This is a genomic window from Duganella sp. CF458 (assembly GCF_900113115.1).
Lineage (GTDB): Bacteria > Pseudomonadota > Gammaproteobacteria > Burkholderiales > Burkholderiaceae_D > Rugamonas.
The window spans coordinates 57,672-98,114 of record NZ_FOOF01000022.1 but is presented as its reverse complement, the minus strand read 5'-3'; the positions used below and the strand labels follow the sequence as shown (position 1 = coordinate 98,114).

Below are 40,443 nucleotides of genomic sequence, written 5' to 3'. Positions count from 1 at the left end.
CTCAAGAATCCCGTGATGTGGAAAGAAGGCGTCTGGCGGTAACGAACAGGCATTACCGGCCAGCACGAATCATGGGTATTTCAGCAGCCTGCTAGCGCCCGCTTAGCCATAAATAGTCCATGAAAAGCAAAAAACCCAACCGGGTTAGGGCTGGGTTCTCATATTCACTCCGCATTGAGTGCAATCAATCGCATTTAAAAGCAGGCTGCAGATCATCAATGGGATTGAGTACCGCGCCCTCCGGGGTTGGCTGAATTTCCTTGACAATCAAGTGGCACTGCTTGGTAGTCAGATTAACGTCGAGCCTGCCCTCGTAGTCTTTCCCGGCCTTCGGCGTGAAAGTGGCGGCAATATAACCTTCACAGCTCCAGCTACCTATGCCAAACGACGAAAGAATGGTGATCGGCTTATCAGGATTGACATCGAACTCGTTGTAGTATTGGTAACCGCCCGAATCGGCGTCTTTCGAGTCCTTGGTTTCCGGGATTCCCTGCTTGCCGTTGTTTGCCTTGCCTCGGGCTGAGGAAATGGCCTGGCCTATAGAGCCTGAAACGGTTTCAGCGCCAACTTTTTTAAAGAAGCTCGTCTTGTAACAAGCTTTATCCTTGTAAAGCCACATGCCAGTCCCATTCTTGCCGAAAAGCCTGATGCGCGAGCCAGCCACTTGCTCGCTTGCGTTGACTTCATCAGCGGCGGCAGCCGGAGTCATGGCGGCGCCATACAGGACAACAAGACATACGGCCAATGTTGCGCGGATATCCATTTTCGTAAACATTATTTCAGTCCCAGGGAAAGCAAAAAGCCCAACCGGTTAAGGCTGGGCTTTTCTATGTTCTGGCTCCCCTCCCCGACCTGGACTCGAACCAGGGACCTGCGGATTAACAGTTCGGCTATCTACACTTCTGCATCTAACGGCTCGATCTGTTTGGCGATCACTTCTCCAGCCACTGTTTCGGCCACGCGAAGGTCATAGGCAGTTTGCAAGTTCAACCAGCCTTGCGCTTCGCTACCAAAATAGCGCTCCAAACGCAGGGCCGTATCTGCCGTCACGCCGCGCTGGCCCTTGGTGATTTCGCTGAGACGAGAATAAGGAACGTGCAATGCCATGGCCACCGCACGAACGCTAACACCCATAGGTTTTATGTAGTCCTCCATCAAAACCTCACCCGGGTGAATGGGGCGCATTCCATTCTTTATCATGATGTACTTGCTCCGCTAATGAGGATCTTCGATCTTCACGTCATAGGGGCCATTTGCGCCCCACCTGAAGCTCAGCCGCCATTGATCGTTGATGCGGACGTGCCAAGCGCCGTGATACTCCTTCAAATCGTTGCCCGGCGGCGCCTTCATAAAATTCACCGACGGCGCCGCGTCGAGCTGTGCCAACTTACGTTCGGCTACGCTCTTGATGTTGACGAAGCGGCGGCTCTTGCCTGTCGTGAAGAGAGTCTCCGTATCGGGACAAGCAAAGGTCTGGATCGACATGCTACAATCCTATCCGTTATCCGGATAACGGTCAACATGAGTACCACAGCGGCGAGATCTGTTCGGCGAACGTTTTCCCGACCATTGCTTCGACCACGCAAACGTCGCAGGCAATTACTGCCGATCGATTGCTGGAGACCACAGGTAACGTGGTTTTCCATACTGGACGCTCGCAGAAATGAAGATAAATGCAAAAAGCCCAACCGGTTAAGGCTGGGCTTTTCTGTGTTCTGGCTCCCCGACCTGGACTCGAACCAGGGACCTGCGGATTAACAGTCCGTCGCTCTACCGACTGAGCTATCAGGGATCATTCTCCGACCGCATTGCGATCAGAGAGCAGCATATTAAAGGACCTTGGCGATGGCGTCAACTACCACATCAATATTCTTCGAATTCAGCGCTGCAACGCAGATACGGCCGGTGTCCACGGCGTAGATCGACTGTTCGCGCAGCTTGCCCACCTGCTCTTTGGTCAGGCCGGAGTACGAGAACATGCCGATCTGCTCGCGCACGAAGTCGAAATCATGGCCAGGCGCCTTGGCTTTCAGCTTCTGCACGAAGGTTTCGCGCATTTCCTTGATGCGCACGCGCATGCCGGCCAGTTCGTCTTCCCACATCTGGCGCAGTTCAGGAGTGGCCAGGGCGGTTGCCACGACCTTGCCGCCGTGGACCGGTGGGTTGGAGTAGTTGGTGCGCACCACGCGTTTCAGCTGCGACAGCAGGCGCGATGCCTCTTCCGCGGAAGCCGCCACCACGCTCAGGGCGCCCACGCGCTCGCCATACAGCGAGAAGGACTTGGAGAAGGAGTTCGACACCAGCAGTGCCACGCCGGTGGCGGCGAAGCGGCGCACCACGGCGCCGTCTTCTGCGATGCCAGCGCCGAAGCCTTGGTAAGCCATGTCCAGGAACGGTACCAGGCCGCCGGCGACGACAGCGGCGATCACCTCATCCCACTGGGACTGGGTCAGGTCGGCGCCGGTCGGGTTGTGGCAGCATGCGTGCAGCACGACGATGGAACCGCGTGGCATGGCCTTCAGCGCAGCCAGCATGGCGGCGAAATTCACGCCATGGGTGGTCTCGTCGTAGTAGGCGTAGTTGTTGACTTTGAAGCCGGCGCTTTCGAACAGCGCGCGGTGGTTTTCCCAGCTCGGGTTGCTGATGTAAACCTCGGAATCCGGGGAGAAGCGCTTCAGGAAGTCGGCGCCGATTTTCAACGCGCCGGTGCCGCCCAGTGCCTGCACGGTCACGGCACGTTTCTCTTGAATTACGGCGCTGTCGGCACCAAATACCAGCTCTTGCACAGCCTTGTCGTAAGCTGCCAGGCCTTCGATTGGCAGGTAGGTGCGCGGGGCGTGCTGCTCGATCAGGATTGCTTCCGCCTTTTCCACGCACTTCAGCAGCGGCACTTTGCCATTGTCGTCATAATAGACACCTACGCCCAGGTTGATTTTCGCCGGGTTAGTGTCTGCATTAAAGGCTTCGGTGATGCCGAGGATCGGGTCGCGCGGGGCCATCTCGATGGCGCTGAAAACGGAAGAGTTCGTCATGGTTAGATTGGTAACGTTTTGGGGCGGGTCGATGCAAGAACAAGCCGGCTCCCGAAGAAAATCCGGTCAGGGCCGCCGACAATCGCATATTCTATCAAAGGTCTGCACTAATGTCTGATTCCCAAAATACGGCTGCTCCGGCACCGGAAGTTATCACTTTCCCAGATTCGCCTTATCGGCTGCACCAGCCCTTTCCTCCCGCCGGCGACCAGCCCACCGCCATTGATGCGCTGTGCGAGGGGATTGACGACGGTTTGTCCTTCCAGACCCTGCTCGGCGTGACCGGTTCGGGCAAGACCTACACCATGGCCAACGTGATTGCGCGCAAGGGACGCCCGGCCATTGTGTTCGCGCCGAATAAGACCTTGGCAGCGCAGCTGTATTCCGAATTCCGTGAGTTCTTCCCCGAGAATGCGGTCGAGTACTTCGTGTCGTACTACGATTACTACCAGCCGGAAGCCTACGTACCGCAGCGCGACCTGTTCATTGAAAAAGACTCATCGATTAATGAGCACATCGAACAGATGCGGCTGTCCTGCACCAAATCGCTGATGGAACGGCGCGACGTGGTGATCGTGGCCACCGTGTCGGCCATTTACGGTATCGGTAATCCGAACGAGTACCACCAGATGATCCTGACGCTGCGTGCCAAGGACCGCGTGTCGCAGCGCGACATCATCGCGCGCCTGATCCAGATGCAGTACACACGCAATGAGGTGGACTTCGGCCGCGGCACCTTCCGCGTACGCGGCGACACCATCGACATCTTCCCGGCCGAACACGCCGACCTGGCGGTGCGCCTGGAGATGTTCGATGACGAGCTGGAATCGATCCAGCTGTTCGACCCACTGACCGGCAAGGTCAAACAGAAGATCCCGCGCTTCACCGTGTACCCAGGCTCGCACTATGTGACGCCGCGCGCCACCGTGCTGCGCGCGATCGAAACCATCAAGGAGGAACTGCGCGAGCGGCTGGATTTCTTCCGCCGCGAGAACAAGCTGCTGGAAGAACAGCGCCTGGAACAACGCACGCGCTTTGACCTGGAAATGATGGCGGAAGTCGGCTTCACCAAGGGCATCGAGAACTACTCGCGCCACCTGTCCGGCGCCAAGCCGGGCGACCCGCCGCCAACCCTGGTCGACTACCTGCCGCGTGACGCGCTGATGTTCCTGGACGAATCGCACGTACTGATCGGCCAGTTGTCTGCCATGTATAACGGCGACCGTTCGCGCAAGACCAACCTGGTGGACTACGGCTTCCGCCTGCCTTCGGCATTGGATAACAGGCCGCTGAAGTTCGAGGAGTTCGAGTCGAAGATGCGGCAGACAGTGTTCGTCTCCGCCACGCCGGCCGAATACGAGAAGAAGAATGCCGGCGCGGTGGTCGAACAGGTGGTTCGCCCGACCGGCCTGGTCGACCCGCAAGTGATCGTGCGCCCTGCCCACACCCAGGTCGACGACCTGCTGGGTGAGATCAACGACCGCATCGAAAAGAACGAGCGCGTACTGGTCACCACGCTGACCAAGCGCATGGCGGAGCAACTGACCGAATACCTGGGCGACCACGGTATCAAGGTGCGTTACCTGCACAGCGATGTGGAAACGGTGGAGCGCGTGGAAATCCTGCGCGACCTGCGGATTGGTACGTTCGATGTGCTGGTGGGGATTAACCTGCTGCGCGAAGGCCTGGACCTGCCCGAGGTGTCGCTGGTGGCGATCCTGGACGCCGACAAGGAAGGTTTCCTGCGTTCGGAGCGTTCACTGATCCAGACCATCGGCCGCGCGGCGCGTAACCTGAACGGTGTAGCCCTGCTCTATGCGGACAATATGACCGACTCGATGAAGCGCGCGATCGACGAAACCGAGCGGCGCCGGGCCAAGCAGATCGCCTATAACGAGAAGATGGGCATCGTGCCGCGCGGCGTGAAGAAGATCATCAAGGACATGATCGATGGCGTCTACAGCAGCGCTGCGCGCGAACAGATGGTGGTGACCGAGGAAGCGGCAAAGTACGAAGCCATGAGCGAGAAGCAGATCAGCAAGGAGATCAAGCGCCTCGAGAAGCTCATGCTCGATCACGCGAAGAACCTGGAGTTCGAGAAGGCAGCGCAGGTGCGGGACCAGCTGCACCACCTCAAGGAGCAGCTGTTTGGGGCGCCAGGGGCAGATGCGCTTTGAAACCGGTAAACCAGGGTCTGACCCGCAGGGTCAGACCCTGTCCGCGCAGCGGCCACGGGTTGCGGTTGTGCGCCGTTGATCTTCTTCGAACGTCAAAAGCCTCGCACCAGAACCTTCGGCCGTGAAACCGCACGGGGTCAGACCCTTGGGTCTGACCCAGGTTTACCGGTTTTAAGAAGGCTGCTTGACGATCCGCAGATAAGGCTTAGGCGCCTTCCACCCACCGGGGAACAGGTTCTTGGCATCATCATCGCTGACCGAGCCAGCGATAATCACATCCTCCCCGTCCTTCCAGTTCACCGGCGTAGCCACCTTGTGCTTGGCAGTCAGCTGCATCGAATCCAGCACGCGCAGGATCTCGTCGAAATTACGGCCGGTGGTCATCGGATAAGTCAGCATCAGCTTGATCTTCTTGTCCGGACCAACGATGAACACAGAACGCACGGTAGCATTGGTGGCAGCGGTGCGGCCATCCGAAGTGCCAGGCTCCTCGGCCGGCAGCATGTTGTACAGCTTTGCGACCTGCAGGTCGGTGTCGCCGATCATCGGATAATTCACCTTGGCGCCCTGGGTTTCCTCAATGTCGCTGGCCCACTTGCTGTGGTTTTCCACCGGGTCGATCGACAGGCCGATGATCTTGGCATTGCGCTTGGTGAACTCAGGCTCGATCTTGGCCATGTAGCCCAGCTCAGTGGTGCAGACCGGGGTGAAATCCTTTGGGTGCGAGAACAGGACGGCCCACTGGTCGCCAATCCATTCATGGAAATCGATCGGGCCTTTGGTGGTCTGGGCTTTGAAATTCGGTGCGGTATCGTTGATGCGCAGGGACATGACAGCTCCTTTAATGATTGGCATGGCGGGATCAGTATCGTGCCATGCCGTCATTATCAAGGCAACATGTTTAGTCGAGAAGTTTGCCGAACAGCGAGACACCATCGCCGATCAGGTCGATGACATCGATCCCGGTGCTCATGCCATCGATGACGTCCGCCGCGCTGTTGCCCTGCGCCTGTGGCCGCGGCGGTGGATGCTGGGCCAGGCGCTTGCGGGCCTCTTCCATGCGCGCGTGCTCCGCGTCGCGTTGCGCAATCACTTCCGGCGCAAGCCTGGCTTCCGCAGGCAAGTCGGCGCCGCAGTACAGGCAGCGCGCCACGCTGCGATTCAAGATGCCGCGATTGCAGCCGGTGCAGCGGAACTTGGGTTCAAGTTGTTTCATGCGGGCATCTTATCATGCACCAGCACCGCACCAACCAGGTCGCCTTGCGATACCAATGACGAGCGCCCTTGCGCATCCAGCGCAAACAGGCCGCGGCCGTTGCTGTAGACAATGGCGCCATTCGGCGTGATATCAAACGAGCTCACATTGCTAGCCACCACCGATTCACTACCGTTGCGGGTGCGGCACACCAACTGCCACGACGAGGGCACCAGCGAAGGAATCCCGCCGATACTGGCTTCCCGCCGCAGTGCGCGTTCCGCGTCAATGCGCTTGCCCTGCAAGACGATATCCTTCAGGTCCGCCTGCATCGGCGTGCCGCTTGCGCCGGTCAGCGGTTTGCGCGAGTACATCAGCGAGAAGAAATTCAGGTAATGGAACAATGCGCGCAACAAACGGAATGGGAAGTACAGCGTATCAAGCACTACGTTCCCGGCGTTGTACTGCGGCGGCTCATAAGGCCTGCGGATGAAGAACAGCGCTCCGTCAGGTGCCACACGCGGCGACAGGAAGTCATAGCGCGGATCTTCCAGCACCGGTGTAATGCGGCCGGTCGCCGTATTCAATTGCTGTAGTGTCGCATGACCGGTTGCCGCCCAGCCGCCATGCTGGTTGCGCCCGATCGCAGCCGACTGGTAGATCACGGTGGCATCGTCACCCGGCACCGCCGTTGGCGCTGAGTCGATGGTATCGCCGCCGGTCAGCTCGCGCAGGCCATCGCCATTGCTGCGCATGGTTGCGATGTGGCTGACGCCACCCTGCGCAAGCACAGTGCAAAAGATGGTTTCGCCTGAGGGCGACAGGCACATGCCATCGAGCTGCAAGTGCTGACGATGCAGCAAGCGCTCTTCATGCCCGCTGGCGATATCGTAGGAAAACAGCCCGCCCATGCCATGGTCTGCCTGGAAGTACAGCAGCTTGTCTTCAGCGGTAAAGAGTGCCGACGAAATCAGGAAAGGATCGGTGTGGCGGTCGAAATCACGATAATTGCCCTGCGCAGCAACGCCGAAGGCCGTGTCTTTTTTCCACGCATTTTTCTCGCGGCTACGCTCCGCCCGATCCATCGCCTGCTGCGCGTAAGGGCTGGCTATCTCCTGCACTGCGCCATAGCCGCCCTGAACGAACAGCTTGCCGTTGGCCACCCAGCCGATCTGCATGGGCGGTGCATTGCCGCCCATGGCTTGCGCCGGCGCCGGGGTTTGCGAGCCGGCTGGCTGTACATACTGGTTGGTTGACTTATAGAACAGCACCACCAACAGTACAACGATTCCCAATAGGATCAGGACATGCATGGATCACCTTCAATGAGGAGCCGCACAGGCGGCAAATTCGGATGATTATATTGCCATTGCCCGGCAGAAAAAGTCACGGAAAATCACAGCTTGAATGTGACAGTCTTGATCTTCCCGCCCCCGATCAATTCGAGTTTCAACTTCCGGCCCTTGGCCCGAGCCAGCTCCTGCAGCAGCTTGGGGGTCGCGACAAAGTCCCGCAGCGTAATGAATCGCCCAAGCCGCAGCGCAGGAAGGTCGAAAAGCGGGGCGAAATCGTGATTCTTCAGCTGGATCTCGAAGATGAACTCTTGCAGCGCCGGGAAGTTTCTCAGGAATTGCAGGTCGTCGAACGTATGCTTCCCTGCCACGTGGAGTACTTCGAGCATCGGCAGTGAATGAATGGGCGTCAAGTCTTCGAGCTTTGAACAATTAGAGATGCACAGATGGCGCAGCGCCTTCAGTTCACCCAGGGCCGAAATGTCTGCCAGGTTGCGCAGTAGCGAAATATCGAGCTTTTCCAAAGACTGGAGGCGCTCTATGCCTCCCAGGTCCACCGGGCTGCCCTGTGCCAGGCAGAGAGTAGTGATTTGCGGCGCGTTCGATAGCAGCCGGAGATCCTTCGCAGGACAGCCCCACAGGGCCAATGTACGCAGGCTTTCGCATTCGAGCAGCGAAGGCGTGAAGTAGTTCTTCCATGAGAACGAACAGGTCTCCAATTTCGGGAAGGCAGAGAAATCGATCGACTGGCCTTTTACGGCAGACTTGATTGCATCGCTCAAACGCAGGTAGGGGAGGTCTTTGAGGAATTTCAGGCTATCGAAATCCATCACGCCAACTGCAGTACTGACCGACAGTCTCCTGATCTTTCCGGCCGCGTCCTCAAAGGCCGATAAGTCTGGGAAGTCACCGGCGAACAGGCACAACTCGTCGAACGCCATTGTCTGGATGGCCGCCACGCTCGTCTCGTGCATGCCGTCATAAAGGGCCAGCACCCGCACGCCGTCCCAATTCAAATAGTGCGGTTTCCTCATCCTGGTTTCCTATTCCTTTACCGCCAACCGGTAGAGACTTTCCGCCACTCGCCCCCAGTCGCTGCTGAGCGCATCGGCGAACTGGTGGTGGTTCTGGATTTGCGCCGCCAGTTCCAAGGCGGGTGCGACCAGCTCCCTCAGCTTGTCGTTCCCCAGGTTGACGAATTCGTCGACAGTGAACAAGACAGGCTTTCCACTGGCCAGCACATCGAACGGCAGCATCGGAAAATAAGATCCCTTCCAACGCTTATCGACTTGCCAGATTGCGGTCGTCCACGGAAAGCAAGTCAGGGGGATATGGGAGCCATAATTGTCGAGCAAGGCTCGAACCCCGTCGAACATGTGACCACGAGGGCGAACGGCGATCGCATCGGATTCCGGCGAAAGTTTGAAGCCCACCTCCCCTAACGCCGTTTGTAGCTTGTCCCGTGCGGCTGCCCTGGCGCTCTCCAATGTTCGCGCTCCACCTGCGACTGGGTAGTTTGCCTCGGACAGGTCCGACATCGCAGGAATCGGCGGGGCATCAATGGGCAACCGACTCTCATAATACGGATACACAAACTGGCCGGCCAGCGCATTCCGGACATCGGCTGGCGTCGCAAACAAGCCCAGGAATTCGGCAACGGTTTTCGCTACCAGATCTTCGTCAATGGTCCCCTTTTCCCAAGCGTAGGTGCCAACGACACCGCGTGGCGAAATGTCGCCGGCCAACGGGGACTGGAGGGTTTCAACGCTCAGTGCCGCGTTGGCATCAAAAAACGCTGGGATGGAAACGAGCACGCTGACCATGTCGCCACCATAGCGGTCCTTGTTGATCATCACGGTGTGGACCAGGTCGCCGTGCCTGCAGGCATACACGGACTTCGACAGCGCCTTGCCCAGCGCAGCAATCCTTGTTTTCAGTGCTTTCACAAAAGCGAAGCCGGCGGCGTAATCAGGTTGGTGCCTGGCAGCCTGGCCTTTGGGAGTTGCCCAGCTTCGCAATCATTTATCTTCATTTGCGACCGCGATCAAGGAATCCCACACATGTTCCGTAGCCTCCGCGCCGGGGAACATCACCACGTCCAATCGGCATACATTTCAACAACGCCAGGAAGGCCGAAGCACGCACGGTCGGCCTGGCGCTCTTGGAGGTGGTTCAAGTGTTTGACTATTGAAAGCGAGGTAATCGCGGAATTCGATCCGGTGTTCTTTCATGGCCATTTGCATCAGCAACCAGGAATGATGCGTCTAGTCGACGTTAGGATTCGCCAGCAGCCTTGTCTGGTACACGTGCAGGGGCTTGGCGTCCACCAAATCGGCAGGCGGCACAAACTCGATCCTGATCGACGGGCGCAACGCCTTCGGGAACCGGGTCACTTTAAGCACGCGCCTGCCATGCGATTGCAGCAACGGCACCAACGTGTCATCGTCGGGCAGCTCAAAACCGGCATGCGTGCCAAGCATGATGTCATACAGGCGCGGATGCTGCGCAAGGATAGTCCAATCCACTTGCCTGGTTTCCAGCCACAATCCGGCGCATTCCAGGCGCGGCATAGTGCCGATCCACGACAAGTCGGCCTGGCTTGCTTGATCCGCCTCCACGAACAGGTAGCGCAGCTTGCCGAGGGAATGAATCGCATTGATATCACGCAGCTTTTTCGCCTCGCCGATCTCGACGATCTCGAGATTTCCAGCCTCGCCCAAGCCTGATACATCTTCCAGCTTTTTGGCGCCCAACAGGCGCAGTTCCTTTAAACCGTTCAGTGTTCCACTGCCCTTCAGGCCGGTCAGGGCGCAGCGGCGCAAACGCATTGCCGCCAACGCCCGTGCCTCGGACAGGAAGGCGAGATCGGCAGCTTTCAAGCCTTCCAGGTCCAGGTACCGCAGGCGCGGATGGTTCAAATGGCGTTTATCCAGCCCGGACGCATCTTCGCACTGAACAACTTCCAGCCCAGGCAATTGGCGCAAATCGAATGCCGGCTGCGGCAGTTCATCGCCAAAGGTTATGCGCCGCACTGCCTTCAGCTTCTCAAGACCTGCCGACGATCCCACATCAGGATAGTACAGCCAACGCACCCGGTCGGCGAATTCGGCCAGCGGCTCAAAGCTGCCCAAGGCGCTTTTCGGCTCGACGCCGTCGTATTTCCATTGCGCGACGGCTTCGCGGCTCGCATCGTCCCAGTCGAATAATCGAAGGATTGCAGCACGGGGTTGACCATTCAGTTCACAAATCTCAGCGCTCATCTGGCCTCAAATCTTAGGACACATCAATTTTTTGAAGACATTGTAATCGCGCTTGATTGGATTGTCCGGTCCAATTGCACGGTTCTTGTTCAACAGCTCGTGCCCCGACTTCTCGAGGATATCCATCACCAGTTGTTCGACCTTGTACAGCGCTTCCTTGCCACCCGGGACATTGAAGCGCATCAGGATCTTGGCATTCGCTTTCCACAAGTTCTTGCCCTGCTTGACCGCTTCGTCAATGTGCTGTTTCAGACGGTTGTCGATATCGACCGATTGGCCAACATACAGGCCGCCAGTCGCAGCGTCGATCAGGATGTAAATACCGTAGTCAACTGCCTGTTCGGCAATGGCAGCGCCAAGGTCGCAACCGAAGCGGGAGAACGCCTGGCGAATTCCTGCGATCGCGCTGTTTTGCAACGAGCTTTGGCCGTCCAGCGCCGCCATCTGGCCACCGAGCGTTTCGTTGCCGCTCGGGTCCACCATGTTGACCGGATCATCGTTCGCATAGGCATAGCGATGCAGGGAAATCGGCTGGCTCGGCACACCGGCGAACCGGTCCATCGAAACAAAGCGGCCGCTCTCCAGGTCGACCCAGCGCGCACGGTTGTATTGCAGTCCGGCGTGCGCATCGAAGTACTCGCCGGTGTAGCGGTAAGCGGTATCTGCGGTGCCACCCTGCTCCAGCACCTGGCCGAAGGCATCGTAGCGGTAGCTGCCTGCCGCCTGCCCATCGTCGCCCGCCAGGATGCGTACGCTGCCCTGCGGGTCTGAGTGATAGAAGGTGCCCTGTCCGCCGCGCACCTCGCGAATCAGCTCCTTGCCCCACACATAGCGAGTCGACTCGGTACTCGCTCCGGTCACCTCTTTCTGCTCCAGCACCTGGGCAAACGGGAACGTCGAGTCGACCAGGTAGGTGGTTTGCCTGGTCTTTTCACCGTTGTCGCCAAACTCGGTCTTCGCCACACGATTGCCATTGCCGTCGTAGGCATATTGCGCGACCGTCTTTGCCTGCGCCTGCGAAGCACCTTGCTTGACTTCCACAAGGCGGTTATCGGCATCCCAGCCGTAGAAGGTCTGGAGCCCACCAACCGCCTTGCTCAGCAGGTTGCCGTTGGCGTCCCAGGCATAGCTGGTTTCGACCTGGCTGTTGCCGGTGCTGGTCGTTTCCGACAGTAGCCGGTCATTGTTGTCGTAGTTATAGTTCGTAATCGCGGTGACCGCGCCGCTGGTACGGGCACGCTCGGTTCGGTTGCCCACCTTGTCGTACTTGTATTTCGTGTCGCTGTCGGCAGATGGATTGCGGCCATGGGCCTGCTCGCGCATCAGACGGCCGTACGCATCGAACTCGAAATCGTTCGTCACGACAGGGTTCGACAAGGCCTCGCCTGCGAGCGTGCTGCTTGCATCGAATTCAGCGGCCTGTGTCCGGCGGCCGTTCGCATCGAGCACATACTGCACGCCGAACACGATCGAATTGTCGCCGCGCGAGTGCAGCCCCTGCACCAGGCGGCCGTTCGAATCGTAGCGGTAGCGGGCAGTAATGCCATCCGGCGTGACGACGGCTTCCAGCTTGCCGTCCGCCGCGTACTGGTAGGTAGTCGCCTTGCCGTCGACATCCGTCACCTTCTCGATACGGCGCTGGTTATCGTAGGCATAGCGCACCGTGCCGGCTGCAGTTGAACGGGCCACGATATCGCCCGCCTGGTCGTATTCGTACGCGATGAAGCTGCCATCGGCATTCACCTTGCGTGACAGGCGATCGGCGCTGTCGTAAATGAAGGTGGTCGTGCCAGCCGCCAGGCCTTTGCCCGCCAGCGTAACGGAAGCCGGCTTGCCGGTCGCGCTATACGTTGTGCTGACAGTGCCGCCATCGGGCCGCACCACCATCTCGGTGCGGCCAACCGAATCGACGGCGAAGCGCGTCGTCTTGCCGGCAAAGTCGGTTTTGCCGGTCTGATTGCCTGCCGCATCGTAGTCGAACCGTTCCACTTTCCCATCTGGCAGTGTACGCCCCGTCATGCGCGAGTTGGCGTCATAGGTCCAGCGCGTGACCCGCGCTTCCGCATCGGTCTGGCTGGTCTTGTTGCCCAACTCATCGTACTCGAAGACAGTTGCCTGGCCGCCGGAAGCGGCGGTCATGGTGACTTTCTTCAGGCGCCAGGCGCCGTCGTACTCATAGCTCTTCTCATTGCCTGCGTAGTCCTTCTCGGACTGCTTGGTATTTGCGACAGTCCATACGGTCGCCGCAAATTTTCCGTCAGGCAGCGTCGCCTTGACCAGCCGGTCCAGGCCATCGTATTCGTACTTCGTCACGCGGCCCGCCGCATCCGTCATCGCGGAGACGTTCCCGTTCTTGTCGTACTCGAACTTGGTCTCCGCACCGCCCGGCACCTGGAGACTGACCAGGCGGCCCGCGGCATCGTAGCCATTGACGGTGCGCTGGCCCAACTGGTCGGTCACAGCGACCAGACGGCCTGCCGCGTCATATTCGTTCGTCACCGTCCCGCCGTCCGGGAAAATCGTCTTGGCGCGGCGATTCAGTGCATCGTATTCATGGCGCGTGACGCGGCCCGCCTGGTCCGTCGTGGCAACCAGGTTGCGCTCCGCATCGTACTCGCTGAGCTGCGATGTGCCGTCAGGATAGGTGATCTTGCTGACCTGCCCGCGCACCGTGTAGGCAAAGCCGGTGCGGCGGCCCAGCGGGTCGATCTTCGCCAGCACCTGGCCGCCGGCGTTGTACTCGGTCTTGGTCACGAAGCCCAGGGCATCGGTTTCCTCGACCGCGCGTCCCTCGGCATCGAGTTTGCGAGTGATGGTGTAAGTCTTGGGCACGCCATCCTGGATGACCGTCCAGCTACGGCTGGTCTCCTGGTTATTGGTGTTGTAGCCGTACGTGATCCTGGTGCCGGCACCATCGGTTTCGGTGGCCGGAGTGCCCTTGAGGTTATAGGTGAAGGCCCTGCTACGGCCGGCAACCCGCACCGAAGTCATGTTGCGGGAGCCGTCATACCCGACAGAATTCACCCGCCCCATCGGCTCGGTCACCGACTGCGATCCCATCAGGGAATAGCCGAAGTTCGTGATATTGCCGTTCGGGTCGACAATCTTCTCGACATAGGTGCCGGAAGTGCTGTCGTATTCCCAGCGCGTCTCGTTGCCCGCTGCGTCGGTTTCCGAAGTCTGCTTACCGGTGCGCTGGTTGAATACGCGCGTCGTGCGCCCCCCGAGTGGATTGGTCTGTACAGATTCATTGCCCAGCGCGTCGTACTCGAAGCTGGTCTTGTTGCCCAGCGCATCGATCCGCTCGGTGACATTGCCCTTGGAGTCGTAGGCATAGATGGTCTGGTTGCCGCGGCGGTCGGTGATGGTTTCGCGGTTGGACGTTCCATCATGCTGCAACCGGATCGCCTTGCCCTCCGCATCGTACGCAGCAACCAGCCTGCCCTCGTCGTCATACACGTAGCGCGCAGCCACGTTACCGTTTGGATCGGTGTACTGGACCAGGCCGTGCGCGCGGTTATAGGCATAGTTCGACGCGGCGCCAACGCGGTTGGTGACCTTGACCAGGTCGCCGGCCGGGTCATAGGCGTAAGCGATCGATTTGCCGGATGGGTCGGTCACCGCTGTGATGCGGTTCTGTGCATCGCGCGTGAAGCTGACCGACTGGCCGCCGCTATGCAAGATGCCGTTCCTGCCGTAGGTCAGCGTGTTGCCGGCAGGGTCCTTGACTTGTACGATACCGATGCCTTCGGTGATGTAATAACTGAAGTTATCTTCAGTGACAAGCTTGTACTCTTTGGGGTTCCAGGGTTCCAGCGCATCCATGTCAAACAACTGGCCGCCGCGGGCCATCAGGTTTGGCACGTTGACGATTTCAAGCGAGCTGGTGGTGCCAGGCAGTGGCGTGAAATAGACGTCCACCGGCGGAATCTGCCCCATCGCGCACTCCTGGCGGTTGGCGGCGCTGAAACGCTCGACTTTTCCGTCAGGCAGGGTGATGTTGATCTTGCGCTTGCCGGCCGGGACGATGCACAACAGGAGCTGGGTTGACCGTGCAATGACATCCCATTGCAGTCCCAGCACCATATTCTTGCGTACCTGGACGTTCTGGTAGTCCACGCTCCAGCCGTAGCCGAAGTCCAGCTTTTCATCCTTGCGGCGCGTGTCGTACGTGCGCGAGACGCGGATCGGCACCCCGGCCGCTTCCAGGTCAAGGTCGATGTACGTCAGCGCAAACTGGCCAATTTTCAGGTCGCGATAGACGTCGACCGTGATCATCCGGGTCTGCTGGCGGCCATTCGCATCAACGACGCTCAACACCAGCTCATAAATCCCGTTGGCCAGCTGGGTCGGGTCGAGCTTGCCCAGCACGCCGTTGCTGACGGCGCTGGTGCCGCGTGCGATTTCGCTCCAGGCGCTGCCGCCGGAAGGGCGCAGCAGCAACTGGTAGTATGCCAGGTTGGCGGCTGTCGCGGTACCAGTCACGTCGACCGGCGCAGTCACTTCGGCGTCATCAACCGGCGCCGCGATCAGCGCCACCGGTGTGCTGCTGTCGGCAGGATCGCGCACGCTGTAGGTGCCGACGCGGGTGGTGGTACCGAGGCTATCGGTGATTTTCGCCGTGATCTGGTGCGCGCCGAGCGCGCTGCCGGTCACCGTCGCGCGGCCCTCCTGCGTCAGCGCCACTTCCTGGCCGTCGATGGCCAGGCTGCGCGTGACGTTGCCGCTGCCACCGGTGCTCAGCACGTCGATGGTCACGCTCTCGCCCAGGTTGATGACCTGCGGAGTGATCCTCAGGTTGGCGTCAAGCGGCACTTCCTGCCCAACGGTGAGCTGGTAGCGCTGTTCGGCATAGGCGCGTCCGTTGTCGGCCCGCACCGTGACGTTCCAGACACCCGCCACCGGCTTGTTCCAGCTGATCACGCCCGTCGCCGAAATCGCCATGCCGGTCGGTGCTTCGCGCAGGGCATACGCCAGCGCGGCGCCTTTGGGGTCGGTGGCCAGAACGGCGTAGCTGTAAAGCTGGTTGGCGCCGCCGCTGATGACCGGAGCGCTGGTGATGAGCGGGGCGCCCGCCACGGCACCGCTGTCAAAGCCGCCACTGGTGTCCAATCCCGCCGCGATGGTGCCGGTCAGGATGTCGCAAGCGCTGCCGGCCTGCCCCGCCGACAGGCGCGCCAGGAACAGGCCGCTGGCCACGTCGGCCTGGCCGGCGTAAAAGCGCCAGCGCGTAGTGCTGCCGGCCTCGCCCAGCAGGCTGGCCAGCGTGTCGTTGACTGGCTGGGCGGCCTGCGCTGCCGGCACAGCTGCGCCAGCGGCTTGGAGCGGGCTGGCCAGCGCCAGCCAGGTGGTGCCGTTCGGCAGGTACAGGGCGGCGGTGGCATAACCGGTTTCTCCGTACAGGCGGTAGTTGCCTGCACCGCCGGCGTCTTCCATCGCCAGGCCATGGCCATTCCAGTTGCCGATGTTGACCGGTCCCTGCGCCACCAGCACGCGGCTGCCTGCCGCCGCGCTATTGCGGATATCGGCTGCGGCGTTGGCAGCAATGTCCACCAGCGGCATCACGCTGGCGGCATTGGCGCCGGTCACGGCGAACACCTTGTTGCCGGCGCCCGCCGCGGCGCTCAGCGCCTTGAGCGGCGAGGCGGCCTGGCCCGGCGTTTGCGCGCTGGTGAACAGCTTGGCCAGCACCAGATGGCCGTAGGCGGCATTGCGCTCGTTGGCCTGCTTGATGTATGCCGACGGCGCCAGGCCGCCAGTGTTCTGCGCCACCGCGCTGTCCAGGCGGTCGATGTCCAGCACCACGCCTGGGAAACGCACCTTGTTGATAATGCCCATCACCATTTCAGGCTGGGCCTGCGCCACGGCGCGGCCGTACGACGGCTGGCGTACATCCACCATGCGCGCGGCGCGCTGGAACACCCCGGCATTGGCATCCACGGTGGCGAAATAGCCCAGCGCGGCGTGGTACAGCAGTTCGCCGCTGACATCGTCGCGCGTCAGGCTGGCGCCCTGCCCGCCGGCCAGCTTGGCCTGCATGGCGTTCAGGCGCGCCTTGAGGGCGGCCAGTTGGCCGGCCGACACGCCCTGCGTATCGACGGCCACCGCGTGGTAGTCGCCGGCATGCGCGCCAAACGAAGATTCGTTCCAGTCGCCGCTGGACGGGTCGAAACTGGCAATGCTGCCCGCCAGCTCGCTGCCCAGGACGAAGCTGCCGCCGCTGGCGACCAGTTCGCCGTCGGCGCGGATTTCCGCTTTCACGCGCACCAGGTAGCCCGGCACTTCGAGCGGCAGCTCGCCCGGCTGGATCGGGCTGCCGTCGGCGTGCTGCTTCGGCATATAGGAAGCCAGGACATCGGCGTCGGCCTGGCTGGCCGGGACGAAGCTCAATGTCAGGCGCTGGTTGGCCACGCTTGCCAGGCTGCCGCTATAGCTGACAGCCGGCGTGTTGGCCGCCTGCTGCGCGGCGCCGGCAAACAGCTGCAGGCGGAACTGCCAGCGCAGGTTGTCCGGCAGCGCGTTGACGATCGTCCCCTGGGCTACTTTGGTGTACGGCAGGCTGCCCAGCAGGATGCTGTAGTTGCGGGCGGCGATGCTGCGGTTGCCCAGCACATCGCCTACGGTCAGGTCGGCGCCCTGCTGCCCCAGGTAGCTGTTCAGGCGCGTCTTGTAATCGGCATAGCCGGCCTGCAGGTTCTGCAGGTTCAGGCTTTGCGCGTAGTCCGGCGTACAGACGGCGCCCTGGCGTACCTGGCCGAGCAGCCCGCTCTCGTTCAGGCTGACGGCATTGGCCAGGTCCAGGCCCGGCTTGACGTCCATCTGCTTGAAGCTGGCGTCCAGCGGCACCCAGGCGCCCGGCGCCTTGTTGACGCCGCCGCGGCTTGGCGAGAAGTCGACCAACGCTTCCACCCAGACGTGTTCGAGCTGGATGGCGCCGGCCTGGCCGGCCTGGCTGACGGCCCGGTGGGGGATGCCGGCCTGCGCCAGCAAGGCTTGCGCGGCGGCGGCATGATCGACGCCCAGCCAGTTGTTGATCTTCGCCACCGGTACTTCGATGGTGCCGTACACATAGCGCGACGCGATGCCGGCGGCACGGTTCAGCGCAATCAGCAGGCTGGCGGTGTCCGTTGCGCTGCCGCGGCGCGCCAGCAGCGTGGCATCCGCATCCTGCATGGCGCCAAAGCCCGGCGCGAAGGCGATATTGTTGCGGACCCAGTTATAGATGGCCACCGGGTTGTTGCCCAGTTGCGCCGCCAGCGCCCGCACGGCCGGCGTCAGCACGACTTCACCCTGCTGTGCCAGGTCGCCCGGCTGCACCGCGTCAGGCAGGATGGCGTCCGGCAGCGCGATGCCGCTCAGGGAACCGGCAGCGGCCAGCAGCACGGAACGCGGGAAGCGCTTCTCGTGCTGGCGCTCCGTCATCGCCACGGCAGGCGGCGCCTTTTTCTTCTTGCCCCATGCATGTCCCTTGCCATGAGCGCCTTGCCCCGGCAGGCTGGAATGCCGCTTCATCAGCCTTGCCAGGCCGTCCAGCGCCGTCTGCACGCTGCCCTTGCCGCCGGCTGCCGCATCCAGTGCCGCCATCGCCGCTTTCAGCTCCTCCTTGCGCGCGCCGAAATCCTGCAGCGCCTGCTGCTGGCGCGCCAGGATGTCGCCGCTGGCCAGGCCCGCCGCACGCAGGTGCGCCTCGGTCGCGGCGAACGACTGCGCCATCACCGCTTCTTCTTTTTTCAGGCGGACGTACTGCGCGCGCAGGGCGTTGACCTGCGCCAGGGCATCGCTGCCGCGGCCGGCGGCCAGGTCGGCCTCGGACTTGCCGGCCATCGCTTCCAATTGCGACAGCGCGAAGCCGTAAGCCTGGGTCGGCGCGGCGGCAGTTGCAGCGGCGCTGCCACTGCTGGCGGCGGGACGCTGCCAGCCCTTGCCGGTCGGGATGCCGTTGGCATCCACGCCGGGCAGGCTGCGGCCTGCCGCGCCGGCCAGCGGCTGCAGGGTGAAGGGAGCTGGGGTCTGAGCATAAGCGACTACCGGCGCCACCGTGCTGCTGGCAAAAGTGGCCAGCAGGGCGGAAGCAATGATGCGTTGCATGGTGCTGTTACGGAACATGGTCTTTTCCTGGCTAACTTCGTTCGTGTTTTCTTATTGCTTCGGTTGCAGGCGGCTCCAGCGCCACTCGGCTTCGCGCAGCACGCAATCGATCTGCTGGCGGATCGCTGCCGTGTCGTTCGGCAGCGCCAGCAGGTTGTCGGTCGCCTCCAGCAGCGCCGCGATCGCCGCCGCGTAGCCGGCCTGGGTGCCGGCACCGAAGTAGCCGATGCCCGCGCGCACGGCGTTGGCGGCGTTGTCGCGCGGCTTGCGGTACTTCGGATGCGTCACGGGCAACTGGTCGATCGCGTTCAGCGCCGCGCTGCCGTACTGGCTGGCGCTGTTGACGGTCACGCCGCGCTGCAGCTTGCCGCCGTATTGCACGGCAGTGCCCTTGTCGAGCCAGCTCACCGTGGTCTCCAGCACGTACTGGCCGGCCGTCTCCGGCGCCCTGACCTGCAGGTCCAGGTTGGCCGTCTGGCCCGCCGACAGCGCGAGCCTCCAGCGCACGGTATTGCTGGCCTGGTCGAACAGCGCCTCCGGTGCCGAGGCATGGTAGCTGGCGCCGGCCGGCAGTTGCACCGTCACGTCCAGGTCCACGGCTTCGGACTGGTTGGCGATCGTGGTGCGCAGCGGCACCAGGGCGCCGCCCATCGGCACTTCGGCAACGTTCGGCAGGACAGCCGCCAGGGCCGAGCGCAGTACCGGCAGCCAGCCCGGCTCCCCGGCCAGGCTGCTGGCCAGGTCGAAGGCGAACAGCATCGAATGGCCGTTGCCGTAGGTGTTGCTGAACACCGCCGGACCGGCGTTCTGCGGCAGCACCGCGTCGAACTCGGCTTGCGGCGTGCTGCCGTTCGCAATCGGCTTCAGTGCGCGGCCGACGGAAAGCAGGCGCTGGCTCTCGAACAGCGGGCCGGTGAAGCGCACCGCCAGGTTGGTCTGGCCGATCTTGCCGCGGTACAGGATGCCGGTCACGCTGTCGAACACCTTGTTGCGGTTGTCGTGCACGCCATCCACGATCAGGCCATCGCCGCCGTTGATGCGTTCGCGCAGCTCGGCCACCTGCTGGACACTCATCTTGTCCTCCTTGCCGGAGACCCAATAGGTGTTGAACAGGCCGCTGCGCAGCTTGGCCTGGAAGGCTTCGGGGCTGGTCACCACCAGGTGCGGCAGCTCCAGCGCGGTCAGCGCGGCGTCGATTGCCTGCATGCGCTCGGTCACGCAGACCGGCGGCTTGCCGTCATTGCCCGGCGCATCGTTCTCGTCGTCGTTGCAGGACACCAGGGCCAGCACGCGGTTGCCGGCCACCAGTTGCTGCCCGATGTCCAGCTTGACGTCAGGCTTGGACTTCGGCAGCAGCTGGAAGGCATCCTGGGCCAGCGTCATCTGCTTGCCGCCGACGGTGGCGCCCAGCTTGGCCACGTAGTTGCGCCCTGCTTCGCCATCGGCCAGCCAGTTGCCGGCGCCGTTGTAGACGCCGCCCGCCGCCAGGTTGGCGCTGTACGGGAACTCCGCCCGCACTTGCTGCGCCACCGGATCGAGCAGGCTGACGGTCAGCGGCAGGTTGTCCAGCGCGCTGTTGCCGTTGTTGATCACCTGGAAGGTGAAGGCCAGGCTGTCGCCGATCGGCACCAGCTTCGGCATGGCGGTAATGCTGCCGCCCAGGCCATAGCCGGTTTCCGCGCTCGAGCTGACGGCATAGGCCGCGCTACGGCTGTCGAGCACGCGGCCCGCGCTGTCGCGCAGCTGCTGCTCGACGCGGTAAGTGCCCGGCAGCGCATTGACCATGCGGAACGGCGACGCGAATTCCAGCTTGGCGCCCGGCGCCAGCTGCACGACCGCGTGCGCCTTGCCGAATACCTGGGCATTGGACTGGTTGTAGACCTGGATCGCCAGCGTCAGGTTTTCCATGGTCACATTGGCCGACTGGCCGGTCACGCGCGAGCTGATGGCCACACGGTCGGTCGGGGCATAGTTTTGCTTGTCCAGCGCCAGCGTCGTGACGGCGGCCGCCTGCGACGCGTCGGCCAGCACGCGGAAGTCCACCTTGGCGCTGGCCACGGCCTGGCCGTTCTCGCTCAGCACAGCGCGCGCGGTGTACGCGCCCGGCTGCAGCTGGCCGGCGGCGTAGGCGCCATTGACCTGCAGCGAGCCGCCGGCCGGAATGCCGACAGCCTGCTGCGTCACCGTGTTCACCAGCGCGCCGCTCGCATCGAAGACATCCACGCGCAGGTCGCCGTTGGCCACCTCGGTATTGGCATTGGCCAGCGAGGTGGTCACCAGCGCGCTCTCGCCTGCCAGGTATTCCGGCTTGTCGGTGGTGGCGCCGATATTGATCACGTTCGCCGCGCGCACCATCGGCACCTTCAGCGGCACCGTCACGTCGCCGGCGGCAAACGTGTTCTGGAAACTGATGAAACCGGAATCCAGGGTTGGGCGCACCTCGCCCAGCTGCATGCCGGCCTGGTTGGCGCCGAAGCACACCTGCGCGCCCTGCGCGGTCACGTCGCGCAGGTTCCAGACGTACTCGGTGCGTCCGTCAGTCAGCGGCACCACGGCGCTTGGCGGCTTGCTGGCGCCGGTCAGCTGCTGGCCGGCCTTGGCCACCAGGTGGGCCTGCACGCCAATCGCGCCGCAGGTGACCGGCACCTGCCAGATCGACTGGTCGTTGTGGTTCCACATCAGGATGCGGTTGTTGAAGCGGTCGAACGCCAGGTAGTCGATATCGGACAGGTTCGGCGCAATCGTGCGGGCGTCGAACAGGCGCGCGATCTGGCCGGTGCGCGGCACCACCTGGGCCAGCGAGTATTCCTCGCCATCCTGGTTGATGCGCGTCCACTTGAACGGAGCGATGTAGAAATTGTCGGCGCAGTCGGCCGCGATATTCGGATAGCCGTCGCCTTCGAAGTAGGGATGGTCGTCGCCGTCGGCCTTGCTGAAGATCGCCACCGAGCTGCCGTCCGGCTTGATCATCGACACCGAGTGGTTCTCGTTCTGGACATAGACGTTGTCGCGGCCGTCGACGGCAATGCCGCGCGGGCTCGGGAAGCCGCTGGTCGCGACAGTCGACACCGCGCCCTGCTGCGTCACCTTGAGCAGCTTGCCGACGCTGCCCACCAGCACCTCGTCGCGGCTGTTGACCTGCACCCCGGCGGCATTGGTCACGCCCAGGTCGGCCAGCACGGTCTTGCTGCCGTCGCGGGTCACGCGCAGCACTTCGAAGCGGCTGGTGCTGGCGTTGCGCGACGCAACGTAGAAGTTCTCCTGCGAGTCGCTGGCAAGGCCATACGCCAGGTTCATGCCGCTGGCGACCACAATGCTGCTGCCGGACGCGTCGGTGCGGTACAGCTTGCCCGCATCGGTCACATACAGGTTGCCGGCGCGGTCGCTCGCCATTCCGTACGGCGTCAGGCTCTTGCTGACGGTGCGCACCTGGCCCATCTCGACGCGCGAAATGGTGGTGTAGTCGGCGCCTTTCAGGTCCAGGCACATTGCCAGCACGCTGTCGCCCGGCGGCAGTTCGCTGCGCGCGGCGGTCAGCTGGCTTTGTGCATTCGGGCCCACGTGCAGGAAGTTCTGCATGCTGCCGTCGATGCCGCTGCGGCTCATCTCGATGCGGAAGTCGCCGCCGTATGGCGGCACCCAGGTGCCGAAATTGAGCTTCTGGTAGCTGCCGTCGATGCCCAGTTCCGCCATCGGCACAACGGCTTCGAACACCACGCTGCCCACGGCCGGCGGCTGCAGCGGCGCGCTTTGCGTCATGGCATACAGCACCCCGCGCGAACTGTCGTCCTGCGCCACCAGGTAGGACTGGCTGTCGTTGGCCACGGCCACGCCGTTCAGCTGCCAGCGGTTGACCAGGTTGTTCATCAGGAGGTCGGAAGTCACCCCGTCGGTGCCGATGCGCACTACAGTGCCGTTGCTGCCGACAGCCAGCATGCTGCCGTCCGGCGCCAGGTCGAACGCGCTCAAGCCGGCCGGCACGGTGGCCAGGTGGTCGACCTTGCCGTTCTGGTAGCTGACGATGGTGTTGTTGCTGATGTTCAGCATCAGCGTCGCGCCGCCTGCCGTCTGGCGCAATGCCACGGGATTGGACAGGCCGGACGCAAACACGTCCGCGACCCAGCCCGCGCCCTGCTGGCGCAGCTTGTTCAACTGGCTGGTGCTGCGGTTGGCCATCACCAGCTGGTCGCCGTCGGCCAGCATGCCGTTCATGCCGCCCACCGTGGACAGGTTGCTGACGATGCCGGCGCCGTTGACGCGATCAACACCATTGGTGCGCGCAACCAGCAAGTCGCCGCCGCTGTTGAAGGCCAGCCCGATCGGCGAAGTCATGCGCGCGAAAATGCTGCCCGCCGAGCTGGTGGCCGGCGCGAAGCGCAGCACCATATTATTGGAATTGCTCGCCACGTACAGCTTGCCGCTGGCATCGAAGACCAGGCCCTGTGGCGCGCGCAGCCCGGCGAAGTCCAGTTCCACCGCCTTGGCCGGCGACAGGATGACGACGCGGCCGTCATCCGCATACGAGTATGCCAGGCCGCCATCCGGGCGCACCGCCAGGCCGCCCAGGCCAAAATTGCCGGCGTTGTAATACTGCTCGTAGACCTTGGAGCCGCCCACGTACTTGTTGATGCTGGTGCTGGACGCCGTGCCATAGGTCACGCCGCCGGCATGGGCCAGGTAGCGCGCCTGGAACTTGCCCTGGTAGGCCGGGTAGGCATCGTCGGCATACCACATGAAGCGCTCCGAATTGTCGACGAAGCGCATCTCGCTGCCGCTGAAGACGATCGACGTCGGATTCTCGAAGCCGTGCAGGCGCGCGACTTCTTCGCCCGCCATGGTGTGCGCGGTCAGGGTGTACAGCGAATCGTCCACCGCCCACAGCTTGTGGTCCGGGCTGACGGCACCGAATGCGAGATTGCCGTTCGGGCCGTAATAGCCGCGCGACATCAGCAGCGTGGTGGCGCCGGTGATGGTATTGACGCGGTAGGTCTTGTCGTAGTTGAAGACCACGATCTCGTTTTCGCCGCCCGCTGTCCAGTTATAGATATGCGGCAGCGTGAACGTGAACGGTGTCAGCGCGCCTTCCGGCGATACCCGGTAGAAGCCGCCGCCGGTGCGCAGCACCAGGTTGCCCGCCGTATCGGACTGCAGGTCGGTCATCGAGGCGGTGGATGGATAATTGGCCAGCGTTACCAGCTCGCGCAGCGTGCCGGTGGTATCGAGCTTGTGGATCTTGCGGTTCGAATAGTCGCTCAGGTAGATATTCCCGGCCGGGTCGACGGCCACCGCGTACGGCGTGAACGGCAGGCCGCTGCGCACGGTCGTCACCAGTCCGGCCGAATCGATGCGTACCAGGGTGGTGCCGGTCAGTGCCAGCAGCGCGCCCGGCGTGACATCCGGTGTCCAGTTGGTGTAGTTGAAGCTGCGGTGCCAGTACTTGTACTCGCCGCCGGCATAGCGCACCATGCTGCCCGAATTGCGGATGTAGACGTCGCCGTTGGCCGCTGCACGCACCTGGTATGGACGCACCAGCAGGCTCTCGGTAACACCCAGCTTGCTGCCGTCGGGCGCCAGCCTGGCGATGCGGTTGGCGCCGTACTCGGTGACGTGCACATTGCCGGCGCCGTCGAGGGCGATGCCCAGCGGACCGTTGAGCCCAGTGGCGAAAGTGCTCTTCACCCCATTGCTGATGCGCGTCACCTTGCCGTTGCCGTATTCGGTCACCAGGTAGTCGCCGTTCGGCAGCACCACCAGGTTGTAGGGCTGCGACATGCCGCTGGCGACGAAGCTGACATTGTTTTGCGCATCCTTGCGGCGCAGCGTGCCATCGGCGTTATTCAACAGCAGCAGGTCGCCATTCAGGTCGTAGGCCATGCCGCGCGGGCCGTTGCCGAAGCCGCGTGCGAACAGGCGCACGGTGCCATTCGGCTGGACAGTGTGGAGCGCGTCGTTATTGGTGTCGCTGACATACAGCGTGCCGTTGGCGTCGAAGGCCAGCCCATATGGCGTGCCAAGGCCGCTCGCGTACACGCTGAGCTCCCCTGCCGGGCTGACTTTCGCCACGCGCGACAGGTCCGCCTCGGCGACGTAGAAATTGCCTGCCGCATCGCGTGCAATGCCCTGTGGATTGCGCAGGTTGCGTACGAACGGCATGATCTTGCCGTCGCCGGCCGAGACTTTGACCAGCGTGCCGTCGCTGCTGTTGGTGACCACGTAATTGCCGGCATCGTCCTGCACCAGCGCTACCGGTCCGGAGAAGCCGTTACGCGCCAGGATGGTTTCCTGGCCGTTGTCGGCACGCAGCACCAGGCGGCTCTCGCCGTTGTAGCGGCCCGCCAGCAGCAAGCCTTCGGCGGTCGAGGTGACCGCCGCAATATCGTTGATCTGCGCCATGTCGAAGCGGGTCGGCACACCCTGCGGCGACAGGCGGTACAACACGGCGTTGTGGCCGGCCCAGATATTGCCTGCTGCATCCATGGCGGCATCGGCATAGGCATAGCCGGATGGCAGCTGGCCCAATATGGTCTGGGTACCGTCGGTATCGAGGCGCAGCACCTTGCCGTCGCTGTAGTTGACGGTGTACAGCCAGCCGGCCGGCGCCATCTTCAGCTTGCGCGCACGCAGCAGCGGCGCACCGCTCGCCAGGGTACGCACGCTCGCTTCAGTCTGGCCGTTGACGGGTTCCTGTGCCGCCAGGGTGACCTTCAGCTGCATGTCGCCGGGCGCCAGCGCCTGGTTGCCGTTGTTGACCACGTCGCCGGTGAAGCTGACCACGGTCTTGGCGCCGGCTTGCGCCAGCGGCGGGTCGGCCAGCACGCCGCCCGCCAGGCGCGGCGCGGCAATCACTTCGAAATCGCCGTCCGCTTCCGCCACCACGCGCCCCGATTCATCAAAGGCGCGCGCCTTGACGGTATAGATGCCGCCCGGCAGGCGCAGGGTATTCCACTCCAGCATCAGCTCCAGGGTGCTGTTGGCGCCCAGCGCCAGCGGCCGGTTGTCCGGCTCCTGGCCGCGCCAGCTTACGCCAGGGTTGCCGAGGTAAGTGTGCACAATGCTGCCTTCCGTGTTGATCACCTGCGCGGTCACCAGCACGCTAGCGGCTTTGGCGGCATTGTTCGCCAACAGGATCTCCAGCGGAATCAGGCCGGTCGCGTAGTAGCTGTGCTGCGGCGTGGCCACCTTGATGAAGCTGATGTCGGCCGCAGTGCTGTCGCGCTTTTGCAGCTTGACGTCGACGCGCGCATTGCCCGCCTGCGGCAGCGCCACGTTGAGCACTTGCGAGAAGTAGTCCGCCGCGCCCACGTTCAGCGCAAAACCGGTGCCGGTGATGCCGGCGATGCTGTACTTGCCCGCCGCGTCGGTGACTACCGCGGCGCCCTGCCCTTGTACCGCCACGGTGGCGCCGGCCACCGGCGCTCCGGTGGCGCCATCGGTCACCAACCCGCTCAGCGTCGAGGACGTCGGCATTGCCGACAGCGCGATATCGCCGATCGCATTGGGGCCGGCCACCGCCGTGCCGCTGCCGCTCACCGGCTGGTAGCCGCTTGCGCTGACCGCGATGGTGAAAGCGCCCGGCGCCACGTTGGCCACGCTGAAGGCGCCGCCGCTGGTGCTGGTCACGCTCTGTCCGGCCACCTTCACGGTGGCGCCGGCGATGCCGGCCTTGGTGGTCGCGTTGACGACTTTGCCGCTGATGGTGGCAGTGGTCGGCACTGGCTTCGAAACCGGAATCAGGCCCGGCGAGAAGGTGTAGTTGGTATTGGCCGCCACGTCCAGGGTAGCGGCTGCCGTGCGGTAGTTGGCCAGCGTGACGGTAACAGTCAGCGGCCCAGGGCTCAGGTTGGCGATCGAATACGCGCCGCTGGCATTGGTGGTGGCCGCAGCGGTGCCGGCCGCCACCACGGCGCCGGCCAGCGGCTGGCCGCTGTCGTTGCGCACGATGCCGGACAGGGTCGCGCTTAGCGAAGCCGGCGCCAGCGCCACGGTGCCGATGCTCAGGCTTTGGCCAGTGCCGACAGTCAGGCTGATATCGCGGCTGGCGTAGCCCAGGCGGGCAAAGCGCAGCGTCAGGTTGCCGGCTGCAATGCCGGACAGGGTGAAGTTGCCGTTGGCATCGCTGCCGGTCGCGGCATCGCCGCCGGCCACCACCTGCACGCTGGCGCCGGCCAGCGGCAGGCCGCTGGCGGCATCGGCCACCAGGCCGCGCACGGAGGCGCTGCCGTTGCTGGCCGGTGGATGGTTGACCAGGTAGAGCGCGCGCAAGGCCACTGCGGTCAGGTAAGGATCGTCGTTCCAGCTGCCGTTGGCCAGCTGGCTGGCCAGCAGCGCGTCGGAAGCCGGTTTCAGGATGGCCTGGTCGGCGGTCTGGGTGGCCAGCACCCACAGCGCCAGCGCATTGTCGAAAGGATTGCCGAAATTGCCGGCCACATTGCGCTGCGCCAGCAGCCAGTTCAGCGACTGCGCACTGAAGGAGCCGGCGCCTTGCTGGCTGGACCAGGCGGCCGATGCCAGCATGGCTTTCAGGGTCGCGTACATGCTGGCCTGGCGGTTGACGGCAAACGAACCGTCGGCCATGTGGTTGGCATCGAGGAAGGCTAGTGCGCGCGTCACCGCCGCCGCATCGGGCTGGGCGCCGCCGGCGCGCTGGGCCAGCAGCATCCACGAGGTGTCGGCAATGTTCGAGGCATAGCCGCCGTCGCCGCCATAGCCGCCGTCGCCATTCTGGCGCTTTTGCAATTCTTCGATCAGGGCCGGCTGCGCGACGCCGCCGTAACCCAGGGCCCAGGCGCGGCGCGCCATGTATTCGGTGCTCAGGTCCTGCTCGGCCGTCAGCGACTGGCGCAGCGGCAGCTGGCTGGCGGCCGGCGCTCCCAGCAGCTTGAGCGTGTAGAGCGTCTCGCTGCGCGCCTGCAGCGCTGTCGCGATCGAAGCCGCTTCCCCGCTCAGCGCGCCGTCGGGCTGTACCTGGGCTTGCAGCCAGCCGAGGCCGCGGCTCAGCGGCGTGTCCTGCGCCTGGGCGGGAGCACTGCACAGCATCAGTTGGAGAAGCAAAGCAAACGACAGGAGGCCGCTGGCGGCCGTGCGGACGAGTTTCACGTTCATTCCCTGGCTAATAAGGTTTTGAATGCCTTTTGGCAATAATCGCCGGCCAGCTTAGCAGAATGTCTTTTGTGATAACTTTTTAAAAAGATAAATTTGTATTCTTCCCTGCACCAGGAATTAGTGATATGGCAGGGTTTGCCTCAGGGGAAGCCGGGGCGTCTCCCGGGATTGTTACTACCAATTTGATAGTGTTGCAAGAACACTAATCGAACAAACTGGGCGATCCGCCGCCGGCGCGCAGGATGGCCGATGCCGTAGTGCCGGCCGCGGGCCGCACCACCACATCGGTTTCGCCGCCTTCCGGCTGGCCGGGGCGCGCCAGCTCGTAGGCGATGGTGGCGTTGTCCAGCCACAGGATCTGGTCATCGATGCTGCGCGTTTCCTGCATCACCCATTCGCGTCCGCTGGCGGGCTCGTAAATGGCCGGCAGCCAGCCGCCATCGGGCTTGCGGCGCTTGAAGGCAATGCGCTTGCCGTCCGGCGAAAAGGATGGGCACTCCATTTCCTTGCGCAGCAGGACCAGGGTTTTTGACGCCAGGTCGCCCTGGGCCAGGAACACCGCACCGCCCGCCCCAACCGTGGCCACGAAGCGCCCCTGTGCATTGGGGTCGAAGCTGACGCCCCACACGTTGAAGCGGCGCGCCGGCATCTGCAGCGCAGCACTTTCAACCACGCGGAAGGTGGACAGATCGGCCAGCAGGCGTTTGCGCGCAACGTCGATCACGTAAGTGCGGGTGGTGAAATCGGTCCCGGTATAAGTATGGCCGCCGGAAAAGCCGGTGAAGGCAGCCAGGGCCCCGTTGGGCGCCACCCGCACCCGGCTTGCCAACAGCACGTTCGGGAACGACAGCGTCTGCGCCACCTGCCCGGCCTTGTCGGCCAGGTCCAGCTTCAGGCCCTGGCCCGGCACCGCGCGCAGGCAAGCCAGCACGCCTGCGCTGTAGTGCATGCGCTCGCAGCGCAGGCCCAACTGGCCTTGCGCCTGCCCGCCGGGCATTTTGAGCACGTCGAGCCGGCCCGCATCGGCCCCCAGCGTGTAGCGCGTCAGCAGCGTGGCCGCCGAAACAGGAACGGCCGCCAGGGAGAGGCAGGCAAAGACGGCAAGCAGCGTGGACTTCATGGCGTGTCGGGCAACAGTTGGGCAGGTACGCCGGCAAGGCGCATCGGATTGAACAGGGCGAACAAGGCCAGTGCGCACAGCAGGCCGGCGCCGTACACCAGCACGGCACCCGTCACGTCGTAGCGGTCCCACAGGATGCCGAACAACATGGATGAGGCCAGCTTGGCAGCCGCAATGCCCGCCGCGAACAAGGCCAGGCTCATGCCGCGGGCGGCCGGCGGCACGGCTGCTGCGACTGCGGCCATCAGCACGCCGTCGGTCGCGGCGACGTAGCAGCCAAGCAACAGCACCAGCGCGGCGGCCTGCCATACCGGCGGCGTGGCACCGGCCGCGCCCCACAGCAAACCGTACAAAGGCAGCAGGACGATATGGGCGCCGACGAACACGCGCAGCCTGCCGGCACGGTCGGCCAGCCAGCCGATCGGCGCGGCCAGCAACAGGAAGGCTGCGGCGGTCCCGACCGGCAGCAAGGGCTGCATGAACGGTTCCAGCGCAAAGCTTTGCTGCATCTGCGCGTAGATCATGCCTTCGCTGACAGTGAACAGGGACAACAGCATGGCGGCGGCCAGCAGCTTGCGGCAAGCCGGCGGCAGGCAGCGCTGCCAGTGGGTGCGTAGTGCAAGCCGATCCTGCGCGCGTGGCGCGGAAGCGGGCAGCGTTCCAGCGGCGTCGGCTGGCACCAGCCGGCCAAAGACCGCCATGCCTGCCAGCGCAAAGGCCAGCGCTACCAGGAACAACAAGGTGTACTGCTGCGGCGCCAGCCAAAGCAGGCCTGCCGCCAGCAGCGGACCGGCCAGGGCCCCTGCCCCATCCATCGCACGATGGGTGCCGAATGCCAGGCCCAGTTGATGCGGCGCCACGCTGGCGGCGAGAATGGTATCGCGTGGTGCGGCGCGCAGGCCCTTGCCGAGGCGGTCCAGCGCCAGGCAGGCAACGATGGCGGCAAACGCTCCGCTGGCCAGCAGGGCCAGTTTGGCCAGGACCGACATGCCATAACCGGCGCCGGCGATCAGTTTGCTGCGTCCACTGCCGTAGGTGAGCAAACCGCCCAGCAGCAACGCCGCCACGGCGGCCCCGCCACGGAACAGGCCATCGGCCACCCCGAATTCCGCCGGCGACAGGTGCAGTGCCAGCATCAGGTAGACCGGCAGCACGCTGGCCACCATCTCCGTCGACACATCCGTCAGCAGGCTGGTGGCGCCCAGCGCGTACACCGTGCGCGGCAAGGCCTGGCCCGGCTGGCGGCGCGCCCCGCGGCGGCTGCGCCACTGGTTGTAGATCTCGGCGAAATACATCGGCATCCCTGTTGAGCCCGGGCGGGCGACGCGCTAGCTTAGCAGAAGAGCCATCATCCTTTCAAAGGAGATGTTGTAAAAAAATAAAATCGATTCGCCGCTGAATCTGTTACGGCAATTGGCACTGCCGCCCGAGCAGGGACTGGTTCAGCGGATCCTGGCGCGCCTGCTGGCAAAGGCATGCACCAAAGCCTCGCGTTCGTCGCGCTGCAGGCTTGCCTGTTGGCCTATGCCCCCATCGCGAACGGTGAAGCGTTTTCCGCCGCGTAGTTGGTCGTCGGCGTAAGTGACATGGAAGTCGATTCCCGGGTTCAGCCTGGACCATGCCTTGAGCACCGGCGTTGGACATTGGTTGGCAATGAACCAGGCAACCGTGCCGCCATTGTCCGCCTCCACCATGCTGCCTTCCGCATTGCCTTCGGTTCCCCAGTGCTTCAACTGCCATGACTCACGCGTCGCGAAGCCGTGCTCGGCCAGGTTGGCGGCCGCGCGGGCGGCCAGCGCTTTGTATTCGGGCCAGCATTCCATGCTTTCAAAGGCGTGCAGCAAATCCGCCCTGCTTTGCAGCGGAAAGGCCAGTCCAAGGCCGGTCGCGGCCTCCTTCAACATCCACTGCCTGGCAACTTTTTGCCATGCACCATGGACCGCTTCATACCCGGTTTCGACCACGTTGGTCCATTCCAGGTCGAGGCCCTGGGGCATCGCAATGGCGGAATTGAAGTCCACGGAGAGGCTCGCACCGAACAGTTCACTGTCGGCAGCCGCCTCGATCCTGAAGTAGTTGAAGTTGCCCGCCATGCCTTTCCGTTTACAGCGTCTTGACGAAATCGCGGATGCCGGCCAACAGCATCTCGATCGACATCGCGGCCAGGATCAGGCCCATCAAGCGTTCGAAGGCCGTCATCACCTGCGTGCCGAGAACTTTCTGCAAGCGTTCGGCGCCGAGGAATACCACCAGCCACACCACCACCACGGCGGCCAGCGCTGCCACGTGCGTCAGCACTTCACCGGTGCTCTCGCGCGAGAACAGCAGCACCGTGGCCAGCGCGGAAGGCCCTGCCAGCGCGGGAATCGCCAGCGGCACGATGAACGGTTCGCCGCCCTCCTGCTTGCCCAGCACCCCGTCCGGATGCGGGAACACCATGCGGATCGCGATCAACAGCAGGATCACGCTGCCGGCAATGCGCAGCGAGGCTTCCGACAGGCTCAGGGCCTTGAGGAAGTGGCTGCCGAAGAACATGAACACCAGCAGCACCACGAAGGCGATCAGGCATTCGCGCACGACGATTTTCGGACGGCGCTTGGGGGGCACCGTGGCCAGCGCCGATGCAAAAATGGGAACATTGCCGAACGGGTCGGTCACCAGCATCAGCAGGATGAAGGTCTGGAAGAAGTCTTGGGTCATGAGTGGGAGTTTACACCACTGGCTTGCGTTGGCGAAACTGCGGCTGCACCACCCTTGCCCAGCTTGCGGTCGCAAGCCTCGACACCGGCCACGTCCGGCCACAACTCCGGCATGATCCGTTCGCCCAGTTCCTGGCGCAGCTTGAGGTAAGTCTGGCGGTCATTGGCGCGGCAGGCGAACGAGGCGAACTTGTTGCGCCCGCGCAGGTCTTGCGGATGGCGCTGCAGCAGGTCTTCAAAGCCGCTCTTCACCATGCGCCATTCCGGCAGGCCGCGCTGCTCGCGGAACTGGATCGCAGCGCTGCCATTGCCGTCTTCGCGCCAGTACAGGCGCGCATACATGGCGCCGCCCTCCACCGCCTTGGTGAAGAATACGGCGCGCCGCGCAAACTGGTCGAACTGCACCGCACTACCGCCGGAACGCGGACTGTAGGCACGCGACATGGCAAAGTGGATCTGCCGGTCGTGCGGGAAGGCCTGCACCGCCTCGAGGTAGGCGCTGGCAGCGCTGCGGCGCGAACCTGCGCCCTCAAGCTGCAGGCTGATGGTCAGGCTATGCCACAGCGGGCAGGTATTGGCCTGCGCCTTCACATGCTGCAGGCGCGCGATGCCGCGCCCCAATTGCTCCTGGTAGAACTGCATGGCTTCTTTCGGCAGGTGGCCGACCGCGCCCAGCCGCAGTTGCGCGGCATAAGCGCGCCAGTAGATGGCTTCCAGCAGCGCCTGCGCCAGTCCATCGGGCGCTTGCTGGCGCCATTGTTCCAGCGCGTTGCGGTCGGCCTCCCAGCTTTGCGTGGTGCGGAAATAGCTGTCGAATTGCGCTTCGACGCCGGCAGGGTCGGCCGTGCACGCGTCGCGCAGGCCACGCTCGATGGCGTCGAATTTGCGCTCGGTCCAATGCTTCTGCAGCACGGCCGGTTTGGCGGCTGGAGCGCCGCCCGGTTCAGGGGGGGAAACCGCCAGCATCAAAGACAACAGCATCGAAGGAAACATCGACAATCCCGGCCACAGCAAAATGATGCCAAGAATTGTATAGGCATTTCTTTTTGGAAATATCTCGAATTGCCACGCATGGCTATTTTTTTCGTGTTTTGTAGCGGATTCAGTACACTCGCTTCTTTTCCGTATTTTTCCGTATTTTTCCGTAAATTTCGAAAGAAGATGATGAAACGACTATTGACCTCCTGCCTGATCGGCGCCAGCCTTGCCATGGCATTCTCAGCCTGCGAGCGCAGCAAGACACCGGCGCAATCCGAAGCTGCGGCCATTCCGCTGCAAAAGATCGATACCGTGGTCGGCACCGGCAAGGAAGCGCTGGCCGGCTCGAACGTCGCCGTGAACTACACCGGCTGGATCTACGAACCGAATTCGCCACAGCAGCACGGCGCGCAATTCGACTCCTCCATTGGCCGCAGCCCGTTCAACTTCCCGCTCGGCGCTGGGCAAGTGATTCCCGGCTGGGACCAGGGCGTGCAGGGCATGAAAGTCGGCGGCAAGCGCACCTTGATCGTGCCTGCCAGCTTGGGCTACGGCAGCAACGGCGTCGGTCCCATCCCGCCCAACGCCAACCTGATCTTCGACGTCGAGCTGCTGGAAGTACGTTGAAAAAACAAAGGGGGAAGGACTTTCGCCCTTCCCCCCTTTATCCGAAGCCGTCCGCTATCAAGCGGCGGTTTCGCCTTTCTTGATCCAGGCCGCCAGTTGGTGCGGACGCAGGCCGTCGTAGTCTTCGAACGGCTGGTGGATCCATGGGTTGTGCGGCAGCTCTTCCATCTGGTAGTCAGGCTTGAACGCGGAGCAGCCCTTGGTCCAGATCACCGCCGATTTCACCTCGGTGACGCCTTCGAAGTTGTCCTTCAGGTGTTTCATCACCTTGGTCAGGGTCACGCCGGAGTCTGCCAGGTCGTCGACCAGCAGGATCCTGCCGGACAGCGGGCCCTTGGTCATGGTCATGTACTTGGCGATATCCAGGTCGCCGCGCACGGTGCCGGCTTCTTCGCGGTAGGAGCTGGTCGACAGGATCGCCAGCGGCACGTCGAAGATGCGCGAGAACACGTCGCCGGGACGCACGCCGCCGCGCGCCAGGCACAGCACCATGTCGAACTTCCAGCCCGATTCGTGGACCTTGAGCGCCAGGCGCTCGATCAGGCGATGGTACTCGTCCCAGCTAACCCACAGGTGCTTTTGGTCGGATACAGGAGTGGTCATGCTCTTATTCTTTCTTATTCAAATGGGTGGCGCAGGACGATGGTCTCTTCGCGGTCGGGACCGGTTGATACCATGTCGATCGGCACGCCGACCACTTCTTCGATGCGTTTGATGTAGGCACGGGCGGCCGCAGGCAGCGCGTCCATCGACTTGGCGCCGACGGTGCTGTCGGTCCAGCCTGGCATCTCTTCGTAGATCGGCTGGCACAGTGCCGCGTCTTCAGCGCCGACCGGGAAGATGTCGACCTGCTTGCCGTTGATGGTGTAGCCGGTGCAGATCTTCAGCGTTTCCAGGCCGTCCAGCACGTCCAGCTTGGTCAGGCACATGCCCGACACGCCATTGATCTGTACCGAGCGGCGCAGCAGCGCTGCGTCGAACCAACCGCAACGACGGGCACGGCCGGTCACGGTGCCGAATTCGTGGCCCACGGAGGACAGGTGGTGGCCAACGCCTGCATCGGTCGGCAGTTCGGATGGGAACGGGCCGGAACCAACGCGGGTGGTGTAGGCCTTGGTGATGCCCAGGATGTAGTGCAGCATGCCAGGACCGACGCCGGCGCCGGCAGCGGCGTTGCCTGCCACGCAGTTCGACGAGGTGACGAACGGATAGGTGCCGTGGTCGACGTCCAGCAGCGAGCCTTGCGCGCCTTCGAACAACAGGGCGCCACCGGCCTTGTGGGTCGCGTACAGCGCGGACGACACGTCGGTCACCATTGGGCGCAGGCGCGGCACGTAGGCCAGCGCATCGTCCAGGGTTTTCTGGTAATCGATCTTCGGCGCTTTGAGGTAGTTTTCCAGGACGTAGTTGTGGTAGTCCAGGTTCTCTTTCAGCTTCTCGGCGAAGCGCTCTGCGTTCAGCAGGTCGGCCACGCGGATGGCGCGGCGGGCGACTTTGTCTTCGTATGCAGGGCCGATACCTTTGCCGGTGGTGCCGATCTTGGCGGCGCCGCGGGCGGCTTCACGGGCTGCGTCCAGCGCAGTGTGGTAAGGCAGGATGACCGGGCAAGCCTCGGAGATCTTCAGGCGGGAAGCCACTTCCACGCCGGCCGCTTCCAGCTTGTCGATTTCGCGCAGCACGTCAGGCACGGACAGCACCACACCGTTGCCGATGTAGCAGGCCACGCCTGGGCGCATGATGCCCGAAGGGATCAGCTGCAGGGCGGTCTTGACGCCGCCGATCACGAGGGTGTGGCCCGCGTTGTGGCCGCCCTGGAAGCGCACCACGCCCTGGGCGTGTTCAGTCAGCCAGTCGACGATCTTGCCTTTGCCTTCATCGCCCCACTGGGTGCCGATAACAACAACGTTCTTTGCAGTTTTGTTTGACATCACAATTAACCTAAGTTTTTGAGAATCCAGTTACTACCACTTTCGTCGAGCACCAGCGCGCGATCGCACTCGAACTCGTCCTGATCATCGTTGTGACCCGGCAGGGACTGGATCACAACTTCGCCGGACTTGCGCAGTTCGGCGATTTTTTCCTTCAATTCCGGCGCATTGCCCCACGGTGCGCGGATCGAATGCTTGCGCTCCGCGGTCGGCAGCAGGCGTGCCAGCTCGCGCAGGTCCAGCGAGAAGCCGGTGGCCGGGCGCGCGCGGCCGAATGCTTCGCCCACGTGGTCGTAGCGGCCGCCGCGTGCGACCGCGTTCGGCAGGCCCGGCAGGTACAGCGCGAACATGGCGCCGCTCTCGTACTGGTAGCCGCGCAGGTCGGCCAGGTCGATCGCCACTTCGGCGCGGCCGATGGCCGATGCCGCCAGCGCCGCCAGTTCGGCCAGCGCGTGGGTGATGCCCGGCAGCGCAGGCAGCACCTCGCGTGCGCGCTTCAGCACGTCGACGTCGCCGTACAGGTTCGGCAATGCCAGCAGTGCGGCGCGCGTCGTATCGTTATAGTTGGCGGTCTGCTGCTGCAGGCCCGGCACGTCCTTGCCGCGCAGCAGCGCGACAATGGCGTCGTAATCGCTGGTTGCCGCAGCATCCTGCGCCAGGATCGCGCGCAGCACGCCGACATGGGTCAGGTCCAGGCGCAGGTCGGTGAAGCCGGCCAGGGTCAGCGCACCCAGCGCCAATTCCTGGATTTCGGCATCCGCTTCCAGGCCGGCATGGCCGTAGATCTCGGCGCCGATCTGGTAGGGCTCGCGCGTCGAATGCAGGCCGGACGGACGGGTATGCAGCACCGAGCCGGCATAGCACAGGCGGGTCACGCTGGCGCGGTTCAGCAAGTGGGCGTCGATGCGCGCCACTTGCGTCGTCATGTCGGCGCGCAGGCCCAGCATGCGGCCGGAGATCTGGTCCACCAGTTTGAACGTGCGCAGGTCCGTGTCGGCGCCGGCGCCGGTCATCAGGGACTCGACGTACTCCAGCATCGGCGGCATCACAAGCTCGTAACCGTACAGCCGGAAGTTATCCAGCATCTGACGGCGCAGCTCCTCGATCTTGCGTGCTTCCGAGGGCAAGACGTCGGCAATATATTCAGGCAAAAGCCAATTCGGCATGGTTGGTGCTATTGAATTAAAAACAATGCAGGCGCAACGACGCCACCCACAAAAGCGGATGACCAAACCGCGTATTTTACGCGAAATTGTTGCGGTGCAGGTAAAAAATGGCGGCAAAAAAATAGGGACGTACCCCAATTAATGGGGTACTTCTCCATTAATTGGGGTACGTCCCCATTTTTTTTGCCGCTGGCGCTTACTTCCCGCTGCCGGCGCTCTTGAAGTATTTGAAGAAGTCCGACTGCGGATCGACCAGCATCACGTCAGCCTTGCTCTTGAACGAAGCGCGGTAGGCTTCGAGCGAGCGGTAGAACTTGTAGAACTCCGGATTGCGGCCAAACGCTTCGGCATAGATCTGCGATGCCTTGGCGTCGCCCTCGCCCTTGATCTTCTCCGCCTCGCGGTATGCCTCGGCCAGGATCACGGTACGCTGCTTGTCGGCATCGGCGCGCACCTGCTCGGACTCGGCGGCGCCGGTGGAGCGGGCTTCGTTGGCCACGCGGGCACGTTCGGCCTTCATGCGCTCGTACACGGAATTGTTGATCTGCTCGACATAATCCACGCGTTTCAGGCGCACGTCGACGATTTCCACGCCGATCTGCTTGGCTTCGTCCACCACCTTGCTGCGGATCGATTCCATGACCTTGCCGCGCTGGCCGGAAATCACTTCGCGCACGGTGCGCTTGGTGATCTCGTCGTTCAGCGCCGCTTTGACGATCTGCTGCATGCGGTCGCCCGCCCTGCCCTCGTCGCCGCCAAAGGAGACGAAGTAGAGGCGCGGATCGGTCACCTTCCATTTGACGAAGGCATCCACCAGGATGTTCATCTTTTCGGCCGTGATGAAGCGGTCAGCCTCTTTCGGGTCCAGGGTCTGGATGCGTTTGTCCAGGTACACCACGTTCTGGAACGGCGGCGGCAGCTTGAAGTGCAGGCCAGGCTCGGCGATCACCTGCTTCACTTCGCCCAGTGCGAACACGATGGCGTACTTGCGCTGGTCCACCACGAACACGGTGGACGACAGCAGCATCAGGGCGATGAAGCCCGTAATCAGGATAGTTGCAAAGCGATTCATTAACGGCCCTCCCTGTCACGGGACGATTCACGCGAACGGCTATCACGGCGGTTCGGGTCAGGTGTCGGTTCCGGCGGCAGCAGCACGGCCGTCGGCGGCGGCGGCGTCACGCTGGCGGCGCGCCCTTCGGTGGCAGCCACCTGCGCGATCAGCTTGTCCAGCGGCAGGTACAGCAGGTTGCTGCCGGCCTTCGAGTCGACCATCACCTTGCTGGTGTTGGAGAAGATCTGCTGCATGGTGTCCAGGTACATGCGGTCGCGCGTCACGGCCGGCGCTTTCTGGTACTCGGTCAGCACGGACTTGAAGCGGTCGGTATTACCGGTCGCGTTCTGCACGGTCATGGCGCGGTACGCCTCGGCTTCCTGGATCAGGCGGAATGCCGCACCGCGCGCTTTCGGCACGATGTCGTTGGCATAGGCCTGGCCTTCGTTCTTCTGGCGTTCGCGGTCCTGGCCGGCTTTCACGGCGTCGTCGAACGAGGCTTGCACCTGCTCCGGCGGCTGCACGCCCTGCATCGTCACATTGGTCACTTGCGCGCCCGAGTTGTAGCGGTCCAGGATGGCCTGCATCAGTTGCTGGGTATCGGTGGCGACCTTTTCGCGGCCTTCATACAGCACGAAGTCCATCTTGCTGCGGCCGACGATTTCGCGGATCGCGGTTTCAGCCACTTGGCGCACCGTGTCTTCCGCATCGCGGTTGGCGTACAGCCACTTGACCGGGTCGCTCAGCTTGTACTGCACGGCAAACTGGATGTCGATGATGTTTTCGTCTTCGGTCAGCATCAGCGCTTCGGAAGCCATCTTCGTCTTCGCGCTGCCGCGATAGCCGACTTCCACCGTGCGCACCTGGGACACATTGACGATTTCATTGGCCTGGAACGGGTACGGCCAGCGCCAGTTGAAACCGGCCGGCGTGGTATGGCTGAATTTACCGAACGTGGTGACCACGCCGGTCTGGCCTTCCTGCACGATGAAGGCGCCGGAAGCGAGCCACACCAGCGCTGCCACCGAAGCCACCGCGCCAAAGGTGAAGCTGGCGCCCTTCATGTCGCCGCCGCCATTGCCGCCGCCACCGCCGGAATTGCTGCCGCGGTTCTTGCCGCCGCCAAACAGGCCGTTCAGGCGCTGGTTGAAATCACGCCAGAGTTGATCGAGGTCCGGCGGTCCTTCGCCGGGCTTTTTGCCTTCCTGGGCAATATAGTTGCCGAGTCTTTTCTTGAGAGAGGAAAAAGGCATATTTTTCTTTTAGTGAGATCCTACTTGGGTAAAGGTGAGAATACTATCTGGCGCTACCTCTTCTTTGGGGTTGGCGAGCGCCTCCTGCTCATCCCGTGCTGCCTCACAGATTGCATCGCGCAGCAGGTTCAGGCCTTGGCCCGTGCGTGCACTGATGAATACGCGGGAAATCTTATCATACTCATTACGTTCCACCGCCGGCTCCAGGCCTGCCGCATCGATCTTGTTCCACACCAGGATTTGCGGAATATGGTCGGCGCCGATTTCGCGCAGCACCAGGTTGACCTGTTCGATCTGCTCCATGCGGCTGGGCGAAGCGCCGTCCACCACATGCAGCAGCAAATCGGCGTGGATGGTCTCTTCCAGCGTGGCGCGGAAAGCCGCCACCAGCTGGTGCGGCAGTTCGCGCACGAAGCCGACCGTATCGGACAGCACCACATTGCCGATTTCCTCGCCCATGTAGACGCGGCGCGAGGTGGTGTCCAGCGTCGCGAACAGCTGGTCCGCCACGTAGACGCCAGCCTTGGTCAGCGTATTGAACAGGGTCGATTTGCCGGCATTGGTATAGCCGACCAGGGACACCGAGAAAGTATGGCTGCGGCCACGCGCCCGGCGCTGGGTCTCATGCTGCTTGCGCAGCTTGGCCAGCTTGGCGCGCAGCATCTTGACGCGCTCGCCGAGCAGGCGGCGGTCGGTTTCGAGCTGGGTTTCACCCGGGCCGCGCAGGCCGATACCGCCCTTCTGGCGCTCCAAGTGGGTCCAGCCGCGCACCAGGCGGGTGGCCAGGTGCTGCAACTGGGCCAATTCGACCTGCACCTTGCCCTCGTGGCTTTGCGCACGCTGCGCAAAGATATCGAGAATCAGGCTGGTGCGGTCGAGCACCCGCACTTGCAGGCGCTTTTCCAGATTGCGCTGCTGGGCTGGGGACAGCGCATGATTGAAGATGACGATTTCAAGCTGGTGGTCCTGCACCGCATGGCCGATCTCGTCGGCCTTGCCGCTGCCGACGAAATACGCGGCATCCGGCGCGGACCGCTTACCGGTAATGGTGGTGACCGGCTCTGCGCCCGCGGAGCGGGCCAGCAGCATCAACTCCTCGATACTGGCAGCAAAGTCGCCCTGACCGAAATCTACCCCGACTAAAGCTGCACGCATACGAAGTGTCTTACTCCGCTGCCTCGGAGGAGTTATCCATGTTCAGGTTGACGGCGCGGGCAGGCACCACGGTGGAAATGGCGTGCTTGTAAACCATCTGGGTTACGGTGTTACGCAGCAAGACCACGTATTGGTCGAAAGACTCGATATGGCCTTGCAGCTTGATGCCGTTGACCAGGTAGATCGAGACTGGAACGTGCTCTTTGCGCAGCGCGTTCAGGAATGGGTCTTGTAACAATTGCCCTTTATTGCTCATAACAGCTCCGTTTTATGTTGTTGTGTACGAATTGGAGACGCTGCGCCTGTTTTTCAAGTGC

The 40,443-nt window shown here is 63.1% G+C and carries 27 protein-coding genes and 1 tRNA gene; 3 read left to right on the top strand and 25 right to left on the bottom strand.

Annotated features, from left to right (window positions below; all coding sequences use genetic code 11):
• Positions 1 to 184: 184 nt before the first annotated feature.
• The 5 genes from BM269_RS26435 to BM269_RS26415 all read right to left on the bottom strand — a co-directional run bounded on the left by BM269_RS26435 (position 185) and on the right by BM269_RS26415 (position 3,032).
• Positions 185 to 763 (bottom strand): hypothetical protein, encoded by a 579-nt coding sequence (locus tag BM269_RS26435; RefSeq protein ID WP_170860492.1) that lies wholly within the window; start codon positions 761 to 763, stop codon positions 185 to 187.
• A 131-nt stretch (positions 764 to 894) separates the two neighbouring features.
• Entirely contained in the window at positions 895 to 1,200 is a 306-nt protein-coding gene (locus BM269_RS26430; protein WP_090444658.1) for a HigA family addiction module antitoxin, read from the bottom strand.
• Positions 1,201 to 1,215: 15 nt separating this feature from the next.
• On the bottom strand, positions 1,216 to 1,485 hold the full coding sequence (locus BM269_RS26425; RefSeq protein WP_090444655.1) for a type II toxin-antitoxin system RelE/ParE family toxin: 270 nt from the start codon (positions 1,483 to 1,485) through the stop codon (positions 1,216 to 1,218).
• A gap of 231 nt (positions 1,486 to 1,716) precedes the next feature.
• Positions 1,717 to 1,792: transfer RNA gene (locus tag BM269_RS26420), tRNA-Asn, on the bottom strand.
• Positions 1,793 to 1,829: 37 nt separating this feature from the next.
• Complete coding sequence (locus tag BM269_RS26415; protein WP_090444652.1) at positions 1,830 to 3,032, bottom strand: amino acid aminotransferase; 1,203 nt, start codon at positions 3,030 to 3,032, stop codon at positions 1,830 to 1,832.
• Between the two features lie 110 nt (positions 3,033 to 3,142).
• Between BM269_RS26415 and uvrB the strand changes: the two genes are divergently transcribed.
• The gene (gene uvrB / locus BM269_RS26410; protein ID WP_090444648.1) at positions 3,143 to 5,209 is read left to right on the top strand and encodes an excinuclease ABC subunit UvrB; all 2,067 of its coding nucleotides are present in this window, start codon (positions 3,143 to 3,145) and stop codon (positions 5,207 to 5,209) included.
• Between the two features lie 171 nt (positions 5,210 to 5,380).
• Here the strand turns inward: uvrB and BM269_RS26405 are convergent, their stop codons facing one another.
• The 13 genes from BM269_RS26405 to BM269_RS26345 form a co-directional block, all read right to left on the bottom strand.
• The gene (locus BM269_RS26405) at positions 5,381 to 6,040 is read right to left on the bottom strand and encodes a peroxiredoxin (protein WP_090444644.1); all 660 of its coding nucleotides are present in this window, start codon (positions 6,038 to 6,040) and stop codon (positions 5,381 to 5,383) included.
• A 70-nt stretch (positions 6,041 to 6,110) separates the two neighbouring features.
• The gene (locus tag BM269_RS26400; protein ID WP_090444641.1) at positions 6,111 to 6,425 is read right to left on the bottom strand and encodes a hypothetical protein; all 315 of its coding nucleotides are present in this window, start codon (positions 6,423 to 6,425) and stop codon (positions 6,111 to 6,113) included.
• The gene (locus BM269_RS26395) at positions 6,422 to 7,717 is read right to left on the bottom strand and encodes a TolB-like translocation protein (protein WP_090444637.1); all 1,296 of its coding nucleotides are present in this window, start codon (positions 7,715 to 7,717) and stop codon (positions 6,422 to 6,424) included. The genes BM269_RS26400 and BM269_RS26395 overlap by 4 nt, the downstream gene beginning before the upstream one ends.
• 83 nt (positions 7,718 to 7,800) lie before the next feature.
• Positions 7,801 to 8,730, bottom strand: coding sequence for a leucine-rich repeat domain-containing protein (locus tag BM269_RS26390; protein WP_090444634.1), 930 nt, complete (start codon positions 8,728 to 8,730; stop codon positions 7,801 to 7,803).
• Between the two features lie 9 nt (positions 8,731 to 8,739).
• Positions 8,740 to 9,714: a hypothetical protein gene (locus BM269_RS26385; protein ID WP_090444631.1), complete on the bottom strand. Its 975-nt coding sequence runs from the start codon at positions 9,712 to 9,714 to the stop codon at positions 8,740 to 8,742.
• 246 nt (positions 9,715 to 9,960) lie between these two features.
• Positions 9,961 to 10,956, bottom strand: a complete 996-nt coding sequence (locus BM269_RS26380; protein ID WP_090444629.1) for a hypothetical protein — start codon at positions 10,954 to 10,956, stop codon at positions 9,961 to 9,963.
• Between the two features lie 6 nt (positions 10,957 to 10,962).
• Positions 10,963 to 19,062 carry an RHS repeat-associated core domain-containing protein gene (locus tag BM269_RS26375; RefSeq protein ID WP_090444626.1) on the bottom strand — a complete coding sequence of 2,700 codons (8,100 nt, stop codon included), beginning with the start codon at positions 19,060 to 19,062 and terminating at the stop codon, positions 10,963 to 10,965.
• A gap of 33 nt (positions 19,063 to 19,095) precedes the next feature.
• Positions 19,096 to 28,140, bottom strand: coding sequence for a carboxypeptidase regulatory-like domain-containing protein (locus BM269_RS26370; RefSeq protein ID WP_170860491.1), 9,045 nt, complete (start codon positions 28,138 to 28,140; stop codon positions 19,096 to 19,098).
• Positions 28,141 to 28,348: 208 nt separating this feature from the next.
• The gene (locus BM269_RS26365; RefSeq protein ID WP_170860490.1) at positions 28,349 to 29,266 is read right to left on the bottom strand and encodes a TolB-like translocation protein; all 918 of its coding nucleotides are present in this window, start codon (positions 29,264 to 29,266) and stop codon (positions 28,349 to 28,351) included.
• Positions 29,263 to 30,567 (bottom strand): MFS transporter, encoded by a 1,305-nt coding sequence (locus tag BM269_RS26360; protein WP_090444618.1) that lies wholly within the window; start codon positions 30,565 to 30,567, stop codon positions 29,263 to 29,265. The genes BM269_RS26365 and BM269_RS26360 overlap by 4 nt, the downstream gene beginning before the upstream one ends.
• A gap of 141 nt (positions 30,568 to 30,708) precedes the next feature.
• A complete protein-coding gene (locus BM269_RS26355) occupies positions 30,709 to 31,359 on the bottom strand; it encodes a hypothetical protein (protein ID WP_090444615.1) in 651 nt (216 codons plus the stop codon).
• Between the two features lie 10 nt (positions 31,360 to 31,369).
• Positions 31,370 to 31,966 carry a MarC family protein gene (locus BM269_RS26350; RefSeq protein WP_090444612.1) on the bottom strand — a complete coding sequence of 199 codons (597 nt, stop codon included), beginning with the start codon at positions 31,964 to 31,966 and terminating at the stop codon, positions 31,370 to 31,372.
• Positions 31,963 to 32,958 carry a hypothetical protein gene (locus BM269_RS26345; protein ID WP_090444609.1) on the bottom strand — a complete coding sequence of 332 codons (996 nt, stop codon included), beginning with the start codon at positions 32,956 to 32,958 and terminating at the stop codon, positions 31,963 to 31,965. The genes BM269_RS26350 and BM269_RS26345 overlap by 4 nt, the downstream gene beginning before the upstream one ends.
• Before the next feature lie 171 nt (positions 32,959 to 33,129).
• On the opposite strand from BM269_RS26345, the gene BM269_RS26340 reads away from it, so the two are divergent.
• The gene (locus tag BM269_RS26340) at positions 33,130 to 33,570 is read left to right on the top strand and encodes an FKBP-type peptidyl-prolyl cis-trans isomerase (protein ID WP_090444671.1); all 441 of its coding nucleotides are present in this window, start codon (positions 33,130 to 33,132) and stop codon (positions 33,568 to 33,570) included.
• A 57-nt stretch (positions 33,571 to 33,627) separates the two neighbouring features.
• Here BM269_RS26340 and BM269_RS26335 read toward each other — a convergent pair whose 3' ends face one another.
• Genes BM269_RS26335 through BM269_RS26325 form a run of 3 tightly spaced genes read right to left on the bottom strand, consistent with a single transcriptional unit; the run spans position 33,628 to position 36,664 of the window.
• Positions 33,628 to 34,173, bottom strand: a complete 546-nt coding sequence (locus BM269_RS26335; protein WP_090444606.1) for a phosphoribosyltransferase — start codon at positions 34,171 to 34,173, stop codon at positions 33,628 to 33,630.
• A gap of 14 nt (positions 34,174 to 34,187) precedes the next feature.
• Complete coding sequence (locus BM269_RS26330; RefSeq protein WP_090444603.1) at positions 34,188 to 35,498, bottom strand: adenylosuccinate synthase; 1,311 nt, start codon at positions 35,496 to 35,498, stop codon at positions 34,188 to 34,190.
• Positions 35,499 to 35,503: 5 nt separating this feature from the next.
• Entirely contained in the window at positions 35,504 to 36,664 is a 1,161-nt protein-coding gene (locus BM269_RS26325; protein ID WP_090444601.1) for an ATP phosphoribosyltransferase regulatory subunit, read from the bottom strand.
• On the opposite strand from BM269_RS26325, the gene BM269_RS29565 reads away from it, so the two are divergent.
• Complete coding sequence (locus BM269_RS29565) at positions 36,663 to 36,806, top strand: hypothetical protein (protein WP_170860489.1); 144 nt, start codon at positions 36,663 to 36,665, stop codon at positions 36,804 to 36,806. The genes BM269_RS26325 and BM269_RS29565 overlap by 2 nt on opposite strands.
• Before the next feature lie 54 nt (positions 36,807 to 36,860).
• Here BM269_RS29565 and hflC read toward each other — a convergent pair whose 3' ends face one another.
• From hflC to hfq, 4 genes are read right to left on the bottom strand one after another with little or no spacing between them, the layout of a single operon-like run.
• Positions 36,861 to 37,736 (bottom strand): protease modulator HflC, encoded by an 876-nt coding sequence (hflC, locus tag BM269_RS26320; protein WP_055931615.1) that lies wholly within the window; start codon positions 37,734 to 37,736, stop codon positions 36,861 to 36,863.
• Positions 37,736 to 38,971 (bottom strand): FtsH protease activity modulator HflK, encoded by a 1,236-nt coding sequence (hflK, locus tag BM269_RS26315; protein WP_090444597.1) that lies wholly within the window; start codon positions 38,969 to 38,971, stop codon positions 37,736 to 37,738. The genes hflC and hflK overlap by 1 nt, the downstream gene beginning before the upstream one ends.
• A 9-nt stretch (positions 38,972 to 38,980) precedes the next feature.
• Complete coding sequence (hflX, locus tag BM269_RS26310) at positions 38,981 to 40,126, bottom strand: GTPase HflX (RefSeq protein WP_090444594.1); 1,146 nt, start codon at positions 40,124 to 40,126, stop codon at positions 38,981 to 38,983.
• A gap of 10 nt (positions 40,127 to 40,136) precedes the next feature.
• The gene (gene hfq / locus BM269_RS26305; protein ID WP_055931606.1) at positions 40,137 to 40,382 is read right to left on the bottom strand and encodes an RNA chaperone Hfq; all 246 of its coding nucleotides are present in this window, start codon (positions 40,380 to 40,382) and stop codon (positions 40,137 to 40,139) included.
• Positions 40,383 to 40,443 lie beyond the last annotated feature (61 nt).

Excerpts from the sequence above, each read along its gene's own strand:
- BM269_RS26435 (WP_170860492.1), bottom strand. The coding sequence starts at position 763 with ATGGATATCCGCGCAACATTGGCCGTATGTCTTGTTGTCCTGTATGGC.
- BM269_RS26430 (WP_090444658.1), bottom strand. The coding sequence starts at position 1,200 with ATGATAAAGAATGGAATGCGCCCCATTCACCCGGGTGAGGTTTTGATG.
- BM269_RS26425 (WP_090444655.1), bottom strand. The coding sequence starts at position 1,485 with ATGTCGATCCAGACCTTTGCTTGTCCCGATACGGAGACTCTCTTCACG.
- BM269_RS26415 (WP_090444652.1), bottom strand. The coding sequence starts at position 3,032 with ATGACGAACTCTTCCGTTTTCAGCGCCATCGAGATGGCCCCGCGCGAC.
- uvrB (WP_090444648.1), top strand. The coding sequence starts at position 3,143 with ATGTCTGATTCCCAAAATACGGCTGCTCCGGCACCGGAAGTTATCACT.
- BM269_RS26405 (WP_090444644.1), bottom strand. The coding sequence starts at position 6,040 with ATGTCCCTGCGCATCAACGATACCGCACCGAATTTCAAAGCCCAGACC.
- BM269_RS26400 (WP_090444641.1), bottom strand. The coding sequence starts at position 6,425 with ATGAAACAACTTGAACCCAAGTTCCGCTGCACCGGCTGCAATCGCGGC.
- BM269_RS26395 (WP_090444637.1), bottom strand. The coding sequence starts at position 7,717 with ATGCATGTCCTGATCCTATTGGGAATCGTTGTACTGTTGGTGGTGCTG.
- BM269_RS26390 (WP_090444634.1), bottom strand. The coding sequence starts at position 8,730 with ATGAGGAAACCGCACTATTTGAATTGGGACGGCGTGCGGGTGCTGGCC.
- BM269_RS26380 (WP_090444629.1), bottom strand. The coding sequence starts at position 10,956 with ATGAGCGCTGAGATTTGTGAACTGAATGGTCAACCCCGTGCTGCAATC.
- BM269_RS26375 (WP_090444626.1), bottom strand. The coding sequence starts at position 19,062 with ATGTTCCGTAACAGCACCATGCAACGCATCATTGCTTCCGCCCTGCTG.
- BM269_RS26365 (WP_170860490.1), bottom strand. The coding sequence starts at position 29,266 with ATGAAGTCCACGCTGCTTGCCGTCTTTGCCTGCCTCTCCCTGGCGGCC.
- BM269_RS26360 (WP_090444618.1), bottom strand. The coding sequence starts at position 30,567 with ATGCCGATGTATTTCGCCGAGATCTACAACCAGTGGCGCAGCCGCCGC.
- BM269_RS26355 (WP_090444615.1), bottom strand. The coding sequence starts at position 31,359 with ATGGCGGGCAACTTCAACTACTTCAGGATCGAGGCGGCTGCCGACAGT.
- BM269_RS26350 (WP_090444612.1), bottom strand. The coding sequence starts at position 31,966 with ATGACCCAAGACTTCTTCCAGACCTTCATCCTGCTGATGCTGGTGACC.
- BM269_RS26345 (WP_090444609.1), bottom strand. The coding sequence starts at position 32,958 with ATGTTTCCTTCGATGCTGTTGTCTTTGATGCTGGCGGTTTCCCCCCCT.
- BM269_RS26340 (WP_090444671.1), top strand. The coding sequence starts at position 33,130 with ATGAAACGACTATTGACCTCCTGCCTGATCGGCGCCAGCCTTGCCATG.
- BM269_RS26335 (WP_090444606.1), bottom strand. The coding sequence starts at position 34,173 with ATGACCACTCCTGTATCCGACCAAAAGCACCTGTGGGTTAGCTGGGAC.
- BM269_RS26330 (WP_090444603.1), bottom strand. The coding sequence starts at position 35,498 with ATGTCAAACAAAACTGCAAAGAACGTTGTTGTTATCGGCACCCAGTGG.
- BM269_RS29565 (WP_170860489.1), top strand. The coding sequence starts at position 36,663 with ATGGTTGGTGCTATTGAATTAAAAACAATGCAGGCGCAACGACGCCAC.
- BM269_RS26325 (WP_090444601.1), bottom strand. The coding sequence starts at position 36,664 with ATGCCGAATTGGCTTTTGCCTGAATATATTGCCGACGTCTTGCCCTCG.
- hflC (WP_055931615.1), bottom strand. The coding sequence starts at position 37,736 with ATGAATCGCTTTGCAACTATCCTGATTACGGGCTTCATCGCCCTGATG.
- hflK (WP_090444597.1), bottom strand. The coding sequence starts at position 38,971 with ATGCCTTTTTCCTCTCTCAAGAAAAGACTCGGCAACTATATTGCCCAG.
- hflX (WP_090444594.1), bottom strand. The coding sequence starts at position 40,126 with ATGCGTGCAGCTTTAGTCGGGGTAGATTTCGGTCAGGGCGACTTTGCT.
- hfq (WP_055931606.1), bottom strand. The coding sequence starts at position 40,382 with ATGAGCAATAAAGGGCAATTGTTACAAGACCCATTCCTGAACGCGCTG.